Here is a 57,198-nt window from a genome sequence, read left to right on the forward strand (position 1 = left end):
TCTGAGGAAGCTAAAAAGTTTGCTCAAAAGGTTGGAAATAAAGATTTACTCGAAAAAATTAATAATTCTACACCTAATAGTTCTGCTACTTCTGTAGCAACTATAAGTGCAGGTTAGGTAATAGGGAGGAATTGATTGTGCCTTTAGATTATTCGAAAATTTTAAAGAAAGTGTTACTTACGACTACTGTAACTACCTTAAGTGTTGGGGTAGTTACAGGCTGCTCACTGTTTTCTTCTGAAAAGAAGAGCACTAAAACAGCATCAGTATCTAAAAAGAAAAAGGATAATGAAAAAGAAAAGAAAAAAGATGAGAAAAAAGAAGAAAGTAAGAATGAACAGAATGAAAATCTAAATACTAATGATTTTGATGAAATCATTGATAATGCAAAACGAAGCTCTGACCAAAATTTAGCCGGTATCATTGAAAATAACAAAACCAAAAAGAAATTTGATGACTTAACAGATTCAATTGCAACCGCAGCTATAAACTCAGATCGAAACTTAGCGTCAGTTATTGACGGTGATAAATCAAATAATCGTTTTTCAGATTTAAATACTTCAATAGCATCAGCAACAAACAATCCTTCTGTCTCGGATAATAAGGATAGTAAGAACTTTGTATTTGGTGGCGATCTAAATATTAATGATGGTGTAGCTATTGCAGATAACTCAATACCTCCAATTAATAATGATAAAAAGCCACCTACTTCTGGTAACACTAGTGGCGAGGAAGTGAAACCGCCAACAGGTGGTGAAGGTAATAATGGAGGCGGTACAAAACCACCAACAGGCGGAGATGGTAATGATGGTGGAGGCGGTACAAAACCACCAACAGGCGGAGACGGTAATGATGATGGAGGCGGTACAAAACCACCAACAGGCGGAGATGGTAACGATGGTGGAGGCGGTACAAAACCACCAACAGGCGGAGATGGTAACGATGGTGGAGGCGGCACAAAACCGCCAACAGGCGGAGATGGTAATGATGGTGGAGGCGGTACAAAACCACCAACAGGCGGAGATGGCAACGATGGTGGTACAACAAAACCAGAAAAGGATACAGTGGCACCAGTAATTACAGCGAAACAAGGTGTAACTGTTTATGTAGGAGATAGTCTAAATGCGGGAGATTTAGTAGAAGTAAAGGATAATAAAGATCCAAATCCAGTAGTAACAGTGGGAGCGTACGATACAAGTAAAGCAGGGGAAATTCAGGTAACAGTAACGGCAACAGATGCATCAGGAAATAGCTCAAGTACAACAGTAACCGTCAGCGTAGTAGAAAAAGAAGAAGAGAAAGATACAGAAGCACCAGTAATTACAGCGAAACAAGGTGTAACTGTTTATGTAGGAGATAGCTTAAATGCAGGTGATTTGGTAGACGTAAGAGATAATAAAGATCCAAACCCAGTAGTTACAGTAGGAGCGTACGACACAAGTAAGGCAGGAGAAATTCAGGTAACAGTAATAGCAACAGATGCATCAGGAAATACCTCAAGTACAACAGTAACTGTTAACGTAGTAGAAAAAGAAGAAGAAAAGGATACAGAAGCACCAGTAATTACAGCAAAACAAGATGTAACTGTACATGTAGGAGATAGCTTAAATGTAGGAGATTTAGTAGAAGTAAAAGATAATAAAGATCCAAACCCAGTAGTAACAGTGGGAGCGTACGATACAAGTAAGGCAGGAGAAATTCAAGTAACAGTAACGGCAACAGATGCATCAGGAAATAGCTCAAGTACAACGGTAACAGTTAAAGTAGTAGAAAAAGAAGAGGAGAAAGATACAGAAGCACCAGTGATAACAGCGAAACAAGGTGTAACCGTAACTGTGGGAGATAAATTGAGTTCAGGAAGTCTAGTGAGTGTAAAAGATAATAAAGATTCAAATCCAGTAGTAACTGTAGGAACATATGATACAAGTAAGCCAGGTGCTATATCAGTTCAAGTAACGGCGATCGATAAGGCAGGAAACAGCGCAACTGCAACAGTAAATGTGGTAGTTCTTGAGAAAGAAAAGCCAGAACAAAAACCAGAACAGAAACCAGAACAAAAACCAGAACAGAAACCAGAGCAAAAGCCAGAACAAAAGCCAGAACAAAAGCCAGAACAAAAGCCAGAACAAAAGCCAGAGCAGAAACCAGAGCAAAAGCCAGAGCAGAAACCAGAACAGAAAACAGCTGAAACAACATCTAAAGAGCAAGGGAATGGATTGCTTGCATCAAATTCTAATGATGTAGCTAAATAAGACCTTAGTAAAATGTTAATTTAGTAAAAGTAAAGGATCTCAACACTATTAGTTGGGATTCTTTTTTTATCGATGAATATATGGAAAATTCTACCATTTCAACCTGTAATGGATATATACTATTTTCTTTTTTCTTTTTAAATCATAACAACGACTTTTAGCCCTTCGGGTTATGTTGAATTATTAGATTACTCTATGTAGTCCACTAATATGACAAATCCCAAAGGGCTTTTTGTTTTGAAAAAAGAATTTAGTAAATTCAAAAGCAAAGAGGAATGAAAATGAAAGTAGTACAATTACCAAATCGTGTATTTAAAGCAAAAGAGGAAAGGGAAAAAATGAGTATGTAAACTACATTCGAGATGTGGTTTTTGCAAATTGTACTAAGGCTGAAATAAAAAAATTAACGAATTTCCCGAAAGAATTATCCTTCCTCAAGCGTGTGAAGGACGTAGCCCAACGGTAGGTGGGAGATGAATTTCGGTTTGGCGTAGCCAAAAGTTTTTCCTTTTTATTTCGCCTCTGATATAATCAGTCTTATAAATGATAAAGGCTGGTATATAAATGAAATTAGATAGTAATAATCATTCAGTATTCTTGTTGTATTATCACCTTGTGTTGGTCGTGAAATACAGAAGAAATGTGTTTGACGATGATATGTCAGACTATGCAAAAGATATGTTTGTTCGACTATCTGAAAACTATAACATCACATTAGCTGAATGGAATCATGATGTAGACCATGTTCATATTTTGTTCAAGGCACACCCTAATACAGAAATGACAAAATTCATCAATGCTTATAAAAGTGCAAGTTCTCGACTTATTAAAAGAGATTTTCCACAAGTGAAAAAGAAACTTTGGAAAGAGATGTTTTGGTCAAGAAGTTTTTGCTTGCTAACTACTGGTGGTTTGCCAATAGACGTAGTAAAAACATATATTGAAAATCAAAGTAAAAAGTGAGGTGAAATGATATGACAAAGCAGAATAAAGCATATAAATTCCGTTTGTATCCAACAGAAGACCAAGCACATCTTATGCGTAAAACCTTCGGTTGTGTACGTTTCGTGTATAACAGAATGCTAGCTGAACGGAAAGAAGCGTATGAAAAACATAAAGATGATAAGGATCAACTAAGGAAACAAAAGCTTCTCACTCCTGCAAAATACAAAGCAGAATTTGAGTGGTTAAAAGAAGTTGATTCATTAGCTTTGGCAAATGCTCAACTAAACTTGCAAACTGCTTATAAAAATTTCTTTAGTGGTCAAAATGATTTCCCAACATTCAAAAGTAAAAAAGACAGAAAGTCTTATACAACGAATGTAGTGAACGGAAATATTATGTTGCTTAACGGTCATATCAAATTGCCAAAACTGAAAATGGTACGTATCAAACAGCATAGAGAAATACCACAAGACCATATCATCAAGTCATGTACGATTTCTATGACACCTACTGGTAAATACTATGTGTCCATTTTGACTGAATACGAAAAAGAAATCGTACAAAAAGAAGTAGAAACAGTTGTTGGATTAGACTTTGCGATGGATCAATTATACGTCAGTTCTGAGGATGAGAAAGCCAATTATCCTAAGTTCTATCGTGAAATGTTAGGCCGATTAGCAAATGCTCAACGAGTATTATCAAGACGTACAAAAGGTTCAGGGCGTTGGAATAAACAACGTATCCTTGTAGCTAAGCTGCATGAAAAAGTAGCAAACCAACGTAAGAACTTCCTTCATCATAAGTCTAAAGAGTTAGCTACTCATTTTGATGTTGTAGCTATTGAAGATCTAAATATGAAGGGAATATCGCAAGCACTTCATTTTGGAAAAAGCGTCGCTGATAATGCTTGGGGTATGTTCACTTCTTTCTTAGCTTATAAACTAAATGAACAAGGCAAACAGCTTGTGAAAATAGACAAATGGTTTCCTTCCACAAAAACATGTAGCAGTTGTGGAAATGTGAAAAATATGTCATTGTCTGAGCGAGTCTATTCTTGTATATGCGGTGTAAATCTCGATAGAGATTATAACGCAGCTATCAATATCAAAAATGAAGCAATACGCCTATTGGCGTTAGCATAGATAGCAATAAAATAACCCTTGGAACAAGGGAGTTAGCTCGGCTGTCTTAGGAAGAATTCGTTAGCTACCAAAAGTAACGACTAACCGAGAAGCCCCCACTTCAAACAGTCCGTTAGGATGTTAAGTGGCGGGTAGTTCACCTCAATAGTTAGGTCTTCATTAAAGGAAGTATTATATGTTGCTTTAGATGTAGAAGGGGATTTTTCATTAAATCAAAAGCAGGATGAAAATGTAAAGCAATAATAAAGTTATTGAATTTTGTTATGAAATACACATGAGCCTTGCACATTTTATTGTAGCAAGGCTCTTTAAAGTTGTTTAATTTCTTGTACAATCACTGATTAGGAACTCATGGGTGTAACAATATAGTTGTTTAAAAATCCAATCTTTATACCACAATCGCGCCCTTTTATGGAAGAAGGAAATATTTTAATTTATTTACTCGTTATCACCATTATTGTTGACTTGACAAATAGTTAGATGCCACTTTGTTTAGAAAATAAGTGTAACCTACTTGCCATTGTTCAAACATGTTTCTGTGAAAGTCGTCTACAATAAATAGCTCAGTTTGATTTAAGAAATCGTGTGGTGTAGATGGATGACCATCTTTTTCTAAAAAGGATAGATGTTTTTTCACCCGTTCGAAAACCTTTGGGTCGTTTGCGGAAACACCTTCTTGTAAGAATTTAATCATATCTTCATTAAATGATTTTGCTTCAATGGCGGAATCATTCATTGATTCTACATCAATAGTTTGATTCGTCAAATCAAAATCATATTCTTTTTTCAAATGTTCGTTTTGACCCTTTAATGCTTCTTACCATTCTTCTTCAGTTTTAAAACCCCTAAACATTGATGCCATATCTAAATCGACTCCTTCTTTAATATTTTTGATAGAGAAATTGATCGTATCAATTAGTTTTTTAAATTGATTGACCTTTTGCTCTAGTAAATCCCTTTGCTTAATCAACGTATTCTCTCTGTCGATATTACCATCTAATAATTGTTTAATTTCTTTAAGAGGAAAATCCAGCGCTTTGTAAAAAAGAATATGCTGTAGTCGTTCTAAATCCTTTTTTCCGTATAAACGATATCTAGCTTCTGTCGTCTGCTCAGGAATCAAAAGACCTATCTTGTGATAATGGTGTAACGTCTTTACTGTTGTATGGGATAGTTTTGCAACTTCATTAACGGTATACAATTCTATTTCCTCCTTTCCATGCTATTTATACTAAAGTATCCTCTAAGGTAAGAGTCAACACTAAAAAAGGCTATATGTTTTTATTATCATATAGCCTTTTCAATTAAGTTTTCTTGCCTTGATTCTTAAAAAATATGGTCGTTTAATGGAATCAGATGATTTGCGTTTTTAAACATCTTTATTGTAAATGTAACGACTTTATTGTTATTTAACAGCTACAATAATGTTTTCTTAAAATTTATCAAGTCTGTCAAAGGGCTTATAGCGTAGAACCACCTTGCCTTCAATATTATTCGAAGGTACAAAGCCTATTTCTTTAAATCGGCTGTCTAAACTTTCCTCGCGATTATCTCCTAATACAAAAATTGTATCGTTCGGAACCTTATCGAAACCGTAAATGTTTTTTAATGAAAAATCAGCTGTTTTACCTTTTGCGTATAGATCTTTTACCACAAGTCCATTTATATAAAGCTGCTGTGATTTATATTCTATTGTATCTCCAGGTAAACCAATTACTCTTTTTATAATGGTTTTATTATTAGAAGTGTTTTCTAGGGGGGAATTAACAACAACTATATCAAACCTTTGCAGATTTTCTATTGAATGGGTGAAGTGATTAATTAAAACTTTGTCATTATTAAATAAGGAGTTTTCCATAGAAACTCCAGAAACCTTATATGGAAGAAAAACGAACTGTCTTAGTAAAAATAAGGTAACGCCAATTATAAAGATTAATATTGGAAAAACAGAAATTAGACGTTTTTTCAATTTAAAATCAAACTCCATTCTAAAGGTTTATAATATTCATCATATCATAGAATTAATGGATTAAATATTCTGAAGATTGTTGTTTTTGCAGCTGTAATTTGTTAAAATTAAGTATACCTTTTTTTAATTTCAATTTTTTATATCCATAACTACTATAGCCCTTTCGGGGTTTCGATTTTCAAAGATAGTTTAAGTTTTTTACTTTTACTTTCTTTTTAAATATAACTCCGAAAAGGGCTTTTTTGCGTTTTTTGGAGAACATCACATTGTGAAAGGATGAAGATTTTATGAAGATCAAAAGATTATTTTTAGTATTAGGCGTTTTAGCTATGATGTTTGTTTTTTATAACACCTTTATAAAGGATGAACCTCAAACAGATGCTTTAACTCCAATCAAAGTAGAAGATTTGAAACAAAAGATTCAATACGATTATTTGTTTGAAGATGAATTATCACAAAATGTGATTAATGACTTAGGTGGGCAATTCAAATTAATATTTGATGATATTGATAAGAACGGTCACTTAACTATTTATCAGAACAAAAAAGAACTAGAAATGTTTTTAGGAAATCATGTAACAACTGCAGAATTAGCTGATGAATTTACATCAGACTATTTTAGTACAAATAAGAATTACAAAGTTACTTATAAAAGTAAACCAAGTCTATTTAATTATGAAGAACCAAGAACTGTTACAAAAGTAAAAAAAGGATTGTTTTTGGTAAAACAAAACGACTTAATTCTGGAATTTAAATATGTACCAGAAATAGATGGATTTCGAATTTCTGAAATTACATATTTAAAATAAAAAAATATTAGGAGGAATTTATTATGTTATTACAAATTAGAACTGTTATTGCGGATGCATTAAGAATTGATGAAGAAGTGAATAGTTTTTTGAAGTATTGTGCTAATCACGGGAAAATAGTTAAAGAAATAAAACCAGGTGGGATCATTAATCGTGGAAATGATCAAGGCCAACCACTTGTAACCGTTATAGTTGTTTATGAAGAGAAAAATTAACTGCAGTTATGAAAAAGATGAGGATTAATTCCTTGTCTTTTTTATTTTCTAAGAAAGGTGGATATATCGACTATGAAAATAATAAGCAAAGTGGCCGTCTTTAATTACAAAGAATTCGAGAGTTCTTTGTTAGAAATGAATAATCAAGAATCAGATGTGGCTGATTTTATGGTGCCTAATGATTTAGCAAAGGTTTTAAGGTTTGTTCGTAAAGATTCGTTCTCAGTTAAAGAACTTTTAGATCAGAACTTTCAGCTTGATTTAATAGTAGCAGCTGCAGATTATATGAGACCTGAACTATTCGAAAATCATACTATTTTAGATGAAATTTCAGGAAATGTTGAGTTTGCAAATCCAGCAGATGAAGACTTCCTATTTTTTTGATGGTAGAAAAAGGGAGGATTATATGAGAAATGATATTGAGCAGTTTTTTGTTGGTAATGATACGACCAGCATATTTGACATGTACAATTCTTTTTTTCAACTAATCTATTTTATATGTAGTTCTAAAGATTTGCTGACAAGGGTTGATATGAATGATTACGAGATTGCTATCCGAGATCATGATATTGAGTTTAATAGTGAATGTGCTCATATTAATTTTGTTAATGCGTTACTACAGTCGATAAATGATGATTGTAAGTTCCAAGCAGCATTTTTAATGGATGAAGAAGAAATATATTTATTTCAATTAGAAGACTTAGTATTTCGGCAATATAATAAAAGGTTATTTTTAAATGATACGTGTTTATTACAAATTAAAAGTAAAATCGATTTGAATACTGTAAGGGGTATATTTCCGGAGTTAGTTTTAATTAGTGACTATGCTAATGAAGATGTATTTTATGTAATTCATGAAGATATTCATGATGTGTTAGATACAAAGAAATTGAACCAGTATATAGATTTATTGAAATTAATTAAAGAGTAAGGAGTCCTGATCATGATAGATATATGGGAACGTTTAGAAATCGATGAGCATGAAGAAAATTCAAATCTAACCATAATTAATCTTATTTCTTTATTTATCTCAATGAAGAATGAAGGGGTACCATCGAAATTATTTGAGGATGTAGTGATTCAGAAATTAGATTGGAATGCAGATTTCTACTCCTATAATGGTTTCAATCCATATACAGAGCTTGTAGAAGGGATTTTAAACTGTACTGGATATATAGAAGAATTTACTGTTAGAGAGTATCAAGAATGTGAGGCAAATGAATTATTTGAAGGTGATTTTGATGAACCTATTATATTAGTTTTCATTCCTTTACCTTCAGGGTATGAAATGAATGATATTAAGAATGTATTCGCGGATAGAGTAATCCAATTTAAGGATGATGTGGATAACGAATTCAATAATGAATTTGCTTTTGTTATGTGTAGCCAATATGAATATTTTGACGTATTTACTTGGATTGAACTATTTGAAGTGGTGTATTTCATAAAAAAAGTTCAACAAGAAAAAGAAAACTTTAATTTTAGCCTATATAAAGAAGAGATTGTTGGGAGGACTTACTTTGACAATTTATTTAAAAATTGAGGAACATTCTCCAATAGTAGAAGCAAAGATTGTGGATGATTTAGGAGTTATAAAAAAGGATTTTAAATTTCCTGCTGTTGAGCTTGGAAAATCTATTGCTAGGTCTATTTCACTAGCAAAGGAAGAATTAGATTTTGAATTTAATTATGATTCAGGTTTTATTCCTAAGAATTTAAAGCAACATCTTTCTGTTGGTACAAAAGATGGAATTAAGCACTTTTATTTTTTGGAATTGGAGAAAGCAAATAGAAAAGTTGAGTTATGGAGAGGTAATCATAAAGAAAAATTAACTTTTAATACTGTGGGTTTTCCAAAGGTCTTACTAGTACTCGCGGTACTACAAAGTCCAAAAGGCGTTAAATCTTTTCAGAGTGCATTTGCATATGCGATGAAAGATGAACCTATTAAATTAGATTCACCACTATATGTATATCCATTTCCGAATGTCTACTATAGTGGGAATGTGTGCATGGGTGGGAATAAACCTCCGACAATTGAAAATTTAACAGCTTTCGAACGATGGTTTCACCAATTACCATTCGGTGCAGATATGTATAGGCCGGATAGAATTTCAAAGGATCTAGAATTAAAAAATAAATCTGATGTTTTTCAACTTTTTAGTTTTTTAGATGGGAAAGAATTTAATGATAACTGGTTAGTTTCATATAAGAAAACATATAAGCAATTGGTTAATGAATTTAAGAATTCAAAATAATAAGGGGGAAGTTATTATGAGTAAAAAAGAACTTGATATTTTTGATTATTTATTAGAAGAAAATGAACAAAGTCAAAAAAATGGAGCGGAAACAATAAATAGCTTAGATGAAGGAACGATTTTGGCAATACAAAAGATGGAGGAAGAAAAAAGGGCCAGCGAAGAAAATAGGGCATTAAGATTAAAAGAACCTAATAGAAGTAAACAGCAGCAGGCATCTAAGAAAGAGCAAAAAGATAATAAAAAGAAGCCCGAAAACGATGCGATAATCAGGGATTATAAATTGTGGAAGCTTAATAATGAAACTGTAGTGAAGTATTGGGGTAACACACATGCTTTAATAGAGTATTTTAGTGAAGAAGAGATTCTGAATAACGGAAAACCAGACTTCATGGAAATTAGTGGAGAAAAATTGAGAGAAAGAATGGAGAACTCAGGATACGATGAATTGGTAAAAGGTCATGTAATAATGGGTTATATCAAAGATAAAAATATTATCACAGTATTTATTGATATGAAGAAAAAGGGTAATAGTACTAAAATAACACCTTTCTTTCCAATACCGCAGTATATACTTCAAACTTTTATAGAGCATGCAAAATTTTACGCTACTAAAGAGTTAGAGTTACATGCAGAAGTATATCTTGATCAAAATGGGTGTTATGAAATAGTCTTTCCTAAGCAAAAAGTAAATAAATATTGGGTTAAACCTGAGACTGATATTTTAATGCAAATGGAGAAGAGATTAGTGCTTCAAATACATTCACATCATAATATGAGTGAAATACCAAGTGTATTGGATAATCAAAATGAGGTTGTTCCAAATATTATTTATGTAATTGTAGGTAGATTAAATCGATATTTTCCTTCAATACATGCAAGGATTTATAAAGATGGGTTACATCAACAAGTAGACCTTACAAAGGTATTTGCATCACCTTTTAATGCTAATGGACCATTGGAACAAGTGGAGGTTGTAGAGTCTGCAATTCATGAGGTGGACGAAATATGATTCAATTATATCCATTTAATGTAGATATACCTATTCATATTGTTCAAGTTGGTACTGGCGGTACGGGATCATTAGTGGCTCAGTATGTAGCGCAGCAAATGGTTACTTCTAGAACTACGGAAATCAAGGGTATTTTAGCAGATGCAGATAGTATCGAGGAGAAAAACTTAAGAAATCAGTATTTCATTAAAAATGAGATAGGTAAGAAAAAAGCAGACGTATTAGCTAAAAGATATTCTAATCCGTTTGGAATTGATTTGCGGTCATATTCTGAAGAATATATAGAAACTACTGATCTTTTAATGAAATTATTTGATTCATTGAAAGTAAATAATAAAAAGGAATCAATAAAAATTCTTATAAGCTGCGTCGACAATAATTGTGCGATTCGTTCCTAACTGAAAAGGTTAGGTACTAATCCTTAATTGGATTAGGAAAACTAATATTCTGAAAGGTAGAATGAGGAGGTAACGCTCTAAAATGCCTTCCCTGATACTCCGATATGCAATCTTGTTGATAAAGACAAGGTTTGTGTAAAGCTCGGTAAAGTCGGCTGAATGTTACCCTAGTATACTTTAAAAGGTATATGGAAAACTGCTCAGAGGTGAGTGGCGTAGCAGATAGGCCGGGGGTCTATAAAATACCTATGGTTAGAATGTTACTAAATGTGACTGACGAAATTCTGAATGTACGTGTCTAAATGTCGATATGGTAGAAATGCCATACCCACCAAAGTTGTGGGGGTTGTGAGGTGGAGTAAGAATAATTGTTATGAAACACCTTATATTGTTAAAGGCAATATCTAGCAACCAGGCGCAAAGGAATGACCTAAGGGTATATGAAAAGATAAGAATATTGGAACGAAGAAAGCTAGGAACATGGAGGCTTTATCGCCTGTGAAGTGTTGAAATGGAAAGGGTTTAAATAAATCTATAACATTTCTTTATCCTAGTGAGAGTGATGGCATGACCTATGAACTATTTGTAATAAGTAGGGAGGAATAGCCATTAGTCAAAAACAACTATCAAATTATTGAGTGATAAAAGTGGACGTGAAATCGCAAGGTTCGTGTAAGACTAAGAGAGGTGAAAGTAATTTATGAGTAACCGACTTGAGATGGAACGAAAACCAAAGAAACATAGGAAACTTAGATTTAGTGAGTATTATAATACACAGCAAATGTTTGATGAGCTATACAATAGAAGTAGCAAAGGTGAGATATTCAAAAATCTAATCTCTCTTATTATGAGTGAAGAAAATATAAAACTTGCCTATCGGAATATAAAGAGAAACAAAGGAAGTTACACTAAGGGTTCTAATGAAACTACTATTTTAGAAATAGCCGAACAAAATATAACTGCATTTGTAGCAAGAGTAAAAAAATCCCTAGAAAATTATAATCCAAAGCCTATTAGAAGGGTGTACATTCCTAAGAGGAATGGTGACAAAAGACCACTAGGTATTCCAACAATGGAAGATCGGATTATACAACAATGTATTAAACAAATCCTAGAACCTATTTGTGAAGCGAAGTTTTATAACCATAGTTATGGGTTTAGACCAAATAGAAATGCAAAACATGCTATTGTTAGAGCTATGTCACTTATGAATATTTCTAAGTTCCATTATGTAGTTGATATTGATATTAAGGGATTCTTCGATAATGTAAACCATGGAAAGCTACTAAAACAGATTTGGTCGTTGGGAATTAGAGATAAAAGTCTTTTATCTATTATTTCTAAAATTCTCAAGACGGAAATTGAGAACGTAGGGCAAATGGAAAAAGGAACTCCTCAAGGTGGAATCATTTCTCCATTACTTTCTAATATTGTTCTGAATGAGCTTGATTGGTGGATAAGTTCACAGTGGGAAACGATGATTACAAGACATAACTATGAAAGTATTGATAAAAGAAATAATACAATTATTCGCTCCCACAAGTATACTGCATTAAGAAGAACGAGTAACCTTAAAGAAATGTTTTTGGTGAGATATGCAGATGATTTTAAAATCTTTTGTAAAGATTTTAAATCTGCTCAAAAGACTCTAATAGCAGTCAAGAAATGGCTTAAACATAGATTAGGACTTGAAGTGAACAATGAGAAATCTAAAGTCACTAATCTTAGAAGAAATTACACCGAGTTTCTTGGGTTTAAACTTAAGGTTGTTAAAAAGAAAGCTAAGAAAACAGACTATGTTGTAAAATCGCATATTACCGAACAGGCCAAGAAGAATATCACTCAAAAATACAAAAAGGCTATTAAGCGTATCAAAGCAAGACCACATGCTGATGAGGTTCGTTTGCTTAATTCAAAAATTTTAGGGTTTCACAATTACTATAATATCGCTACGATGGTAAACAAAGATTTTGCAGACATATACTATAAAACGAAAAACTTTGTTTACAATCGGTTACATCGTATATCGTCTTTAAAATTTAAAGGTGGAGAGACTCCTCCAACTTTTCTAAAATACTACGGTAAGTATAATTTTAAGACGTACTATATTATGGAAAAGCCAATATACCCTATAGCAGGTATTACACATAAATCTGCTAGAGCGCTAAATAAAGAGATAAATTCATACACCGAACGAGGAAGAAGGCTAATCCATGATAAGTTAAAATCGATTAACATAACAATATTAAGGTATTTGATGGAAAACCCTATTATCGATCAATCAATTGAGCTTAATGATAACCGTATTTCACTCTATGTAGGGCAAAATGGTAAATGTGCCATTACGAAAGAGCCTCTAGAAATAGGGGATATGGAGGTCCATCACATCATTCCAAAGTCAAAAGGTGGAACTGATGAATACGTAAATTTAATTTTTGTTCGTAGTGATATCCATAAACTCTTTCATGCAAAGAAAAAGGAAACAATAAATTATTATTTAGATAAAATTGGAATACTCAGCAGGTCTATGATACGTAAGATAAATAAAATGCGTACTTCTATTGGTTATGAGGAGATTTAATGAATTAACACTCAATATGATAGTTTGGATTTGATGGAACGCCGTATGCGGTGAAAGTCGCACGTGCGGTGTAGAGCGGGGGAAAAGATGGAGATAATTTCAAAGTTTTACCTATCGCTATTTTCAAGACAACAATTTCATAAATTTTTCAATGAACAAGAAAATATTGTATATATAGACACAGGTAATGATGCAGTGGATTTAATAAAAGGAAATCCAAGTGAGGAAATTATTAAACAACAAGAAGAGAGCGGTTATACAGGGCAAACAGTAACAGGGTTAAGAGTGAAGGGTGAAACAATTTTAGCGCCTGTTGCTGAATTGTATCCAGATGTTTTAACAGATGAGGATACAATTGCACCTAGCGATATTTCTTGTGATCGAGTAGTAGAATCACAGCCGCAAAGACGTATTACAAATCAATATTCGGCTTTGGCGGTTAATAATATGTTGAATTTTATTGTTAATCAATATTTGATTGTAAATCATCATATGGTATTTCATGCGAAAAAGGGATATAGCAGGGCATTTCCTGTAACTGAGGAACAAAGACAGCTGTTTAATCTAACAAATAAGGGTATTAAAGAATAATTATTTAAAATATGTAATTTGATTTTGAGTATCAAACGGGATATTGAAAGGAGAATGAATAATGAATAAGTGTACATTTTGTGGAAGAGAATCAGATTTTCATGATACTAAAATTGTAGGTGGTTATCAAATATTAACATGTTGTACAGATTGTGAAGAAGAAATACTTCAAGATCAAGAGGGTTTTTAGTAGAAATTAAATTTAGAGAGAGATAACTCAAATGTAGAAGTGAATGGACCAATTGGTTCATTCACTTCTTTTATTTCTCTACCAATAGTACTACATAGAATTACTATTTCTAATTGAGCTTATAGATGTTGCTAACTGAACATGCTAACTATGTCAATAATATGAAAGGTCTTCTATGATACTAATTTTATCATTTCAATCTTTCCTCAATTTTAAGTACTGGGAAGTAATCACCAATCTCATTTGTTTCCTTTTCGTTACGAGTCATACTAATACTTCCTATGTTAGCATATGTAACAGTTAGTGTTTGCCAACCTTCATGTTTTAGTAATTCATCTGATAATTGACTGTATCTATTAACTGCCATATCCTTAGCTGGAAATAGATTGTTAGATGCTAATACAATATTTGCTTTTATTTCACCATTTTCAACAGTTACGTTATTTAATTTGTCATTTTCTCCAATAGAATAATACTCAATAATTTCTTTTACATTATCAACTGTAAGTTGCTGTGGCGATTGTTCTAATACTGATTCCTTGTCCGCGGCTGGTACCTTCTCTTCTGCATTTTGTTCTATCGGTTGTGTTTGGGTATCTTTAGTCGCTAAGTCTACCTCTTGCTCAGACGGCTGTGTTTGGGCAGTTTCAGTTTCTGCTTCTACTGGGGCATCTTCTTCAGATATTTTCCCAATACTTTTTCCTGTGGTACCTACTTTATTTCCGTCTCTTATATCTACAATGTTTCCAGCAGCCATAACATACATGTCTGTCGCTTTATTGAACTGTTTAATACCATCTTTCCATTCAATACCTTCTGTATCAGACATCCCTGTTAATAATTTTGATGTAGACAATTCATATTCTTCCAGTGCTCTTATTAGGTTCTTATGTTGAGTTTCATATTTGCTTTCAGGAACTAAGTCCTTAAATTCCTTAGTTACCTTTCTAAATTCCATAACTGCTTCTTTATATTCTTCTTGTGACGAAGATAGCGAATGGTCCTCCTCTTGAATTTTAGTCATTTTATGTGATGCCTCTTTCATAGCACTAGACCCTTTTAAAAAGTCCTTTTCATACTTTGTTTCTTCAACAGTGTTTCCGCAACCTCCAACAAATAACATAAGTGGAAGTAAAAAATATACGAGCTTAAGCCTTACCATGTTGTAAACCCCTTACTTTCTAATTTTTTGTTTTATTCGTTATAGATTAAACCACTACACTCTTTTTAGGGCTTCTAAAATTAAAGTGTAGTAAACCCAGATTTTAAAATGTATGTATTTGGTGTTCATCTCAATATCTTAGTTTACGAATAATATGTTTGAATAATATTGTAATTGTAACATTTAAATTGAAAACTGCACTATAAAAGTTAAATAAATTATTTCTTGTTTTGATATACAATAAAATAAAAAACAGACCATAAACCAGCAATATAATTTAAAGTTTTTGTATTATTTTTAGTTTATAAATTGGCTGTTTTTGGTTATTGATATGGTATAATAAGTATATAATTTTTTTCTTTTTTCTTTCTGTAATTAAAGCAACCTATCGGGTTGAAGAGTACGCATTTTTAATGTGTTATGTCTTCTCCTTTTAGGTTGCTTTTTTATTTTGTTTAAAAAAGGAGTGATAATTTGAATCATTTATTGAGACTTTCAGAAACAATACATCCTATTACTTTAAATGCTTATCGATGGAAAATTACTAAAGGGAAACTTATTACCAAACGATTAATTAGAATTGAAAATATCGATTTAAGAATCGATACAGAACTCGAAGGTGTCAGTGTAGGTGATACGATTTATATTCATGTAGGAGATGTTATCTCGTATATCACAGCCGCTGAATGGGATCAGTATCAAAAAGAACAACATGTAATTGAAGATAGTTACAATAAGATGGTAACTAGTAGCATTGGTAATAGAAACTTATTTTAATAAAAACGATAAAAAGAGGAGTGTATATTGATGAATGTGTCTATATATAATCGCGAAAATAAAGAATGGAAAGAGAGAAAAGAAACAAAAAACAACAGTTTTAACGAAGTACTGAAGACATTGCAAATTCTTGAAAAAAATTTAGGAGGGAATACCTGTATTGCACCGTCAGAAATAGATTTGGGAATTTATCCAGAGCTGATAAAGATGGAAAATATAATACGAAATAAGTTAATAGGATATCAAGAAGATTTTTATTTTTTTGATATATATTATTATTTCTTATTTGAGCGAAAGGTATTGTGGTTAGTACGAGAGACAGGAACGAGAATAATAAATTTATGTAATTATGAAAACTTTGAAGAAAAACAGGTAGCATTTGAAATATTGGAATTCTATATTTATCAAAATTGTAGTGTAATCTATAGCATAATTGATGGGAGATTGAAAAAAATAAATCACCATCAGGCATTAGAATTATTAGAAAGTGTAAAGATATCAAAGAATTTGATTTGTTAACTTGAGAAAGTACAATAACAAAATAAATTTTCGGAATTTAAAGACTAAACAAACTTCAATGTGATATAATTTAGTTGCATTTTTTTCTTTTTCTTTTTTATATCACTAATTACTTATAACCTTTCGGGTTAATGAAATTACACAAAAAGGAACTTTATGTTACTTTATTTCATTGTGTAAACAATTCATTTTCCTGGAAGGTTATTTGTTTTTGCCTGAAAGGGGTGATGCTATGTTATAGCAATTAATTATTAAATAGAAACTGCTGCTGCAATGTCAAAAGTTTTTCGAAAAGGGGTGCATATTATGTTGGTTACAGTAATTGTTTCAGTTGTGGCTGGTATGGTCTCAGGATTGGCTAGTCATTACATCACAAACAAAAAGTTTTTGTTGCCTCGTAAGAGCAAGCTTGCATTTCACCCGGGTTTCTTGGGAGAGATGTTTGTAGGAAGTATTGCTTCACTCGTTGGTGTTGCAATGTTTAACCCTGAAACAATGATGGATATTCTTAAGGTGAGTATTCTTGCTGGGATTTCAGGGCAAGCTTTCCTGCTGCACAATCGCTTGGCAACAGAACAAGTAAAAACCGACGAGATTCAGTCGATTTCAAAGAAATTGAACGAACTCGAAAAAAAGAATAAGGAATAATAGAGGAGTAATCTGGTATAAATAGAAATAGAGAGATGAGGAGATTTGGTTATGTAACGGCCAAATAAAGTGAGTTGAGTTGAGGTGAGCCCGATGTCTCGAAAGGAAGTTTTTGATTATCTAGATGATCAAGAAAAAGAAGATTTAGCAGAATGGACAGAAGAGCTTAAGAATGCTCAATCTACGAAAGCAGTCAAACTTTATTCAGATAAGATAAAGGAACTGCTAGGAAAGATTGAACAACGAATGATTAGTTCAGGAGAGGAAGCAGCGACGGTTAGCTTCTAATTGAATAGCAAGAAAAGGAAAGCTGGTGGATTTATCCACCAGCTCTTCTTTATTGTTTAAAAATGCTCTATGTAAACATAGAACCTGGTTGATTAGGGGGTTAAAAAAATTTAAGAGGAGTGTTTATAATGAGTACAGATTTATTACAACAATTATTAGAGGTTGATCAAAAAGCAAGAGAACAAGAAAGAGTTTATTTAATCCAAAACTTTTTCAATTTAGGTGTTTCAATTGAAATCATAGCGGAAGCAACTTCAGTAAGTGTAGAGGATGTAAAAAGAATAATTAAATAATAGATGTATAAGGTTAAAAATGGTTTAATAACCTACTTACAAATATAATAACCATCTATCTGTTATACGATAGATGGTTATTATATTTGTTTTAAAAACTAGCAGATTCTTTCATTTAATAATCTGAAGGTAACATCATTAATCTGGATAGCATCCAGTCTAAGGTTTTGGAGTACCCTCTAAACAAAAAACTTCTAAAAGTAGTTACTTTGAGAAGTTGGTACAAAATTTCGGTATGGAGGGCAGTTGGATTTTCTTAGTTTGATAGGTATTGTTATATTTAATACATTAAGTAAATTTGAACGAGTCTAAAAGTTTTCTTTTCTATTTAAACTAAATATATTAAATAACTTAATTAAATCCTTACTAAAATATATATAGATATATTACAATGCATTAAGTAAATAAAATGGAGGTAAAGTGATCGATACAATTAGAGATGTTGTAGCAATAACCGCTTCAGTGTTCGGAATCATAAACGTTGGTTTAGACATCCACACTAAAGCGACTAAGAAACTACAACAAAGCAAAAAGCGTAAACGTAACAAACGTAAACGCAAATAAGCAAGATGAGGGGAAGGGTTGACAGCCATATTCCCCTCATTACTATTATAACATCGGTCACCAAAAAATTATGAAAAAAATTAAACCAATTGATTTAACTGTATTTGTTATTTTATTTTTGTGGGTAATAGCAAATGATTTTAGTGTAATGAGCACGTTGGATTGGATATGTATAGTTGCGGGGATTGTATATACTATCATGTTTATAATTAAGTTATGTATGAGAGGGGAAGAATAATGAAGTATCATTTAAATTCTAGGGAAGAAGTCGAGAATTTTATCAGAGAAGAAGTTCTTATCACTTCAGAGGCAATGGAGATTTTAGGGGTTAGCCGCTCCCGTATGAGCGTTATGATTAAGTCGGGTAAGTTGACACCAGTTAAAAAGCTAGGGAATGTGAGTTTATTTCTAAAGGCTGATATAGAAGCCAAAAAAGAAGAATTAGAAGGATTGAGAGAAAAGTTCCGTCCATATGATGAGTAAGAAGGGATTCACTCTATTGCAATAACCTAACCAAATAAAATCTCCCTTTAAGGGAAAAATACTATTTCTTCCCGTGATTCTACAGAAAGAATAGTGTTTTTTATTTTATGAGTAGTTCTTGGAAAATTGATTAATACTGTACTATTCGTGTTTTTACTAGTACTTTTATTGTTTTTTGGTAAGGCTAAACAAGGTACAACTGAAGGAAAACAATTTACGAAAGAAGAAATGATGCAATTTGCAGTATATATTTGAGAATTACCATTATATTAATGAAACGGAGTGTACGAAATGGGATATTTCAACCCTGAATTAATGAAAAATAATTTAGATCAGGAAGAAGCAATACAAATTATAAAAAACTATATGAAGAGATTGGCAGAAACATATGAAGATAAAGAGTATGCAGCGGAAGCTATTGAACGTATTTACAATGAGGATACTACTCGTGAGGATATTGACTTTATTTTAGAGTGTAAAAAGCTAATATTGGGGCACCGCCAAAAGAAGCACAATAGTATATATGCTTGATTTCCACGGGGTATCACCAGCATTTTTGAAAGTAACCAGGCTAAGAGTATGCAAGATTTTATACAGTTTTTCGGCTAATCGGATAACAAACGAGAACCCTAAAACCCATGCCAGGATAGGAATGTATAAAAAGATGAATAGCGTTATAGAAAATAAAAAAGGGGATTCCTTCTGAGAGTAAGGATTCCCCTTTTTCTTTGCTACCGATAATGAGACGTTATGTTAACTATTAGTGTATAGGATATACATACGGAAAAATTGAAGTTATAATAAAATTGAATTATTTGGAAATATTTCCGGAGGTGAAAATACCGTATGCAAAAGTTAACTAACAAAGAAATTGATTATATTTTAAAACAATTAATGATAAATGATTTGAAAGAATTGATACATGTTGGAGAAGGTGCATGGCATGAAGTTTATAGAATAAAAACATTTTCAAATCAAGATTTTGTTATAAGAATTAAAAAAAAGAAAGCATATAATCAGCTTCAAACTTACACCAGACAGCATCTTCTTACAGAATATGAATCATCCAAAATATATTATAACCAAGCCAACAAATGCATTTGGAGAATATGCCCGACCGAATTTAAATACTTTATTGATGAAGAAATAATATTTAATATAGAAAGCTTTATGGGAAGTAGTCTACCGTTACATAGCTTAGACTATAACAAATCATTATATTTAGGACAGTTGTTGGGAAAATTTTGTAAAGAGATGCACGATAAGGATCCTATGCTGAAGGGGTATGGAAATTTAATATGGAGCGAAAACAATATAGAAGGTAAGGAAGCATTAGATATTCAAGAGAGATGGGAGCAAGATAATGACTTTTATCTTAAAACATTAAAAAAGCTAAGTAACTCAGAGTTAAAATTCAATCGGAAACGGGTTGAATTAAAAATACAGAGTATCATTTCTATCCGAAGAAAAAGGATACAAAAGATATCTTTAGTTAATCAAGATGTTACCCCTGAGAATATAGTATTCCACCAGGATAATGTTTCCGTTATTGATCCATATCCTAGATTAGATTTTGATGTAAAGTATGCTGGTTACTTTTACTTTTGTTATAAACTTCTTCTTCCTTCTTATTCCAACGCTCCAAGATATATAAATAGGGGTTATGATAGCAATGTAGACGTATTAAACGGCATAGCAGAGGGTTTTGTTAAAGGGTATGCAGGCAATGACCACTCTCTATATAAAAGACTAATTGATGAATATCTTTTGTGGATCTTATTAGAAATTCATGAACATTATATGCTGTTAAAACAAGAGGATTTAAGTTATAAGGTTGAACAGCAAATGGGAAATAAGGATATTCTAGAACAGAGAATGGAAATGTATTTAAAAGAACTGGAGAAACTGATTGGAAATAAGCGCTAGAACTTTATAGATTCTCAGAAACATTGACTTCCAATAACGAAAATTATGTAAATAAGCTGTTCACATGGGCAGCTTACTTTATTTTTCCTCATAGCATAGCTTATTTTGAAAATACTGACGGTATCCCGGGGAGCATAAAAAAACAATAAAATACTAAACTTTAGAAGTTAAATAAAGGATAATCAAAATGTAAAAAGACAATAAAGTTATTAAATTTTAAAATATAGTTGTTTCTGTAGTACTCACATTTCTTTAAACAATACAGAAACAACTACGTTATTTTTTAAACATTTTTATTATTTGTGAACACCAAAGTTTCCAGTAGGAAGTGTCTTAATTTGAAATTGGTGATGTGCTAGCCCTTATGAGGGCATTTCGCAGGACTGTTCCAATATGTGTTACTATTTAGTAGTTACATCAATAATTACTAAAATAAGGTAAAGTGTATAGAGATGAAGAGACTAGCGATAAGTTTAGTATATGAAAAACCTAATTTTACTGGTAAGTGAAGGGGGATCTGTATTTGATATGTTAAAAGGTGATATCATTTTGGATAAGCTGCAGCAATTTGTTTCTGGGGAATCTATTCAACGCCAAAGTACGAAGAGTAGCCTTGCTGATTTTATACTGTCATCTGGTGAAACGTCGAAGGCAGCAATTTGGATAGTTAGCTATATCGAGAGCTTATGCCATGACAAGCATGATAAGGGTGTTTACACTCAAATGAACAACCCTGAATTAATTGCTGATTTGTTAGAAGTGGCTTATGAAAGTCTGAATAGGGACGCTGATCTGCAACCATACGTTACACAAATCGCAAGATTATTGTATATTGACAAGAAGGCACGTGACACGTTAAATTCTGAACGATATGTTCAGTATCGGGCAGCTTTGATGTTGGATGAATTAATTTCCTTAAACGTTTCTCTGCCACCAGAAGTAGTAGAGCTGGTGTTATCGGATTATTATAGATCGGATATACCAACAAAAGAGTTCATTTGCAGTATATGGAGGAGAGTGGCTGAAAGAGGCATTAATATATCCAATCATATAAATTCACTTGTCATTAATGTTAAGAACCATGAATCTTCTACTCTCACTAAAAATAGTATACTAGCTTTATGGGCATGCATTCGCAGGGGATTCTTTGATACACCTACCCCTGATAGTAATCAAACTTATCACGTATGGCTTTGGCACATGACTACAAGCTGTGTAGATAAACTGAAGAAAACATACGAGGAACCTATCCGCTCAGTGGCAGTGGGCTGTCTTCTTGAAACTGCAAGGATATACCCGGAGGTTCAATCCTTGATTCTAGAATGCATGGATAAATGGGGAATTGCAGAACCAAAGCGTCCACGTAGTGATTTTCAACGAGATTTAAAAGAGCTTTTTTCACGTTGCGAAAATCATCCAGGCATAAATTGCTTACCAGAGAATTATGTTATTACTAAAAGAGGAATCATGTCGAGTGCTAAATCTAACTCGTAATTCAAATAACGTAAGTATCGTAAAAATCGCTATTTTTTTATAGTCTATTTACGCAATTTATGTTATCTTTTCATATGTTAATTACTTACAATTTTTTGAGAGGGGTATATGTCAATGAAACGTAAGATTTTATCGTTTTTAGTAGTTCCAATGTTAATGTTAACTGGGGTTGGATGTGAGGCAAAGGTTAAGAAAGATGAAGCAATGGAAGCTTCTGTTAAACAAAATAAAAAAGAAGACTTCAGTAAAAACCTAGAATATTTAATGAAAGATTTCTCCGAACAATCTAAAGAAATAGACGATATTGTAAAAAGTAGCAAGTCAATGAAGAAAAAGTCAGAAAAGTTAAAAGAAGTATCTAAACCTTATTTAGAGCTAGTGGACAAATTAAGTAAGTTAGAGTATGAAGAAAAAGATTTCCCAGTACAACATAATGTAGGTGTAGCGATGATTCATGTAAAAGATGGAGTGGCAATCATACAAGAAGCTTTAGATAAGGGTAAAGAAAATGAAGTTGATGCTGGGGTTGAAAGATTAGAAACTGCTTCTAAGTTAATTGATAAAGTAAACAAAGAATTGAAAAAATCTAAGTAACCTAACTATAGGGGAGTGTATTATATCTATAGGCTATCCTATAATTAATGGATCCTAAAGCTTCATACATAATAAAAATACCGGTTCTAATAAGAACCGGTATTTTAAATGGTATTATTTTGAAGCACTTATTTTACTAAGTAAAATAAGTGTATAGTTTAATTCCTATCAATAATCCGTTGGTAACATCATAATAAAACTTTTACCATTATCAATAATCCATATACGGTGTGCTAATGGAAGTTTATCCACTTTTACATTCGTTTTGGAACGTATTTCAAAACCTGGACTTTCTGGTTGATAATTTAATACTAAATAATTATCCTCCAATTTTAAATCAAAGATGTGTTTATAGCTTAATAAAGAATTGTTTCTTGAAAGTATTTGTGTTTTAAAAAAATCCCAAATGCTTTTAGTTATTATTGAAGGAAGAATTTTATCTATACTTGCCGTTCCATAACTATGACGATAAATATTACGTATTTTCATATTGTATCCTCCTTTTCAAAACCAAAGGAGATTGAAATATTTAAGGATAAATCTAATGATGGTACACGTAAGTTACCCCACGTATCTAATGGATCATGCCCATCGATAACATATTTTTCCTCAATTCTCGCTAAATAATAGTTTTCACTTCCAATGCAATTTAGCCAATAAAATAAAAGTAAAATAGATTCACTATTTTTAGTATCGTTTATGTTTTCTCCTAGTTCCTCTGGCATATCCCACTTAAAATCCGTCCAATGCCATAACAGACCGTGTGGCAGTGTATTTTTTGTTTTTGCCTTATTCAGTAATTCGTGTACTTTTTCTACTGATTCAGAATTAGTTAATATTTCATTCATAGATTTCAATAAATCTGAATGCCTTATAATTAACACAACATTTGCCATGTGTTTAATACCTCCTAAAGTGTTCTTCATAAAATTTCACGTACCATATGTTTAATATATTTTTAAACATATAGTAATCAAGGGAATGCTGTCCTTGAAAGGACGGAAATATCATTTAGAATTTCACACGTAATTACGTAAAACATAATCACAATCGCTACATATATCCTTATATGATTGACCGTGTATGGTTTTCTTTTCAAATAGTTCAATTGTCTCCACATAATAAGAACAATTTGTACATTTTTTAAAGTGTAAATCCAATAGATCGATAGGTAATTTATTTTTATATAGCCAAATATCTACATCAAATTGTATTAGTTTTTTGATTCTTGGAAATTTCATAGTAGGAGTTTGGGATTTATTATTAACTAAATTAAGCATGAAGGACCTCCTTAATATAATTCTGATTCACCCAAATAATCTGGGTGAATCAGAAGCTTTATCCAAGTATTTAATCTTAAAATTTCATCAAAGTTAAATTAAAAAACGATATTTTGACTATTAATAAGTGAAAGTGAATTTTTCTTAAATACGAATAAAGTCATGGGTGCTAATATGGAAATCTTCTTGTTTTTGAAACATAATCACTTCAGAACAACCTTCACTCTTTTTTATTTTCTTTATAAAATTATTTAAATCTTTTTGATCATAATTTTCTAATTTCCAATATACTAACTCACTGTTTATCGACCAGCCTTTTAAATAATTTTCGCGGAGACCAACTACTAATAAGATGAAATCCTTATTCTTTTTATATACCTTTTCCAAATTTACATATCCAAGTAGTAATGCAAATAGCATTTCTATATCACCAGACATACTGGAAATGAAATTTTCATGTTTGGCATATGCAAATAGTCTTTGCTTAATAACGGTTAAATCATAATTACTAAATGACAATACCATTGGTTCGCCCCAATCACCGTCAGATATATAGCCAGCTTTTTTTCCATCTATATATACCACTGCTTGTTGTAGTGGTTCACCCTCATGTCCTCGTTTAATTGTGTAAGTCTTGATTTCAATCCCATTAATACTTGCCATTTTTATTCCCCCTGGTCTGCATGATTTAATTCTTAAATATCCGTCATACAATCTGTGAATAAATAGATTCAAATTTCTTGCGATCATTTATCGTTCCAGATAACTCAAATTTCATTAATACGGGTACGTTGTATTTATCAGAGATAACATCTGCACTCTTTGCAAACATGTCTCCCCAATTGCGATTGCCACTTGCTGCAACGCCTCGTAAGTGCTTAAAATTCTTAGTTAAGAAGTCTTCTACAAGTTGTGGCACTTGACCAAAACCTGTTGTGTAAGTAACGAGTATAAAATCCTCTTCAAGGAGTAAATTGTCAGTAATTTTTACTGACTTTATATTTGGTAATGATTTTATAAACCGTTCAACATTACTTGTCTTAGATGCAAATGCCACTAACATAAAAGTACCCCCTTGACTATTTTTAAAAGCAGAAAAGGGGCATATTCCAATTGAATATAACCCCATTTTGAAACTATAAAATTTGGTTTTTACCCAGATCCTAATTACTGATAGTTAGTTGTTCATTTAAGTCTTCTATTATGGATTCTTTAGTTGATTCCATCCCGACAGGAATAACAACTCCATATATAACACCCTGAATTAACCCATCTGGATAATTCGGAGTATTTTTAACTCGTTCTAATAAAAATTCAGCAAACTCTTCAATTGTTTCATCATCTTGAGCGTAAAATTGAATGTTTCCAAGAAGGACTAGTTCCGGAGTCTCTGGACTTTGTTGCATTGGCACTAGTTCCTGCATTAATGGTTGACGTATTTCGGGTAAGCAATAATCTAAAAATATGCCTATTGTCGAAATAACCATAGTATCCATGAAAGAAGTAATAATCAGATCTCCTTTCATTCCATAAACACGAATTGCTGCAGCTATTTGACGATAATCTTCGCTATTCAAATACCCTTGAAACTCACTATTTAAATATAAACTAAATAACTCATTATTATTTTCAAACATATTATAATTCCTCCTTATTATCTTTAATAGTATTTCTATCATCTTCATAATGACTTGCTGCTGCATCTGAAAATTGGTCCAACAGAAAGTCAATTTGTCTGTCTAGTAGCATAATATCGTCAAACACATGACTTCCAAAGTACATGCTAATCGATGTAATACTTTCAAAGTTAATACTCAATTCATATTGCCCTATCTTACTGTTGAAATAGAAAGTTGACTTTTGCTGCGTATTTTGGAATTTATGACGTACTTCTGTTTTTTCGAGAAGATTTCTTTCTTCAAGTTTCGGAGCGATAAAACGATATATTGCTTTAATGAGACTTGAAGAGAGTATTTCCATCATAAAAGTAAAAACTTCTGGATTCTTCTTGTAGATACGATTATAGGAATCTAAAAAAAGCATCGTTTTTGTAAATTCAATTTTGTTATTAGAGAACTTTTGAATTTCAGCATTTTCGTGAAGTGAACAACTGTCCCAGTAAGTTTCATTTAGCAGCTCAATAAAATTATTCATCTTAACTCCCTCCATAATAAAAACTCCTCAAAATTGAGAAGTCTGTTCATTACGCATACATGCGTTTAATATTTTCTTACTGTGTTTCTAATCGAAATTCTTCGTAGTCATTTCTTAAAAGTAGGTATTGTTTTGAAATGATTTCTTGAATGTCTTCATGTGCTAGATCCTGATTCTCAGTAAGAGCATCATTTTTTAATTCTGGCCATGTTTTACCGCATTGATCTAATACGAATTCATTAAAACTCATTTATTCTCTCCTTTCTAGACAATACAAAAAGCCCTTCAAGGATACTGGATAGTAAGAACCAATGCATTTAGCATTACATTCTTCTTTCAAGTAACCCGAAGGGCTTGTGTGTATTGAAATTGATTTAAAAAATAAAAAAGGTGTATATAACAAATAATATCTCAATTTTCTGAAAATGTAAATTGATTATAAAGAATTCGTTTTAGAGTTTGATAAATATAATTTATAGGAAGTAAATATGAAAAAGTTAGAGAATTATCTTAGTTATCAAATAGATTCTGCCTATACTTTAAGTAGAGCCCAATTTATTAAATTTAAATAGTTTATATGTTCATATATAGAATTTTGAAGGGGGTATATTGTAAATGATTCCAACGTCAACATACGTGGCTAAATGGGTATTAGATGACTTAACACTTGCATCAAGACCAAATCAGGGGATCAAATTAAGTACATTTAAAAAATTAGAGAAACTTTATGTAGAATACAGAGAAATGATTGAGGGGGATACTAGCTTTGAAATTACGCATTATTTGCTAGAGTTTATCAATCCTCATAATCTCTTTGTAGTAAGAGAGGGTTACTATATATTTGATAATAAAACGATGAAATTTATTAAAGTATCGGATGACATCCATTTTTCAAATCAAAGCTTAGCGTACTGTAATAATGGAGTTGCAGTGGATTTAATAAACGGGAAAATGCATTTTTTAGAAGGTCATTATTATAAAGTTAAGACCTCATATGTTGATTTATTAAAAGGAGAAACTATACCTGTAATGGTATTAAGTCATCTAGATAATAATGTTGGAGTATCAGTTCCTTTGACAATGTTTAATGAGGAAAGAACTTTTAAAATTTCAGAGAGTTATATAGTGGATCTCTCCTCGAAAAATTGTAACAATGAGAGTGAATTTAGTGAAAAGGGAAACGTAGTGCGATTTCTAAAACCATCTATTGTGTAGTTAAGTATATATGTTAATTAAATTCATAATGAATTTAAGAAGGTGATAAAATTGTCTTTTGAAATGTATACAGCCTTTCGAGATAAAGTAATTATAAAGGATGAATATAAAGAATTGGTGGAATTAATAAATACAGGAAGCTGGGAAGAAGCAGCATTAAAGTTTCCATTTGTTAAAGAATATATAAAAGTTAATCGTAGTAAAGACATTCCATTTACAAAGGAACAGACAAATGAAGCATTAGCAGAAGATGATTTTCTATATATGAGGTGGCACGTAGGAAACTGGGAAGAAGAGAATGACTATTATACAAATTTAAAAGGTAATGAATGGTCATTTATAGCCAATTTAAAGAATTTCAGAGATACAGAATATAATGTGACACCTATTTCATTATTTATCAATTTAGCCAAGAAGACTCCTTCCTTAAGGAGCGTAAAGGACGTAGCCCAGCGAGTAGGTGGGAGATGAATTGGCTTCGAACAAGAGATGGCAGGAAGTCATCTTAATTGTTCGACATATGTAAAGTGTTACCGGACAATTTGTCATAATCACTTCACTATCAATCGAATATATGTTTGGTGTATAATAGATATATATCGAAATGGAGGTGAAACGAAGGATGATCAATAAAGCGTATAAATTTCGTATCTATCCAAATAAAGCACAAGCGATCCTGATCAATAAAACGATTGGTTGTTCTCGTTTTGTATTCAATCACTTCCTATCTCTATGGGATAATGCATACAAAGAAACAGGAAAAGGTTTGACATATGGTACATGCTCTGCCAAACTTCCTGCCATGAAGAAAGAGTTTGTTTGGCTAAAAGACGTCGATAGTATTGCTGTTCAATCGTCTGTTCGCAACCTTGCGGATGCTTACACACGCTTTTTTAAAAAACAAAACAGTGCCCCGCGTTTCAAATCTAAAAAGAACAACGTACAATCTTATACCACAAAACAAATAAATGAAAACATTGCTGTTGTGGGAAACAAAATGAAATTGCCGAAACTAGGTCTTGTTCGATTTGCCAAAAGTCTTGAAGTAAAGGGACGTATTTTAAATGCTACGGTTAGACGGAACCCTTCTGGCAGATACTTTGTGTCATTGTTAGTTGAAACAGAAGTGCAAGAACTTCCGAAAACACATTCTTATATTGGAATGGATGTAGGATTAAAAGATTTCGCCATTTTGTCAGATGGAACAACCTATAAAAATCCTAAATTTTTCCGCTCATTGGAAGAGAAGTTGGCAAAAGCACAGCGTGTTCTTTCTAGAAGAATGAAAGGATCTTCTCGCTGGAATAAACAACGAGTAAGGGTAGCTAGAATTCATGAATACATAGCTAATGCTAGAAAAGATTACTTGGACAAAATCTCAACTGAAATCATCAAAAACCACGATGTTATCGGTATAGAAGATTTGCAAGTATCGAATATGTTAAAAAATCATAAGTTAGCAAAAGCGATTAGCGAAGTATCTTGGTCACAATTAAGAACGTTGCTAGAATACAAGGCAAAATGGTATGGAAAACAAGTCATTCCGGTATCCAAAACATTTGCTTCAAGCCAATTATGTTCTTGTTGTGGGTATCAAAATAAAGACGTTAAGAATCTAAATCTTCGTGAATGGGATTGTCCTAAGTGCAATAGTCATCACGACAGAGATATTAACGCAAGTATCAATCTTAAAAATGAAGCTTTAAGGCTTCTAACCGTAGGAACTACGGGGATAGCCTAATGAATTAGAAGCCGCTAGGCTTCTGTACTTAGGAATCTTTCACTACAAACAGTCCGTAAGAACGTTAAGTGGTGAGTAGTTCAAGAATTTGATATTAAAAGAAGTAGCAGAACATATTATAAAGCTGAAAGCTTGGTATGGTGAAGCTGATGAACCAGAAGAATATGTTTATATTAATAATGAATTTATAAAGAAGTTGTAGCAGTAATGAATTATTGCTGCTTTATTATTTTTAAATACACTAAAATTATTGTTGTTGGGTTTATGTATATTCATTTATAATAGAATATGGAAAATTTTACACTGCAATAATAAAGATTTTTATTATACAAGAGCTGGGAGCAGCTCTTTTTATTTTGCTCAGGGGGAGTGTGAAAGAAAAAAGTTTATGTTAGTGGCGAAGTTAAATGATCTAATAGAAAATAAAAAGTTACAATTAGTAGAACTGGTAAATAAACATGGTTTTAGTCATACGAAAGTCCTCCATTTAAGTCAGGAAATCGATGAATTAATTAATAAATATATGATCATAAAAAAGGAACCCTATAATAGTAGGGTTCAAAGGGAACAGATACATAAAATAAATAAAGAGAATAATTTAATTATATAAGAAAATTGATACCGTAATATTGAGAAAGTGTAAAACCTTAATTAATTATTTTCGTTTGAAAAGTGATGTGATTACTATTTTAAAATTAAGAACAAATTTAATAGAGAAAGCTGTTTAACGAATTCAATTAACAGAAGATAATATAGTTAGTAAACAAAGAGCGGAACATTTTGTTAATGAATTAATCAAAAAAGATTAAATGCATCTTACTGCTAGATCTTGATTTCGCAAAAAATTCTGCTTCATTTCCTCCATCCACAAAACCACCAATATTTCTGAAAACTCCACATTCACCAGGTCCTAAATATCGTACGCCTACATAATCATTATAGCTATCAGGATCGTACTCCCATAATTCAACTTTTAACTTACTAGTTGAACCTACTTCAGCAGCTCGGCAAATCTTGTAATCTCCACCAGTCGAGGCATATACATAGCTTTCAGCACCATTTGAATATAGCGTTTCTTCTCCTAAGTAATCCCATCCAGAACTAAAAGGCTCTATTGTGTTTGCAAATGTAGAAGAAGGGACCAACAATACTAATAACGTCGTTACGAATGCCATCATACTAATTTTAAATTTTTTCATTCTTTTTCCTCCTTTGTTTTTGATTGAAAATTATTGTTCTTCACATAATACATAAAATATTTTGTTTTGTTGCAAATGAATGCTTTAAAATAATGTTGTTTGAAAACACTTCTATCCAAATGTTAGGGGTAACGCTACATTGCTATCCAGCTAATAGAGCGCGATCAAGCTAAGGTTTTTAATTACCCCCTAAACGAAAAATTTATTTCTTAATAATTGGTGATTTTAGGGAATTAGTTTTTTTGTTTTTGAGGTGTTGACCTTTCTTACGGTGATAGGCATGTGGCAGTACCACTTATAGGCAAAGGTTTTGACCCTTATTTTGATGGTGGGTGTTGTATATTGATAATAAAGTCATTTAAAAACAAAAGTAAATCTCTTATTGTTATTTTGTTAATTTTTACCGTTAGGGAAAATAAAGTTAAAAGTGATGTAAAATTAATTCCTAGATTTGAATAAATAGGAGGAAAGTTCTAATAAACGAAAAAGAAATTGAAGAATTATTTGAAGGCGTAACACCAACATTTCGGAAATTTTGTACGGTAAGCTGTCAAAACTATAAAATTTGATTGTAATATGTTCGCTTAAGCCATTACAAAAAAGAAGTTAACCAATAATCATCGGCACTTTGTTTTTGGTAATGAGTTTTGGTAACAGCGAAAGAAGCCAGTGAGAAATGGGGCATTTCAGATCGTCGGATACAGATTTTATGTAAGCAGGCAGGATTATAGGTGCATATCGCTCGGCTGGACATGGTTTATTCCAGAGGATACCGTAAAACTTGTTGATGGACGAATGAAATCAATCTTAAAACTACAGGGAAAATACAGATTGCTGTGTTATCCTTTTTTCGGAGGTATACATTTATGGATATACGAATACTGCTTGTCGAGGATGATGAGCATATTTGCAATGCAGTAAAAGTCTTTTTATCTGGAGCGGGATATAAGGTGGATGCCTGTTTTAACGGGGATGAAGCGTATACCAAATTTTATGATAACACCTATCAGCTTGTCATTCTTGACATCTTGCTGCCGGGAATGAACGGTCATGAGCTTTTAAGGGAGTTCCGTAAGCTGAATAATACGCCAGTTCTGATGATGACCGCTCTTTCCGATGATGAGAATCAAATCAGAGCGTTTGATGCGGAAGCGGACGATTATGTGACTAAGCCGTTCAAGATTCAGCTATTGCTGAAACGTGTGGAGGCGCTGCTCCGTCGCAGCGGTGCGGTAGCAAAGGAAATTCACTATGGCAAGCTGACTCTGTTGCCGGAAGATTTCAAGGTTTTTTATGACGACGAAGAATTACTTTTGACCCTTAAAGAGTTTGAAATCTTAATGCTACTGGTGCAAAAAAACGGAAAAACACTATCTCATGAAGTTATTTTGTCCCGCGTGTGGGGCTACGATTTTGACGGTGATGGCAGCACCGTGCATACTCACATTAAAAACCTACGGGCGAAGCTACCGGATAATATCATCAAAACAGTACGCGGAGTGGGCTACCGATTGGAGGAAACTTCATGAAAAAGAATGGGATATTTGTTAAGACTTTTGCTTATACGATAGTTGCTATGCTGTTGATTGTTTTCGTAACTGCCGCATTGTTTTCAAGTCAATTTTTAACACTGTACAGAGCAGTTGAAAGGGAACAAATAGTAGTGTCCTATCAGCCTTTGGTCAATAGAGTAAAAAATAGTGATTATAACGATATTCCCGCAGCAGCGCAAAGGTTTCGTGATAACAACCAATCATTTGAGTTTTGCATTATAGATGATAATCGCGGCGTGATTTACGCTACGCCGGGTGCTGATACCACGGATAATTTCAATGGTGACTTTTACTATGTGGTGCATAATGATAAAGCCCTCGGTTATTCTGTCGTCGCCCAGACCAGACCGGGATTAACTGCCTTTTACAATGAAATAATTGTGCAGGCATTGGTCGCGTTTGCCATTATACTCGCCCTCTGCCTTGTGTGCGCGTATGTTTTTGCACGGCAGATAACCAGCCCAATTAAGCGACTGGCGGATGACGCCGGGAAAATGACAAGGCTTGAAGATGTACCGCAAAGCCTGCCTATACGCCGGGATGAAGTAGGCGATTTGTCGCGTGACATTCACTTTATGTACGATAAGTTGAAAGATACCATTTCCCGGTTAGAAAATGAAATCCTGCGGGTAAGGGAAATGGAGGAAGCACAGCGATATTTCTTTTCGGCGGCTTCACATGAGCTAAAAACGCCTATTGCGGCAACAAGTATCTTGCTGGAGGGTATGCTCGAAAATGTAGGTGATTACAAAGATCATCCCAAATACCTGCGCGAATGCGTGAAGATGATGGAGGCGCAGGACGATGTGGTTTCCGAGATACTGGAGATTGTCAACCTGAGCGATGGGAAAATCTCTCAAGATCCTGAAAAACTGAAAGTTAGGCAATTAGTGGCTGACATACTGCCTGACTTTCAGATATTAGCTGAAGCAAACGGTCAGTGCATTGTTATGGACATTCCTGACGGACAAAACTGCCTTGTCGATTCTAAAATGCTTCAAAAGGCACTTTCCAATATCATTTTGAACGCAGTACAGAATACGCCTATAGGCGGTGAAATTAGGATATGGAGCGAGCCTGCGGCTAAACAATATCGCCTTTGTATACTAAACACAGATGCAAGGATAGACGCTACAGTTTTGCCTAAGTTATTTGACCCATTCTACCGTATGGATAAAGTGCGGGGGCGGAAAAATGGGCGCAACGGTTTAGGCTTGACCATCGTGCGGAAAACGTTGGAAGTAATGAACATTGAATATGCTTTGGAAAACGTTCCGGATGGCGTTCTATTTTGGATGGATTTGCCAAAGGCATAAATAACACAAGGAGAAAAATAATGAAATCAGAAAACCGAAATAAACTTACAATTGCATTGTTTGTAATATATATGCTGCTGTTGACAGGCGTCATTCTCTTCAAATTACCGTTTTTTTCTTCTGAAATATCAGACGGGATACGAGTAATCAATCTGATTCCATTTCAGGGGTCTTTAGATGACAGCGGAACTATTGATTTTAGAGAAATAAGAGGTAATATACTTATTTTTATCCCTTTAGGTATATATATTTGTATACTAAAAAGCAAATGGCCTTTTATGAAGAAAGTTCTTCCAATTGTTGCTTTGACATTGGCGTTTGAAGCTATACAATTCATTTTCGCAATAGGAAGAAGCGATATTACTGATGTACTTGACAATACGCTTGGAGGGGTAATCGGCATTGGTATTTATGCTTTATTGTTCAAGATTTTCAAAAATAGGACTGTTAAGGTTGTAAATATACTTGCTTTGGTAGTAACTGTATTCGTAGTATTATATTTCGCCTATCTGTTTTATCTCAGCCATTTTGTTATGAGGCGTCTGCACCCCTGATGTTAGCAACCAAGCTTTATCACTTTGATCGACAGGGTTATTCCTGCCGGTCTTTTTTGATTTTCTCCGCTACAGACAAACTACAGGTTGACTACAGGGAAAATACAAATTGCTTTGCCATAATAGGAGCATGACAAACGTAAATGTCTATTTTACGCTATACATAGAATGACTACCGCAATGAAAATGAAAAAACTAATCGCACTCGCTTTAGCACTTTTTCTCGTACTATTATTTCAACCAACTTGCTGGTTGATTGAAATAGGGATATTTGATTAACTTTATTGTCATTGGATCCTGCCATATTCCAACCACCTATACTCCCAAAAATGAAAATCCGAGCTGTATTCCGCAAATAAGTCTTTAAAATTATCATTTTGGGGTATTTATTTTTCTTAGCTTGATGGGTATATGGTGAGACCCTTGTTAGAGCAAATAAAAATACGTAAATTAAATGGTTTTATTAAAAATCAATTGAATTTCATTAATTAAAAGAGAAGAAAACACTACAATTTTTTAAATACATGTATAAGACATACCCAAGTACTAACCTGTAATTTCCAATGAAATCCATTGCAATGTAGTAAGATAGGATGTAACATTTATCAGTATTTAAAAAGTCTAAAATTGTTTAAATGAATTCAATGAGTAGTTAAGAGGAGAATACAATGAATAAAATAAATAGGCTAATGAAACGTAAAACGACTTGGATAATTCTTTTCCTATTCGCATTTATTTATGTAAATAACAGTTCTTTTTTTGCTAAAAGGGACGAGGGGGCTCCTATACTTCTTGCTCACCGAGGACTTTCCCAAACATTTAGCATGGAAGAGATTGAGAGTGATACATGTACAGCAGAACGTATAAATAAACCTGAACACTCTTATTTAGAAAATACAATTCCATCTATGGAAGCTGCATTTAAAGCTGGAGCTGATCTAGTAGAGTTTGATGTTCAACCAACTAAAGATAATAATTTTGTTATTTTTCATGACTGGACGCTTGATTGCCGTACTAATGGTAAAGGCGTTACAAGAGATTTTACAACAAAAGAATTACAAGCACTTGATATTGGATACGGTTATACAGCTGATGGGGGGAAAACATTCCCGTTCCGTGGTAAAGGGATTAATCTTATGCCAACACTCGATGAAGTACTTAACCATTTTCCAAATCGTTCTTTTCTTATTCATATCAAAAGTGATGATGAAAATGAAGGAATACAATTGGCTGCTTATCTTAAGAAACTACCAGTAAAACGCCTTGAGCAACTAACTGTATATGGTGGTGATAAACCAATTGCTGCGATTGAGGAGCGTATCCCTAGTTTACGAACAATGTCAAAAGCAACTATGAAAAAGGATCTTCTTACTTATATTGCGTTAGGGTGGACTGGTTACATGCCATCAAGTCTGAAGCATGGAGAGTTACATATTCCAGACAAAGTAGCTCCTTGGCTTTGGGGATGGCCAAATCGTTTTCTTAATAGAATGGATAAAGCAGATACTCGCGTTATCATTGTAGGTGGAAATGGATTTGGATTTTCCAGTGGATTTGACTCACCCGAAGATATAAAACGTATTCCTGAAGATTATACAGGTGGAATTTGGACAAATCGGATCGATAAAATGGCACCTTTATTTAAGAATAAGTGATGATATAATACTCGAAGTATTCATATGCTGAAAGAATTAATTTATGCTCCCAGAATTGTTTTGTAGAAATAAGTCTTTAACAAAAAAAGAAGAATTTGTGATATATTTTTAAAGTAGTGCACAAGTGCAAAATCACAAAAAAGATCACCTATGAAATTTTGTAGGTGGTCTTTTCATATTTATTAAATAAACTTTGGATTCAATTAGTACAGTTGATTTTTACGTATCTTTAATAGGTAAAACTACATAAAAAAATAAGTGAAAAAGGGGAGGGTTATTTTTCTAAATATAAAGAATCTTTAGCGAAAATTCATAATTATGTTATATAATGATGTTAACAAACCATATTTTAGGCATTACCCCCGATTGTGTAGAATAAAAAATTTTTCGATGAGCTAAAGTATTTGGCTAAAAGAACTTGTAGCGGGGCCTTGCTACAAGTTCTTTTATTTTTTAAGTAAAGGAAAATAAGAAAAAAGAAGGGGACACAAGTATGATTGGAAATTTAAAGAAAGCAGCATTGAATTCGTTAGATGGGAAATGGGGGGTAGGTATAGGAGTATCAGCTTTATTCTATTTTGTACCAACCTTAAGTGCATCAGCAATCGCCTTTTTTATGTATTTAATATTTGTACTGTTTATCGGGATAATTGGTCCTGATGCATTATTTATTTATTCATTAGGTGGGCAACCACAAGTAGATCCGGTAGCACTTGCTGCACTTATTCTAAGTTATATTGGTTTATGGGGGGGATGTTTCCTAATTTACAGTGTCATTCAAGGTATCTTTAATTATGGATATTCTGTTTTTACTTTACACTTAGGGAAACAAGAAGAAGTTAAGGTAGACGATGTATTTTCAGGATTTAAAAAGAAGAATTTGTTTAAATCAATGAAGCTAGGTTTAATGCAAGCTATTTTTATTTTTTTATGGAGCCTATTATTTATTATTCCAGGTATTATTAAATATTTTTCTTATTCCATGTCGTATTACATATTAGTTGAGAATCCTAATTATACAGCAAGTGAAGCATTTAGAGAAAGTAAAAGAATAATGAAAGGACAAAAGTTAAAATTGTTTGTTCTTTGGCTATCATTTATTGGTTGGTTTTTATTAGCTGCATTTATAGGAATGTTTACGTTTAATCTATCATTTATTTTCATTTCTCCTTATTATAATACAACTGTCTCACATTTTTACTTAAATTTAATTAAAAAACAGGATATTGGAGAAGCGAAGGTAAGTATATAAGTAGGAAGAAAGTATGTACAAGGAAAGTGTATACTATCTTGATAGTGGATATGCAATTAAGCATATCCATTTTTAAATATTATATTTAAGACTTAAGCTGCTGGTTCTATCATATTTATCTTGACTTGGGCAAGGATACCGCAAACATGTTGCAAAATCAGAAATTCCCGATATGGGAAACGAATTGGAGGAATCGTTTAAGAAAACATGTGGTTCTATAGCAGTAAAAAATGAGACTCATTGTGGAACACGTGCCACATACCATGCTAGACGAAAACAAATAGAAAATTATAAAACCTTTCAATATATCAGGGAAATCTTTTTATTTGGATATTGCCTTATAATAAAAAAGCCCTTGGATAGGACTAGATGATTTTCTTCATACCACATTGTCGGCATTCTCTTAAGAAGATGAAATTTTTAACGGAACTTTTAAATGCAGTGTTGCCGCAATTATCACAGCGACCACTGTAAGATTTATCAAGACCTAAATCAAAAAAACACTTAAAATACCAATCTCCTAACATATTATACATGACTAATATGTTAGGAGATTTCATTTTGTATAATAGAGTAACATTTAATTAGTTATGTTAAAAACCAAATAGGATAACTTTTCCTAAAAAACTTATTAAGCGCTAGGCATCGGTGTTAGGGTTGCCTTTATACCTTCTTTCTTATATTGTTTGTCGATGTATTCACGAATTTCTAAAGTAGAGGCTCCATTTTGTTTCATTAAAACGGCTTGGAAAGCGATATCTACACAAGCAGCTTGACTCATCGCATGTGATTCCCATGTAACTTCACCGTTCTCTTTAATTTCACGGATAAAACAATCTTTATTGTTTTTATGATCGGAGTTTTCGTCACACCCACAGTAACAAGGAATCCATTTTAAGAGTTCAGTGTCTTTTCCTACCATTCCATAAATTTGAGAGACTTGTCCATTTGTAGTTGATGATAAAAAAGAAGGGAGAGTTTCTATATTAGCTGTTGTTTCTAGAGTATCGCCTTTAAAATGTTCACCTTTGTTTTTTGTTTCTTGTAACTGATTTTGTGTTTTTTCATTCTTAGTAGGTGATGAATCATTAACGGAACTACAGCCAATTAACAGGCTTACTAATAAAACTACAGGTATGATCTTTGACATCATACTGTCTCCTCTCTGTAGAAATTCCTTTATAGGTAATGCTTCGATTTACATATTTTTTATTAATTCTTTTTTGATCTCGTTAATAACATAAACAAAGTAATCATACAAAAAGCAATTAAAGCTAAAAATGGGATTGTGATAAAACCTAGCCAATTAATATAATCAACATTACAAGGGACACCTTGAACGCATGGATTAATTTCTGAAACACCAGGGGTTTTTTGTATTGCATAATGATAAAGTGAAATGCTTCCACCTATAATAGAAATCGGTAATACATATTTTTTAATGATCTTTTCATCATAGAACGTGGCAATTCCTAAAATAATACAGAGCGGATACATCATAATTCGTTGAAACCAACACAATTCACATGGTATGAATCCAAGAATCTCACTGAAAAATAGACTGCCTAGTGTAGCAATCATTGAAACAATCCATGCCATATATAAGGTGTAATTACGCCATTCAAAATTCTTTTTTGTTGTATTCATTATTTCTTTTCCTTCAATGCTTTTTCAATTAAATTTTTGATTTGTTCATAATCATAAGGATCAGATAACATTATTCCATTTACAACAATGCTCGGTGTTTGTTCTACACCGTAATCTTGTGTGAGTTTCTCATCTCTGTTTACTTCTTCTTGTTCTGCTTGTTTTTTCAAATCTTCTTCGAGTTGAGTAGTATTAATACTTGGTGTATGTGTTTTTGCAATTTCTAATAGTTTTTCGGGAGTAATCCATGGAGCATCATGATTTTCTGGCTGTGCGTTAAATAATTCTTTATGGAAGCTCCAATATGCTTGTGGGTCTTGTTTATAAACAGATTCAGCAGCTAAGGCAGACAATTTAGATTCTGTTCCATGGAATAAAACATTCACATATGAAAATTTAACTTTCCCCGTATCGATATAATCTTTTTGAAGCTGTGGGAAGATACGCTCGCCCCAGGCTTTACAAGCTGGACACTTGAAGTCACCAAACTCAATAACAGAGACTGGTGCATCTTCTTTTCCTAAAGTAGGTTGCTTACCGATAGGAGGTAAATCTTTTATCACTTTATTTGTAGCCACTTTTTCTTCTTTATTTAAAACGACGAAAGCTGTAACTGCAGCGAAAATGATTAATGTGGTAATTAACAATAATTTTATGTGAGAGCCTTGTTTTTTCTTCATGTAAACACCTCAAATTTTTAAAGTTTAATAGGAACCTAATAAGAAGTTTTTTAGTTATCGAATTCGTTTAATATCACGGATGATATCCTCATATGGTGTGTTTTGAAGACCTGAATATTTCTTTACAACTTTTCCATCTTTGTCTACGAGATAGAAGCTCGTACCATGTATAACTTGTGAGTTATTTTCTGGTTTGGTTACAAGGGTTTGGAAGTTCTTTTTTGCAAACTTTTCAATGTCTGGCCTTGTATAGCCTGTTAGGAAATGAGTTCTCTTTGTATCCATTTCATAGACCTTCATAAATTCTGTTATTTTTTCAGGTGTGTCTACTTCAGGATCTACACTGAATGATACAAACTCTACATCTTTAATTCCCTCTGCATTCAACATTTTTTGAAGTTTTGCCATATTGGCTGTCATAGGTGGGCAAACAGTTTGACAACTTGTAAAGATAAAATCAGCTACCCAAACCTTTTCTTTTAACTCAGATGAACCAAACTTTTTACCATGTTGATCTGTAAATGTAAACTTTTCTACATCCCAATCGAGTGAATCTCTTAATTTACTATCACTACATGCTCCTAAAATTGTAATTATGGAAATAAGCATAAGTAATCTAATTACACGCATTTTTTTCATATGTATACCCTTTCAAAATATATTTAAGATATGGAGCTACTAGGTAGCCCCGTATCTTATTATTTGTTTCGTAATAAACGCATACTGTTAAGTATGACAATCAGCGCAGCCCCTGTATCACTTAGTACAGCCATCCAAAGAGTAAGCCAACCTGGGAAGATAAAGGCAAGAGCAATGAATTTAATAATTAATGAGAACCATATATTTTGTTTAATGATGTGCAATGCTTTTCGGCTTAGTTTCATTGTATAAGGAAGTTTTTCAAGATTGTCTGCCATCAATACAATATCTGCCGTTTCCATTGCTGTATCAGTTCCTGCACCACCCATGGCAATACCAAGGTTTGCGGTAGCAAGGGCAGGAGCATCATTAATACCATCCCCAATCATAGCTACTGTTTTCCCTTCAGATTGAAGCTGTTTTACAGAATGAACCTTATCTTCTGGAAGTAAGTTAGCAAAATAGCGATCTACTTTTGCTTTCTGTGCAATGTGTTCAGCTGTTCCTTCATTGTCTCCTGTTAACATAACGGTTTCACGAATACCCGCTTGTTTTAATTCTTGAATTGTTCCATAAGTAGTAGAACGAATGGAATCTGCTACTGAAATCATTCCTAAAATAACTTTGTTTGTTCCAACAAGTATCACGGTTTGACCAATTCTTTGCATTTCCCGAATCGGTTCGTTCCACATTTGAAGCGAAACTCCAAACTCTTCATATAATGCTTTATTTCCAGCGTAGTATGTTTCGTCATTTATCGTTACTTGAGCACCTTTTCCTACAATTGCGCGGAAGTCAGTTCCGCTGTGAATAGAAGTTTGATGTTCTTTCGCATAAGCCGTAATTGCTTTTGCAATTGGATGGTTAGAGTATTCTTCAATCGTTGCTGCGATGGATAATAACTCATCTTCAGTACAATCTAAGCTTCGTACATGTATTACTTTTGGCTTTCCTTCGGTCAATGTACCTGTTTTATCAAATGCAATAGCATTTAATGAACCTGCGATTTCCAGAGCGGTACCACCTTTAATGAGTACACCGTTTCTTGCTGCATTTCCAATTGCAGATACAATAGCAACAGGAGTTGAGATAACTAAAGCACAAGGACACGCAACAACAAGAAGTTCTAATCCTTTATAAATCCATTCCATCCATTCGCCCATACCAAGAAGGGGAGGGATAAGCATGACACCAATTGCTAATACAAAAACAATAGGTGTATAGATTTTTGCGAAGCGATCCACAAATGCCTCTGTAGGTGCTTTCTTTTCTTGTGCTTCTTCTACGAGATGAATAATTCGAGATAACGTAGTGTCTTCAACGAGTTTAGTTACTGTAATCTCAAGCGAACCTTCTTCATTAATTGTTCCTGCATATACAAAATCACCAATTTGTTTATCGATTGGGATAGATTCGCCAGTTATCGGTGCTTGGTTTACAGTAGAAGTTCCTCCTATAACTGTGCCGTCCAGTGGGATTTTTTCACCAGGCTTTACAACAATCGTTGTATTCACTGCAATATCATCTACAGATTTTTTTATAAGTTCAGTTCCAACTTTTACCCAAGCTTCTGATGGCGCTAAATCAATTAATCCACGAATGGACTCTCGTGTACGTTCAATTGATTTGTTTTGTAGCGTTGCGCCTAATGCAAATAACCAAACAACGGTTGCGCCTTCTAGCCATTGACCAATTAATGCAGCACCAATAGCAGCCGATATCATGAGAACATTCATATCAAGTGATTTACTTCTGATTGCATAAAAGGCACTTTTGGCAGGTTTATAACCACCAATACCAATGCTTGCCGCATAAAGAAGTGTAATAAGAAGAGTCGATATGTTTGTAAAACTTCCTCCAAATCCTAAAGCTAAAAATAACCCTGAAAGAATCAAAGTTGTATTTTTTGATTTCGAAACAGGTGCAGATCCTCTACGAGTTCCTGCTAAGGAGGCTTCAAATCCTGCATTAGATACTTCTTTAATAATGTCATCTGCATTTCGATTATGACGAATTTGCATTTTTCCTGTAGCGAAATTCACTCGTACTTCCTCAACACCAGATACATTTTGTAGATGTTTTTCGATTGTTAAGGCACAAGCTCCGCAGTCCATACCATCGACCACATATGTTTGTACACCATCTCCTGTTACTTTCTGATTATCACGGGTTGATGGGGATTCGCATGAGCTATCACTACAACATGAAGTTTCTGATGTTACTTCTTCGATTTGTATGGCGGATGCAGAAGAGCAACATGAGGATACCTTTTCTGGTTTAGGTCCACAACAGGATGCAGAAGAGTTATTCTCTGTTTTCACAGTATCAGTGTTACTACTGCAACAGGCATCTTTCTTAGCAACAGGAACAATTGGGATCTCTTTTTTAGAGGAACAACATGATGTTGTTTCCTTTGTTTTTTCTATATTCACAGTATCTTTTTCACTACTACAACATGAAGCCTCCTTAGAAGCCACGAGAACAATTGGAATTTCTTTTTTTGAAGAGCAACATGATGAATTCCCCTTTTGAGCTCCTTCTTTAGTAGGAGTTGATGAAAATTCACTGTGAGAAGAAGTTTGACAGCAGCTCGTTTGTTTTTCTTTCTTATCTGTCATGACAACTTTCTCCCTTTTGAGATAAACATGCATCGTTTTTATCACATGATGCTACCTCGTTTTGAACTTCATGAAATACAACGTCAAACATTGTAAGTAACTGTTCGATTTGGGCATTTCGTAAAGAATAGTAAACATACTTTCCTTCTTGTCTGCCAAAAATAATGCCACATCCTTTTAAACAATTCAGATGTTGGGATATGTTTGATTGATTTCCGTTAATAATTTCTACAATTTCAGATACCGTTTTTTCCCCATCCATCATGCATTGAAGAATCTGAAGCCTTGTTTTATCAGCAAAACCACGGATAAATTTGGCTTTTATATCTAAATCATTTATATTGCACAATTTTATTCACTCCAATCGTATTAGTAATTACTAATATGTTTATTCTTCATTCATATTAGCATTGACTAATATGTGTGTCAAAATAAATTAAAAAAGTCTGAAAAATATCATTTGCTCAATTTTTATCTATGAAGAGCTAAGGATAAATTGGATGAAAATCCCTTGACGTGGAAAAAGGGAATGCTATAATGAATGAAAATATATGAACATATGAACAATTATTCATATGAAAAAACCCGAAAAGTAAGTAATGGGGGTGGATGTGTGTTAGATGTTATTGTAATTGGTGCTGCGCAAGCTGGGTTAAGCATGGGCTACTACTTGAAAAAAGAAGGCTGCGATTTTTTAATCCTTGAGGGAGAAAAAAGAATTGGGGATTCGTGGAGAAACAGGTATGACTCTTTGGTTCTATTTACACCTAAATCATATAGTTCACTGCCAGGGTTGAAATTAGAAGGAGATAAAAATGCGTTTCCTACAAAAGATGAAATTGCAGATTATCTTGAAACATATATTGTTCATTTTTCGTTACCAGTACAGCTGGAAACGACTGTACATAAAGTAGAAAAAATAGAAAGTACATTTGAAGTATCTACCAATAAAGGAGTGTTTCATTCTAAACATGTCATTATCGCATCTGGTGCTTTTCAGAAACCGTTTATTCCTTCAATTTCTCAATACCTCTCACAAGAGGTATTTCAAATCCATTCTTCTCAATATCAATCACCAAAGAAAATTCCGGATGGTCCTGTCCTTGTAATAGGGGGAGGAAACTCTGGTACGCAAATTGCAACTGAGCTTGCAGAGAGTCGAGATGTAACGATTGCTATTAGTCACCCATTTAAATTTCTACCACTCAAAATCATAGGAAAAAGCATTTTTCATTGGTTAGAAAAGATTGGGCTCTTATATGCAGGAACTGATACAAGACGTGGATTGTGGTTTCGAAAACAAAGTGATCCTATTTTTGGTTTTGAATTTAAAAAATTAATTCGTGATGAAAGTGTTGGAGTCAAGCCAAGAGCGATACAAGTACATGAAAGAGAAGTCACCTTCGACGATAACAGTAAGATAAGTGTACAAAATATTATTTGGTCAACAGGTTTTACGCCTGATTACAAATGGATAGATATAAATGGGGTTTTAGATGGAAAAGGTCTTCCTATTCATAACAGAGGTGTTAGTCCAATCCAAGGATTATATTATATTGGATTGCCGTGGCAACATCAAAGGGGATCAGCACTTATTTGTGGAGTGGGGAGGGATGCCGAATTTTTACATTCGGTTATAAAAAAGGGCTTTATAAAAAATAATACAAATAAAATTATTGAATTTAAAAATTAATTTATATCGAGAAAATTTATATTTATAAAATCGAATAAAAAAATTGGTTATTTACTTTATAGCATTGAATTTAGTAGCAACATATACTGGCTATTAAGTTATATGTAAAGGGGGACTGAGAATGAATCAAGAAAATAGATATCCTTACTATAACCACTATGATCATCATCATCACGACCACCACCATCATGATCACCATCATCACCCGTATTATTATGATCAACATTATTATCCGCATTATCAATCATATCATCATAATGGGCATGGACATTATGACCACCATCACCATCATCATAATGGGCATGGTCATTATAATGGTCACGGTCACAGATAAAAAAACAAAGAAAAAGAAAAAGAAAAGACATTTTTCTTTTTCTTTTTCTTTGTTTTATCTAATTACCCAAACATATTGTCCGGGACGCCAATCCCAATGATTTCCATGTTCAAAGTAATGTGCTGGAGCCCAAAACCAAACACCACCAGGAACAGGGCCTGATCCCGTTGGTGGTGGACCTTGATGACCATTTGTTGTAGATAAATCTATCCACACGTTCTGGCCAGGTCGCATATCCCAATGATCGCCATGTTTAAAGTAGTGTTGTGGTAGATAGAACCATTGTCCATTCTGTGTTGGAGGTGGTATTGGTCTCTCATTTTCTGTTAATGGATAATAGTAATTATTATAAGGATAGTTAATTGACATGATATTTTGTACCTTCTTTCCTAAAAAATAAATATTATTTTGAAATACAAACCTTTTTAAAAAACAAGCATAGTATAAATTAGTAAATTAGATTATTGATGATTTCCCCAGTAACCTGGGTGCCAATCCCAGTATGCTTTGTGCCAATCCAAATGTGGTGGATGCCATTTCCATTGACCTGGATGGCATCCCCATGGGTGACAATGACTTGGATACCAATCCCAATGGCCAGAATGATAATCAAGGTGACCTGTGTGATAATCCCAATGGCCAGAATGCCAAGGTGTTGGCGTTTGAGAGTAAATAGGTGCTCTCATACTAATACCTCCTTCATAAGTAATGATTCTTCAGTCAACACATCTTATTTGGTTGTTAATTAATTGGTAATTTGTCTAAATAAAAACGGGCAGTTTATTTAAATATTAAAACACTTAAATGAACTGCCCGTTTTTATAATTTAGCGGATATGAGGAAAGTATGACAGTTATATGGCATGCTTTTTTGAGATTGCAAAAAGGAATTTTAGAGGGTTTTTAATGAATAAATTATTTCCTTCCTAATCTATTTATTTGGTTTAACCTTAGATTAAATGAATATTATATAAATCTAGAAAATTTTAGTTTAGACTTTCTTGTCCCAAACAAGTTCCCAAAATGAAAGTTTAGACTTTCTTGTCTAAACTAAAATCGCATTAACAAACAGGGTGAAGTAGCTACTTTTATGAATTTTGTAGGTACTTTCATGTCCCAGAAAAGAGACATGAAAGTCTAACCTTTTTGAACTAGGGACAAGAAACCTTAAACTACTTAGCTTATAATATAATATCCATATTACATGTATGAAGATGGGACAACAGCAAATGTTGTATCAACAGCTGCTTATTACTAAGTGCCGTATCCATTTAACTTAATAATTAAAAGTAAATCAGATATAGCAGTCGAGGAGAATAAAGTTGGTACAGTAACTCGTGGAACAAACATCTTTATTTATCGTGAAAATCCAAATGGATGGGTGGAATTCTCTTTTGACACTACTGGAGAAAAATACTGGACATTAAAAAGTAAATTAAGTATGTAATTAGAAAGGTCTCTTTCACTAATCATAATCGTTTAGATTGAAATGACATATAATTATGAGACAAGTTTTTTACTTTTTTTAATATAGCTATGTATACCAAAAAAGTTAGAGAATTATTTTCTCTAACTTTTTTGCGCTAGTACTTGAAATTAAAAAGATGGTGGGGTTACTCCAAATATAACAGTGACTTTGTGTAAAGAAATATTTTCCCATTTATGTTTTGCGTATGGTGGGATTTTAACACTATCACCTGGATTAAGAAGTAAAACCTCATCATTTAGATATAGTTTTACTTGTCCTTCCATAACAAATGCTATTTCTTCACCTTTATGTGCCATAGGCTCCATAGAAGAAGCGGTTTGAGGTAACAGATTCATTAAAGCTAATTCCAGTGATCCATCTAAATTAGGTGATAATAACTCATACGAAACATTGCCGCTTTCAGGGAAAGTTATTTTTTTTCTTTGATTAGCTCTTACAACTAATTCTTCTGTATTGGTATCTTCTAAGAAAAAATTAAATAAAGCAATATTTAATGCTGCAGAAATTAGTTTTAGTGTTTGTAAGGATGGATTCGTGATTCCTTTCTCAATCTGACTTAACATGGAAGGTGTTATATCAGCTAATTCAGCTAACCGTTTACTAGTTAATCCAGCACCTTTTCTAAATGCCATAATTTTTTGACCAACATTAATATTGTTCATATACACAATCCCCTTTAAATTAGTGAAATTTATTAAATTAAAATTTATTTTATTTACTTATACTTAACAAATTGTTAATATATACTTAATTATAATAAATTATGATTAATTTTCAAACGTTTATGTCGTTGTAAGAATATTAAATAAGACGAAAACAATTGAAATAGGTTAATTATATTTTGAAGGGGGGTTATAAATAAGTGAAAGTTCAATAGAAACAAAAGAGAAGTTGAAAAAGAGGTTTCCATTGATTCAAAAATTAATTGAAACCGAGGAAGTTATTTTGCTTAATTTAAATAAAAAGAATTTTGAATATTTTATTCAAAATAGCACTTTAACTAAAGTTGATGTTATAGATGCAGAAGATAGATTAAAACGATTTGTTCCATAATAATGCAAAAGTTTTTCTTAAAACACAAGAGGCCAGTGGCATTATTAAATCGTCACTAGTAAATATTAATTCCATGAAACAATATTTGCAAAGAGAATATAAAGAAGCAATACCAGGGAAATTATTATTAAAATGTGATAGTCATCTTCCAATTTCATAATCTATTAAAGCAAGAGGCGGAGTATATGAGGTATTAAAACAAGCCAAAGATTTAGCTTTGAAACATCATTTATTAACTAAACAAAATGATTATTCCGTATTAGATAGTGACAGGTTTAGAGCATTCTTCTCAAATTATTCAATTGCAGTAGGTTTGACTAGAAATTTGGGGTTAAGTATTGGAATTATGAGTATAAAGTTAGGATTCAATATAACTGCCCATATGTCAACTGATGCGAAAACGTGGAAAAAGAATCTACTTAGAAGTAAAGAGATTACTGTTATTGAATATAAAACAGACTATAGTAAAGCGGTAGAAAAAGAAGAATACAAGCTAATAATGTATTCTTAGGTTTTTAAAGGACGTGAAATGAGTATGAAACCAGTTTTAAAATATATAATTATTTCCCTTGTTTTTTCAATAGTAGGGATGTGTTGGGCGCTGTTTGACATCTTTATGTTAGATGCAGACTGGCTATTGATTTGGATAGGTGTATTAATGGTATATCTATCGTTGTATATCGTGATAGGTCTATATAGTAGAAAATCGTACGACTCAAAATTGGCTAAAGTCCTTCTAAAAACAATAATTACAACCTTTAGTTTTGGAGCATTAGGAATATCATTCGGAGTTGTACACATGATATTAGGACCATTGAGCCTTACTTTAATGACATGGTATTGGTTTATAATGCTATTTTTATATTTAATACCCATAATATTATTAGTGATTTTAGTATTGGTAAACTGTAAAAATCATAATTTCCCTGGGGTATATAGTATACTTATACTTGTAAATATACTTCTTACGTTATGGCCGTTATTATGGCCGTTATTTATTACTTTTATGGGATCTGGTATGAATGCAAGTGCAGGATGGTAGCAGCTCCACAGATTATAAAAGGGTTAAAAGAAAAAGGTTATGAACTTGAAGTTTATAACCAGAATAATCATTTTCCAATAAACTTCTGGCATGATAACTGAATATAAAAAATATGTATTAGTTCAAAGAAACTCAGAATGGAATTGGCAATTTATATATGGTTTATATATTCGTAAGAACGTGTTTAGATAAATAGATGAAAACACGCTCTTTTTACTGTGTTTTTTTTTCGTTAGAAATTGAAGTTCCTACTTTCAGGTTTTTGTACAACAATTGTAGAAAGACCTGAAAGTAGGAACTAATTTTTTAGCGTACTATGTTTAATTACCAATAAATCTAGTTCATTTAGTCCCCACTTTCTTTTCCGTATATTGTGACATGAAAGTGGGGACTTCTTAATATGAAGACACCAAAGTGGTTACTTTGTAAAAATAGCAAATACTAAATAAATGTGAAGTGTAAATTCAAATCTATATTAGTAACAAAAAACATTTATGAAGCATCTACTTTCTTGTCTCATTAGGAGGACCTGAAAGTTTATACTTATCTTAATTTTTTGTTCTTATGTTGCTGGGAATAGGAAAGGAATTCCTAAATATAAAATAAGATTGACAACGTAAGATTACAAGTGTAATATTCAGTTGCGGATTACAAGTGTAATCCAAGGGAGGTGTAATTTAAAACAATGAAAGAATTACTTAAAATTTCAGAAGCGGAGTTAGAAGTAATGAAAGTACTGTGGTCAAAATCTCCACAAACAGCAAATGAAGTGATTGAAGAGTTGGAGAAGAATATGGATTGGAAACCCAAAACGATTCGAACACTAATTAATCGATTAGTTCACAAGGAAGCAGTTGCTTACCATCAAGATAAAGGGCGAATGTACGCTTATTATCCTTTGGTTTCGCAAGATAGTTATTTACAAGTAGAAACAAAATCTTTGCTTAAACGTTTCTATGGTGCAGCATTTAAACCATTACTGGTAAATTTCTTGAAAGAAGAAAATTTGTCTTCAGAAGACATTAACGAGCTTAAACGTATCCTGGATGAAAAAACTGAGGAAAATCAGAGGAAGGATAGATCATAATGATAGAAATGTTTATAAATGTCTATCTGCCTCATTTTTTTGATTGGTTGATAGAGACCTCTATTATGGCCAGTATATTAGTGGTCCTAATCTTATGTATCAAGGTTTTATTTAGAAATAAATTAACTCCACGTTGGCAATACATGCTATGGATTATATTAATAATAAGACTTGTATTACCTTGGTCGCCAGATAGTTCCTATAGTATCTATTCTGTTCTTACTTACAAGAATAATGATGCATTCATTTCTAGCCGAACCCCTGTAGCTATTTTTCCTTCAAAAGAACGTATGCAAGAATTGAAAGGTATAGACGATACAAAGGTTCTTACAAAAGAAGATACTTATACCTCAAGTTCAACACAAACTAATCAGGCAAATAAGACACAAACACACAATAATGAAAAGCAGGATGATGGGACGGTTTCATTCTATACAATTTGTATATACATCTGGCTTACTGGCGTTATTTTTCTAAGCTTTGCTACATTTATTATGAACAGGCGTTTATTACTTTACATAAAAAAACAACCTGTTATTACAGATGAAAAGATTGTCCAGATTTTTGAAGAGTGTAAGCAATCTATGTCTGTTCGACAAGAAATCGCTCTACTTGTATCTGGAAAGGTTTCTAGTCCAACAGTGTTCGGATTTATTCGGCCTAAGTTGCTGTTGTCAACAGTACATATGGGAATATTAGAGGAACAACAATTACGGTATATTTTTCATCATGAATTAGCTCACATCAAGCGAAGAGATGTTGGTGTGAACTGGATAATGCATGGCTTACTCATTTTAAATTGGTTTAATCCTATTCTTTGGTATGCCTACTCATGTATGCGGGAAGATCAAGAACTAGCATGCGATGCATTAGCCCTTACATATATAGATTCAGAGGAACAACTTGCGTATGGACATACTATTATTAGTCTTTTGGAACATTACTCAAGTTATTATCAAGTACCGAGTGTGGCAAATTTCAGTAAAAACAAAAAGATGTTAAAAAGGAGAATTTTAATGATTAAAAAATTCCAAAAAAAATCGTATCGTTGGTCTGCACTAGGAGTTATAGCAGTTATTGTTGTATCATCTGTTTCCTTATTAAATGCCCGTGCTGAGATGCCAACTAATCCTGAGAAACAACAAATAGAAGTAAAAGATAATATGAAAGAATTAAAAACACAACCTGATATTTCTATACAACAAATTGTAGAAAAAATGATTGGTACAAAAGAACAGGCAGAGGCAGAATTTTTTGTTTCAGAAGGAGAATATAATACTTTACTTACAGAAGTTGGAGTGGCGCAAAATCTGTTTACGAAAGAAGAATTTAAGCGATTTATTGATTTAGAAACAGAGGCATATACTTTGGGTAAAAAAGTAAAATTAGTAGGAAGTCCTGACAAGTTAGACCCAGAAGAGCAAAAGAAATATGAGAAAAATGATGAAGAAATAGGACCATTTAGACAGAAAATTTATTCACACTTTAATTTGACTCAAAAAGAAGCACAGGAATATCTTGATTTTCAAATTAAGACACCAACGTATGTAGTAAAAGGGTATAAACTAAGTGGAGAAGATGTCCAAACACCGTTGGCTATTAAAAAAATGGATCCCACTATTGTTTATGAATATCGAAATGAAGATTCCGTATATATGGTGTATCAATCTGCAGTTAGAGATCAAGGAGAAGATTCGCTGAAGGGGATAGTAGGGACTAGTGAAAAGATAACTAATTATGAATTAGTCGGGACAAAAATAAGTTTATCTGAAAATACAAAGGATAAATTTAAAGTAATGAAGATGATTGTTCCTGCAAAAGGAAAGAATAATACTTATCAAGTCACAATTCTTGCAGATAATTTAAGTAAAGAAGAATTAGAGAAAATTATGCTTTCCTGTTTAAAATAAAAAATAGAGTCTCAGGATCCCGTTCCTGAGACTCTATTTTTTATTTTAGTTTGGGGTAGCACCACATCGCTATCAAGCTAAGCTTATGCAAAATCAATTTTAGACGAGATTGTTTCTTTTTTCTAAAGGGCAAGTGTAGGTGATTGAAAGATTTGCATACGAAATAAACCCTAACGGGTTTCACTTTTTTGAATTAAGCGGCTTGATTATCGGACAGGGTACAATTGTAAACGACACCTAATATATCAAAGACCGTTTTTTTCTCATATCGATGAGATTTCCGCCCGTTTTGCTGTAGGAGGTTGAACAGGCGAAGTAACACCCTTGATAGCTCTTGGGTGTTTTTTTGTATAGTTTGGAATAGAAGAAGAAAATAGTCTTTAATCATATATATGGCTTTATACTCACTAAGCTCTCGTTTTTTCTTCATGAGGAGCAATTGGCGCATTTGAAACATGATAGAAGAACAGAGTAGAATGGCAATCAATTGACCATACAAATGGCACTCCAATCGTTCTGATTTTATCTTTTTACAATGATGAATTTGAAAGAATGACTTCCACGTTTTAAATAAAATTTCGATTTGCCAACGCAAAGAATACCAGTCATGTACCTGTCCCATCGGGACAATATCTGTAGGGGTGTTTGTCATATATACATTGATACCACTGAGTCGTTTACTACGAGGAGAATACTTCATTCCTTTCTTTTTTTCTCTTACAGCTTGATCTTGTAATCGTTTTTGTTGTTGTTCTTTTGTTAGTCGATGAACAATCACACGAGTTGGGACTTTATCAGTCATTCCTACATAAGCGTTGGATATTTCACATGTTTGTCCTGGTTGAAGAGAGTTCATTAAAACCTCCATATCTATCTGGATATACTCTGTACTTTTCTTGATTCTGCCATCTTGAAAATAATCAGGGTTAGGGTTCTTTTGATAAATATGTGTATTCGATTTGATACGTGAGATATAATAAGCCTTTTTATCTTGTATATGTTGAAGATCTTTCAAATGAAAATAACCTAAATTTCGGATACATAAATCATTCGCTGACACATTTGGGACACACAGAGAACCGTAGGTTCGATCATGTTGTTTACCTGGACCAGTATGAATATGTAGAAACTGTCCACTTAACAAATCATACTCAAGTTGAATTTTTATCCCAGCTGTATGGCTGCATCCTCCTGCACCTGGATAAACGAATGTAAAGGGATCTGGGAGTTGAAATGCGGTTGAATCTAAAATACGAATACGCTTGAAAACAGAATTGTATGGAGAAGAAATCGGAATAGATGAGGCCAGTTTTTGGGTTAGTAGTTCAGCTAATAGGTGTTGTAAAAATTGGACAGCCGCTTGATTAAATCGTTGATTCAGCCCCTCAGGACTGATGAGCACTTCTGTTGATGCTTCCAAGCAGCTAGATAACTGAGTTAAAGAAGTCGTAGCGACATTTTGGCTCATCCATACACATAAAGCGACTAAATCTTTTTCTTGGTATTTACTGGTTCGTTGTACAAAACCAACATCTCTAGCAAGATCTCGCAAGATATTTGGAGATAAAAAGCTTTGAATCTCTTGAGCAAATAGTTGTAATTCGTTAGACACAGAAACAGACATAAAAAACGCCATCCTTTCCTATGATTCTACAGAAAGAATAGCGTATTTTTTCGTTATTTTATAGTAAAATAGGTCTCATGGTATGAATGTACAATTTAGATATTTGCCCAATGAACCATATGCTTTTAGAACTGAGAAAGACCTTGAAATAAATAAGTTATATATTTTAAGACAGTAATGTTCCAAGCAGTATAGATGGGAACGTCAAGAACTTAAATGATTTAAGATTCACACTATATAAAAGTTGAAGTATACGACTAAGGAAAGAGTGCTTTGCAGTGTGCTGCATATTCAAGAATTAATCTTACGTAGGGAGTGCTTATATGAAAAGCATGAAAAATGTAATATTGCTAGTAGTATGTTTCATATTTTTAAGTGGTTGTAATCAAGTTAATGAAGATGAGGTACAAAAATATATAAAAGAAAAACACGGAATCGATGTTGTTGTAACACATATGAGCCCTTTAAATGAAAATAATATGGGACATGCATACCATACTGTGCAAGTAAAGAATAATAAAAATATTCAATTTCGAGTAGAGGTAGATGGTCTCTTCTATTCATCCATAAAAAGTGATGAATACAAATATGGAAAAAAAACATATGAGGCATATCAGAAATTCCAACCAACTCTAGAAGAAATAAAAAAGTTAGGGTACGTGGAAACTAAAACTGATAACACTCTTCAATATTTGTCAGAGGATAGAAGATCAGATGAAGGAAAACCAACTAATGAATTATTATTAACTTTGCAGATGAGTAACGAGATTGATTTTAGCCAATTTGAATCAGTAGAATTAGATCGTTTATATACTCTATTTCAACTCATCCAGAAAAATAATAAAAAGATAACAGAACTTGAAATTAAGGATTATAATGGAAAATCTTTAGGTGGACCTTTTAAAAATGTGCAAAAAATAATAACAAAAGAAGAGCTGTTATTAACAATGAAAAAAACGATGAACAATACCATAGACATTTATTTGGAAAATTGGATTAAAAATCATACAAAAATAGAAGAGAGATTAATTGCAATTCAAAACAATCGTTTTGAATTACAAGGTATTACTTATGCGAATTTGGAATATATGGATATCCGAGGATATAAGGTGAATTTAATTATTAATACCGGTAGTAATGAATTTGAAAATAATCCCCTTGTAATTAAAGATTTAATCAAGGTAACCACAATCCTTAAAGAAGAACTATATAATAAAAGATTTCAGATATATTTACAAACTAAGAATGGAACAAGATATACACCTTGGTTATCATCAGAAGAAATTAAAAAAGCTATTAACATCGAAGAACTTGTAAAAGAGCGATATCCTAAGAATTAAATTTAAAGTACTGTTGCTGTTTGTTATTTGATGGGAAAGCATGATATTTCGATTTGTTCCGCCAGCTTGCAAATTAGGGTTCAGTTGTAAAGTTTATTAACAGGTAGAAAGTTAGAATAAGTATAGTCGAATCTGATTGAAGAGGAAGTACGACATCATCTTAAATTAGGGGTACAGACACATCGCCATCAAGTTAAAAAACTAATTATCCCCCAAAACGCAAAACACGAGCTTAATTCACATAAACAACTGTAGAGAGATAAAAATTTCGTTATGGGGGTACTTTAAAATCTTAACTTGATGGGCATGTGGCGGCACCCCTATCTCGGCTGAATCCCAATCTATTCAGTATCTAATTAGTATATTTAGTCTTATCCCATGGGCAAAAACACCCTTGATAGCGATGTGGCAGGACCCCTATATTGTGTTGTATTAGGTATCACAATATCAATTTTATACGTATAGGCCCATTTTATCCATTTCCTTGTACGCTAAGGGTCTATGTATATTAAAAAATTTCAACTTAAGCTACAGTATCTGTTGTAGCACTTGCAACTCCTGTCGTTACTTTTAGTGAAATACGATCACCTGCTAGAAATGTCACCAAAATATCATTATTTACATTGGAAGTTTGAGTACCAGTTAGCGAAACAGTAAGAGGTGTATCTACACCATTTTTTCGAATTGTCAAAGTGACCGTGTTTGTACCTCTAGGTCCAGTTAAGGCCTGAATTGCTAAAGGTTTTATAACTGCTTTTTGGCCTAAACGTAGAAAAACTTCTGTAGTTGAAACGGCAGCCGTCCCAGGTCGATAAAAACGAGTTGCACTATTTGGTAAACTACCGGGATCTGCCCAAACAAGGAATGTAGGTTGTGAAATTGTAGAGAAACCAAAATTGTTAGCATTTGAGTTTTGAAGATTTGTTGAACTTAAAACTATAGTTCCAGCGGTTTGAAATATATCCGCAGTAGGACCTTGAAAAGATGCTAAACGTAAACTTAATTGTGCTCCAGCCCGATTAACTTCTACACCAATATATGATCCAGATCCACCTGAACTAGTAGTAATTAAATTAATATCACGAAAATGAAAGTTATGTGGATGCGTGTTAACTAATAATGTTCTTTTATTTCCAAGACCAATTGATCTGGTCGTTATTGTGGAAGCCCTTACTGTACTTATACTTTCATCAGGAGTTCTTGTTCCAAAAGAATGAATACCATAAACATTAGAAGTTTCGCTTGTTGATGCAGTTGAATTATCTACTGTTACAACTGCGTTTCGTAATCTAGCTGTTAATGATGTGGTACCCTGAAAAGCAACCCCTGTTAAATTGACATGATTAACCGAAGTTAATAGTATAGTAATATCTTCAACCCATGTATTTTCACCCATTGTTAACACAGTTGTATTCGAGGTTACATTCTGTTGACGAATCGTTACAGTTAATAAGCTAATCCCTCTTAATGAATTTCCATTTGGAATGACTACTGTCTCATCATAAATTCCAGGAAACACAAAAATCGTTATTCCAGTGGCACCTATTGCATTAATTGCTGTTATGGCGCCATTAATTGTTTTAAATGGATTCCCTCCAATGAAAGCCGTTGAATCATTCCCTGATTTCATTACTGCAGCTGTATTACCTCTAGATATCAAAACTTCATGTATACTCATTTAATCTCAACCCTTTACATTACTAAATAATTTTTAGACCAAATGATATATACTTCATTTTAAGTTCAACTATGTCATTTTCTTTTTGCAATAGTGACCAATTAGTTGTGCAAAAAAAAGAGACACATTTTGTGTCTCTTAGGATTCTTGAATAGTATGAATGAAATTGTAGAGTTTTTACAAAAACATTGCATACCAAATCATTAATAAAAAAACCACCCAATTGTAAGTACTAAGTATCTTAAAAATCCTACAAAAAAATGCATACATACTCCTTTTAGGTATATTGTATGTTATTTAAAGAAAATTTATTATGTCATATTGGTTTACATACGTATGGGTAAATTCACTTTCTAATTTATTCCTCTATCTATCATAATTTCCATGAAATTCTTAATAAACTGTTTTTGATTTAATTTCAATCCAATTCTAGCTCCTTCAGCTTTTGCACCTGGTCGAAAATCTGCGACAGTCTGTCCCCTTAAAGATTCTAAATCAATTTCTACTTTTCGATACATGTATTGAAGAAAATCTGGATTGACAATTGCACTCATCGCAACAACATCATGTAAAGGAGCACCTTTAATATTGGGGTTTAATTAAAGATTTAAATGGGGTAGTAGTGTGTTCTGCAATATATTCTGCTTCATTTGGAAGTAAAATAGCTGAATTTGTTACGTTTAAAGGAATTATTGTTATATTTTTAGATTGATTAATTACAAACCGGGTTGAAACTGGATCACCATATGCATTTGCTTCAGCTACAGGTGAGACATTTCCTGGTTGAAGAAATACTCCGGACATTATATATATTTCTTTTATACTTTGCATTGTTTCTTTCCAAAGGTTTAAAGCGATTGAAAGAGAAGTGGATCTACCTACATCAACAATTGTTAATTCTTCCTTATATTTTTCAACAATTGACAGAATTAGACTAAAATTATGAATAGGAATTGATGCGACACTTTCTGGTGGTTGGATAGGCCCAAGTCCTTCTGCACCATGTATTTCTGGATAATATGCAGTGAAACCATTGAGAAATGGTAAAGAGGCACCACTTATAACAGGGATATCTGTTCTTCCAGCTAATTGTAATAAGTAAACAGCATTTCGAGTCGTTTGTTCTTTTGTAACATTTCCATAACTTGTAACAATTCCAACAATCTCAATTTCAGGATGCAATAAACCGTATATAATTGCTAAAGAATCATCTATACCTGGGTCTCCAAATAATAGTACTTTTTTCAAGGGGGATTCTCCCTTCTTACATAACTTAATATTTAATAAGACAAGCTCTGTATTATATATGTAAGAAGAGCATATATTTATGATTTAT

Annotated in this window: 66 protein-coding genes and 4 pseudogenes (1 of these 70 cut by a window edge); 44 read left to right on the forward strand and 26 right to left on the reverse strand. The window is 32.9% G+C overall.

The genetic code is table 11. From position 1 onward, the window contains the following. From MKY38_RS27065 to MKY38_RS27080, 4 genes are all read left to right on the forward strand, one after another. Positions 1-117, forward strand: partial view of a hypothetical protein gene (locus tag MKY38_RS27065; RefSeq protein ID WP_341050579.1) — the 3' portion only. It extends 1,485 nt beyond the left edge of the window; 117 of the gene's 1,602 nt are visible here — the last part of the coding sequence; its start codon lies off the left edge, out of view; it ends in the stop codon at positions 115-117. Positions 118-137: 20 nt separating this feature from the next. Continuing rightward, positions 138-2,252: an adhesin gene (locus MKY38_RS27070; protein WP_341050582.1), complete on the forward strand. Its 2,115-nt coding sequence runs from the start codon at positions 138-140 to the stop codon at positions 2,250-2,252. Positions 2,253-2,816: 564 nt separating this feature from the next. Further along, the gene (tnpA, locus tag MKY38_RS27075; RefSeq protein WP_098272358.1) at positions 2,817-3,215 is read left to right on the forward strand and encodes an IS200/IS605 family transposase; all 399 of its coding nucleotides are present in this window, start codon (positions 2,817-2,819) and stop codon (positions 3,213-3,215) included. Between the two features lie 11 nt (positions 3,216-3,226). Beyond that, positions 3,227-4,339 (forward strand): RNA-guided endonuclease TnpB family protein, encoded by a 1,113-nt coding sequence (locus MKY38_RS27080; RefSeq protein WP_200462097.1) that lies wholly within the window; start codon positions 3,227-3,229, stop codon positions 4,337-4,339. 454 nt (positions 4,340-4,793) lie between these two features. Here MKY38_RS27080 and MKY38_RS27085 read toward each other — a convergent pair whose 3' ends face one another. From MKY38_RS27085 to lepB, 3 genes are all read right to left on the reverse strand, one after another. Then, positions 4,794-5,105: a TipAS antibiotic-recognition domain-containing protein gene (locus MKY38_RS27085; RefSeq protein WP_341050589.1), complete on the reverse strand. Its 312-nt coding sequence runs from the start codon at positions 5,103-5,105 to the stop codon at positions 4,794-4,796. A 51-nt stretch (positions 5,106-5,156) separates the two neighbouring features. Continuing rightward, the gene (locus MKY38_RS27090) at positions 5,157-5,540 is read right to left on the reverse strand and encodes a MerR family transcriptional regulator (RefSeq protein WP_341050593.1); all 384 of its coding nucleotides are present in this window, start codon (positions 5,538-5,540) and stop codon (positions 5,157-5,159) included. A gap of 231 nt (positions 5,541-5,771) precedes the next feature. After that, the gene (gene lepB, locus MKY38_RS27095; protein WP_098273029.1) at positions 5,772-6,326 is read right to left on the reverse strand and encodes a signal peptidase I; all 555 of its coding nucleotides are present in this window, start codon (positions 6,324-6,326) and stop codon (positions 5,772-5,774) included. Between the two features lie 269 nt (positions 6,327-6,595). On the opposite strand from lepB, the gene MKY38_RS27100 reads away from it, so the two are divergent. From MKY38_RS27100 to MKY38_RS27150, 11 genes are all read left to right on the forward strand, one after another. Next, positions 6,596-7,117, forward strand: a complete 522-nt coding sequence (locus MKY38_RS27100) for a hypothetical protein (RefSeq protein ID WP_000695112.1) — start codon at positions 6,596-6,598, stop codon at positions 7,115-7,117. Positions 7,118-7,140: 23 nt separating this feature from the next. Next, complete coding sequence (locus MKY38_RS27105; protein WP_200462096.1) at positions 7,141-7,332, forward strand: hypothetical protein; 192 nt, start codon at positions 7,141-7,143, stop codon at positions 7,330-7,332. Between the two features lie 72 nt (positions 7,333-7,404). Continuing rightward, positions 7,405-7,716, forward strand: coding sequence for a hypothetical protein (locus tag MKY38_RS27110; RefSeq protein ID WP_200462095.1), 312 nt, complete (start codon positions 7,405-7,407; stop codon positions 7,714-7,716). A 148-nt stretch (positions 7,717-7,864) separates the two neighbouring features. Next, positions 7,865-8,263, forward strand: coding sequence for a hypothetical protein (locus tag MKY38_RS27115; protein ID WP_234485085.1), 399 nt, complete (start codon positions 7,865-7,867; stop codon positions 8,261-8,263). Between the two features lie 12 nt (positions 8,264-8,275). Beyond that, entirely contained in the window at positions 8,276-8,875 is a 600-nt protein-coding gene (locus MKY38_RS27120) for a hypothetical protein (RefSeq protein WP_200462093.1), read from the forward strand. Beyond that, positions 8,853-9,590 (forward strand): hypothetical protein, encoded by a 738-nt coding sequence (locus MKY38_RS27125; RefSeq protein WP_200462092.1) that lies wholly within the window; start codon positions 8,853-8,855, stop codon positions 9,588-9,590. The genes MKY38_RS27120 and MKY38_RS27125 overlap by 23 nt, the downstream gene beginning before the upstream one ends. 16 nt (positions 9,591-9,606) lie before the next feature. Further along, a complete protein-coding gene (locus MKY38_RS27130) occupies positions 9,607-10,602 on the forward strand; it encodes a hypothetical protein (protein ID WP_341050605.1) in 996 nt (331 codons plus the stop codon). Further along, positions 10,599-11,000, forward strand: coding sequence for a ThiF family adenylyltransferase (locus MKY38_RS27135; RefSeq protein WP_000615510.1), 402 nt, complete (start codon positions 10,599-10,601; stop codon positions 10,998-11,000). Before MKY38_RS27130 ends, MKY38_RS27135 begins: the two co-directional genes overlap by 4 nt. 700 nt (positions 11,001-11,700) lie before the next feature. Then, the gene (gene ltrA / locus MKY38_RS27140) at positions 11,701-13,581 is read left to right on the forward strand and encodes a group II intron reverse transcriptase/maturase (protein ID WP_341050608.1); all 1,881 of its coding nucleotides are present in this window, start codon (positions 11,701-11,703) and stop codon (positions 13,579-13,581) included. An 87-nt stretch (positions 13,582-13,668) separates the two neighbouring features. Beyond that, entirely contained in the window at positions 13,669-14,172 is a 504-nt protein-coding gene (locus tag MKY38_RS27145) for a thiamine biosynthesis protein ThiF (RefSeq protein WP_098273026.1), read from the forward strand. Positions 14,173-14,233: 61 nt separating this feature from the next. Then, positions 14,234-14,362: a hypothetical protein gene (locus MKY38_RS27150; protein WP_256941576.1), complete on the forward strand. Its 129-nt coding sequence runs from the start codon at positions 14,234-14,236 to the stop codon at positions 14,360-14,362. 190 nt (positions 14,363-14,552) lie between these two features. Here MKY38_RS27150 and MKY38_RS27155 read toward each other — a convergent pair whose 3' ends face one another. Next, the gene (locus MKY38_RS27155; RefSeq protein WP_061682339.1) at positions 14,553-15,524 is read right to left on the reverse strand and encodes a hypothetical protein; all 972 of its coding nucleotides are present in this window, start codon (positions 15,522-15,524) and stop codon (positions 14,553-14,555) included. Between the two features lie 474 nt (positions 15,525-15,998). On the opposite strand from MKY38_RS27155, the gene MKY38_RS27160 reads away from it, so the two are divergent. The 11 genes from MKY38_RS27160 (at position 15,999) to MKY38_RS27210 (ending at position 23,110) form a co-directional block, all read left to right on the forward strand. Then, complete coding sequence (locus tag MKY38_RS27160) at positions 15,999-16,301, forward strand: hypothetical protein (RefSeq protein ID WP_170965413.1); 303 nt, start codon at positions 15,999-16,001, stop codon at positions 16,299-16,301. Positions 16,302-16,331: 30 nt separating this feature from the next. Continuing rightward, positions 16,332-16,820 (forward strand): hypothetical protein, encoded by a 489-nt coding sequence (locus tag MKY38_RS27165; protein ID WP_001103070.1) that lies wholly within the window; start codon positions 16,332-16,334, stop codon positions 16,818-16,820. A 306-nt stretch (positions 16,821-17,126) separates the two neighbouring features. Continuing rightward, positions 17,127-17,468, forward strand: coding sequence for a DUF4257 domain-containing protein (locus MKY38_RS27170; protein WP_000961794.1), 342 nt, complete (start codon positions 17,127-17,129; stop codon positions 17,466-17,468). A 93-nt stretch (positions 17,469-17,561) separates the two neighbouring features. Beyond that, on the forward strand, positions 17,562-17,756 hold the full coding sequence (locus MKY38_RS27175) for a hypothetical protein (RefSeq protein WP_000087398.1): 195 nt from the start codon (positions 17,562-17,564) through the stop codon (positions 17,754-17,756). A gap of 128 nt (positions 17,757-17,884) precedes the next feature. Further along, positions 17,885-18,049 carry a hypothetical protein gene (locus tag MKY38_RS27180; protein WP_000102285.1) on the forward strand — a complete coding sequence of 55 codons (165 nt, stop codon included), beginning with the start codon at positions 17,885-17,887 and terminating at the stop codon, positions 18,047-18,049. Between the two features lie 801 nt (positions 18,050-18,850). Continuing rightward, positions 18,851-19,096, forward strand: coding sequence for a helix-turn-helix domain-containing protein (locus MKY38_RS27185; RefSeq protein WP_086385201.1), 246 nt, complete (start codon positions 18,851-18,853; stop codon positions 19,094-19,096). Positions 19,097-19,222: 126 nt separating this feature from the next. Further along, positions 19,223-19,351: a hypothetical protein gene (locus MKY38_RS27190; RefSeq protein ID WP_257144230.1), complete on the forward strand. Its 129-nt coding sequence runs from the start codon at positions 19,223-19,225 to the stop codon at positions 19,349-19,351. A 36-nt stretch (positions 19,352-19,387) separates the two neighbouring features. Then, the gene (locus tag MKY38_RS27195) at positions 19,388-19,627 is read left to right on the forward strand and encodes a hypothetical protein (RefSeq protein WP_000540344.1); all 240 of its coding nucleotides are present in this window, start codon (positions 19,388-19,390) and stop codon (positions 19,625-19,627) included. A gap of 315 nt (positions 19,628-19,942) precedes the next feature. After that, positions 19,943-21,022: a hypothetical protein gene (locus tag MKY38_RS27200; RefSeq protein ID WP_341050622.1), complete on the forward strand. Its 1,080-nt coding sequence runs from the start codon at positions 19,943-19,945 to the stop codon at positions 21,020-21,022. Positions 21,023-21,550: 528 nt separating this feature from the next. Continuing rightward, the gene (locus tag MKY38_RS27205) at positions 21,551-22,516 is read left to right on the forward strand and encodes a hypothetical protein (protein ID WP_200462476.1); all 966 of its coding nucleotides are present in this window, start codon (positions 21,551-21,553) and stop codon (positions 22,514-22,516) included. 108 nt (positions 22,517-22,624) lie between these two features. Next, on the forward strand, positions 22,625-23,110 hold the full coding sequence (locus MKY38_RS27210) for a hypothetical protein (RefSeq protein ID WP_341050625.1): 486 nt from the start codon (positions 22,625-22,627) through the stop codon (positions 23,108-23,110). A 168-nt stretch (positions 23,111-23,278) separates the two neighbouring features. Here MKY38_RS27210 and MKY38_RS27215 read toward each other — a convergent pair whose 3' ends face one another. The 8 genes from MKY38_RS27215 to MKY38_RS27250 form a co-directional block, all read right to left on the reverse strand. After that, positions 23,279-23,599 carry a DUF960 family protein gene (locus MKY38_RS27215; RefSeq protein ID WP_000702366.1) on the reverse strand — a complete coding sequence of 107 codons (321 nt, stop codon included), beginning with the start codon at positions 23,597-23,599 and terminating at the stop codon, positions 23,279-23,281. After that, positions 23,596-24,006: a hypothetical protein gene (locus MKY38_RS27220; RefSeq protein WP_098272989.1), complete on the reverse strand. Its 411-nt coding sequence runs from the start codon at positions 24,004-24,006 to the stop codon at positions 23,596-23,598. Before MKY38_RS27220 ends, MKY38_RS27215 begins: the two co-directional genes overlap by 4 nt. A 123-nt stretch (positions 24,007-24,129) precedes the next feature. Next, on the reverse strand, positions 24,130-24,390 hold the full coding sequence (locus tag MKY38_RS27225; RefSeq protein ID WP_000933614.1) for a hypothetical protein: 261 nt from the start codon (positions 24,388-24,390) through the stop codon (positions 24,130-24,132). Positions 24,391-24,534: 144 nt separating this feature from the next. Next, complete coding sequence (locus MKY38_RS27230; RefSeq protein WP_200462474.1) at positions 24,535-25,053, reverse strand: hypothetical protein; 519 nt, start codon at positions 25,051-25,053, stop codon at positions 24,535-24,537. Positions 25,054-25,096: 43 nt separating this feature from the next. Further along, positions 25,097-25,453, reverse strand: coding sequence for a class Ib ribonucleoside-diphosphate reductase assembly flavoprotein NrdI (gene nrdI, locus MKY38_RS27235; RefSeq protein WP_000959161.1), 357 nt, complete (start codon positions 25,451-25,453; stop codon positions 25,097-25,099). Between the two features lie 100 nt (positions 25,454-25,553). Continuing rightward, a complete protein-coding gene (locus tag MKY38_RS27240) occupies positions 25,554-26,027 on the reverse strand; it encodes a hypothetical protein (protein WP_341050631.1) in 474 nt (157 codons plus the stop codon). 1 nt (position 26,028) lies between these two features. Continuing rightward, the gene (locus tag MKY38_RS27245) at positions 26,029-26,544 is read right to left on the reverse strand and encodes a hypothetical protein (RefSeq protein WP_137072218.1); all 516 of its coding nucleotides are present in this window, start codon (positions 26,542-26,544) and stop codon (positions 26,029-26,031) included. A gap of 76 nt (positions 26,545-26,620) precedes the next feature. Continuing rightward, a complete protein-coding gene (locus tag MKY38_RS27250) occupies positions 26,621-26,794 on the reverse strand; it encodes a hypothetical protein (RefSeq protein ID WP_000009392.1) in 174 nt (57 codons plus the stop codon). Between the two features lie 365 nt (positions 26,795-27,159). Here MKY38_RS27250 and MKY38_RS27255 point away from each other — a divergent pair, with 365 nt between their 5' ends. The 4 genes from MKY38_RS27255 to MKY38_RS27270 all read left to right on the forward strand — a co-directional run bounded on the left by MKY38_RS27255 (position 27,160) and on the right by MKY38_RS27270 (position 30,110). Continuing rightward, positions 27,160-27,759 carry a hypothetical protein gene (locus tag MKY38_RS27255; protein WP_062821186.1) on the forward strand — a complete coding sequence of 200 codons (600 nt, stop codon included), beginning with the start codon at positions 27,160-27,162 and terminating at the stop codon, positions 27,757-27,759. Positions 27,760-27,822: 63 nt separating this feature from the next. Beyond that, positions 27,823-28,230: a hypothetical protein gene (locus MKY38_RS27260; protein ID WP_137072216.1), complete on the forward strand. Its 408-nt coding sequence runs from the start codon at positions 27,823-27,825 to the stop codon at positions 28,228-28,230. A gap of 151 nt (positions 28,231-28,381) precedes the next feature. After that, positions 28,382-29,500 carry an IS200/IS605 family element RNA-guided endonuclease TnpB gene (gene tnpB / locus MKY38_RS27265; protein ID WP_200462473.1) on the forward strand — a complete coding sequence of 373 codons (1,119 nt, stop codon included), beginning with the start codon at positions 28,382-28,384 and terminating at the stop codon, positions 29,498-29,500. A gap of 388 nt (positions 29,501-29,888) precedes the next feature. After that, positions 29,889-30,110, forward strand: a complete 222-nt coding sequence (locus MKY38_RS27270) for an aspartyl-phosphate phosphatase Spo0E family protein (protein ID WP_137072195.1) — start codon at positions 29,889-29,891, stop codon at positions 30,108-30,110. A 181-nt stretch (positions 30,111-30,291) separates the two neighbouring features. On the opposite strand, the gene MKY38_RS27275 is transcribed toward MKY38_RS27270, so the two are convergent. Next, entirely contained in the window at positions 30,292-30,699 is a 408-nt protein-coding gene (locus MKY38_RS27275) for a hypothetical protein (RefSeq protein WP_088092077.1), read from the reverse strand. A 282-nt stretch (positions 30,700-30,981) separates the two neighbouring features. Here MKY38_RS27275 and MKY38_RS27280 point away from each other — a divergent pair, with 282 nt between their 5' ends. From MKY38_RS27280 to MKY38_RS27305, 6 genes are all read left to right on the forward strand, one after another. Next, positions 30,982-31,158 carry a hypothetical protein gene (locus tag MKY38_RS27280; protein WP_170965417.1) on the forward strand — a complete coding sequence of 59 codons (177 nt, stop codon included), beginning with the start codon at positions 30,982-30,984 and terminating at the stop codon, positions 31,156-31,158. Positions 31,159-31,565: 407 nt separating this feature from the next. Next, the gene (locus MKY38_RS27285; RefSeq protein ID WP_341050639.1) at positions 31,566-32,228 is read left to right on the forward strand and encodes a response regulator transcription factor; all 663 of its coding nucleotides are present in this window, start codon (positions 31,566-31,568) and stop codon (positions 32,226-32,228) included. Further along, positions 32,225-33,568 carry a sensor histidine kinase gene (locus MKY38_RS27290; protein WP_341050643.1) on the forward strand — a complete coding sequence of 448 codons (1,344 nt, stop codon included), beginning with the start codon at positions 32,225-32,227 and terminating at the stop codon, positions 33,566-33,568. The genes MKY38_RS27285 and MKY38_RS27290 overlap by 4 nt, the downstream gene beginning before the upstream one ends. Positions 33,569-33,588: 20 nt before the next feature. Next, the gene (locus MKY38_RS27295) at positions 33,589-34,122 is read left to right on the forward strand and encodes a VanZ family protein (RefSeq protein WP_341050646.1); all 534 of its coding nucleotides are present in this window, start codon (positions 33,589-33,591) and stop codon (positions 34,120-34,122) included. 668 nt (positions 34,123-34,790) lie between these two features. After that, the gene (locus tag MKY38_RS27300) at positions 34,791-35,777 is read left to right on the forward strand and encodes a glycerophosphodiester phosphodiesterase family protein (RefSeq protein WP_137072187.1); all 987 of its coding nucleotides are present in this window, start codon (positions 34,791-34,793) and stop codon (positions 35,775-35,777) included. A gap of 493 nt (positions 35,778-36,270) precedes the next feature. Continuing rightward, a complete protein-coding gene (locus MKY38_RS27305; RefSeq protein ID WP_137072185.1) occupies positions 36,271-37,029 on the forward strand; it encodes a DUF975 family protein in 759 nt (252 codons plus the stop codon). A gap of 365 nt (positions 37,030-37,394) precedes the next feature. Here MKY38_RS27305 and MKY38_RS27310 read toward each other — a convergent pair. The 7 genes and pseudogenes from MKY38_RS27310 to MKY38_RS27340 form a co-directional block, all read right to left on the reverse strand. Then, a pseudogene (locus tag MKY38_RS27310) lies at positions 37,395-37,496 on the reverse strand (hypothetical protein); the annotation flags it as partial. Between the two features lie 164 nt (positions 37,497-37,660). Then, positions 37,661-38,179: a PCYCGC motif-containing (lipo)protein gene (locus MKY38_RS27315; RefSeq protein ID WP_098149774.1), complete on the reverse strand. Its 519-nt coding sequence runs from the start codon at positions 38,177-38,179 to the stop codon at positions 37,661-37,663. 62 nt (positions 38,180-38,241) lie between these two features. Continuing rightward, a complete protein-coding gene (locus MKY38_RS27320) occupies positions 38,242-38,679 on the reverse strand; it encodes a disulfide oxidoreductase (protein ID WP_137072183.1) in 438 nt (145 codons plus the stop codon). Continuing rightward, a complete protein-coding gene (locus tag MKY38_RS27325) occupies positions 38,676-39,356 on the reverse strand; it encodes a DsbA family protein (protein ID WP_137072181.1) in 681 nt (226 codons plus the stop codon). The genes MKY38_RS27320 and MKY38_RS27325 overlap by 4 nt, the downstream gene beginning before the upstream one ends. Positions 39,357-39,410: 54 nt before the next feature. Beyond that, positions 39,411-39,995 carry an SCO family protein gene (locus tag MKY38_RS27330; RefSeq protein ID WP_137072179.1) on the reverse strand — a complete coding sequence of 195 codons (585 nt, stop codon included), beginning with the start codon at positions 39,993-39,995 and terminating at the stop codon, positions 39,411-39,413. A gap of 59 nt (positions 39,996-40,054) precedes the next feature. Continuing rightward, the gene (locus MKY38_RS27335) at positions 40,055-42,613 is read right to left on the reverse strand and encodes a heavy metal translocating P-type ATPase (RefSeq protein WP_341050659.1); all 2,559 of its coding nucleotides are present in this window, start codon (positions 42,611-42,613) and stop codon (positions 40,055-40,057) included. After that, the gene (locus MKY38_RS27340; protein ID WP_137072175.1) at positions 42,603-42,962 is read right to left on the reverse strand and encodes an ArsR/SmtB family transcription factor; all 360 of its coding nucleotides are present in this window, start codon (positions 42,960-42,962) and stop codon (positions 42,603-42,605) included. The genes MKY38_RS27335 and MKY38_RS27340 overlap by 11 nt, the downstream gene beginning before the upstream one ends. A 264-nt stretch (positions 42,963-43,226) precedes the next feature. Between MKY38_RS27340 and MKY38_RS27345 the strand changes: the two genes are divergently transcribed. Beyond that, a complete protein-coding gene (locus tag MKY38_RS27345) occupies positions 43,227-44,306 on the forward strand; it encodes a flavin-containing monooxygenase (protein WP_137072173.1) in 1,080 nt (359 codons plus the stop codon). 121 nt (positions 44,307-44,427) lie between these two features. Continuing rightward, a complete protein-coding gene (locus tag MKY38_RS27350) occupies positions 44,428-44,640 on the forward strand; it encodes a hypothetical protein (RefSeq protein ID WP_137072172.1) in 213 nt (70 codons plus the stop codon). Positions 44,641-44,694: 54 nt separating this feature from the next. On the opposite strand, the gene MKY38_RS27355 is transcribed toward MKY38_RS27350, so the two are convergent. Together MKY38_RS27355 and MKY38_RS27360 are read right to left on the reverse strand one after the other, a co-directional pair. Next, a complete protein-coding gene (locus tag MKY38_RS27355; RefSeq protein WP_240515228.1) occupies positions 44,695-44,874 on the reverse strand; it encodes a hypothetical protein in 180 nt (59 codons plus the stop codon). 227 nt (positions 44,875-45,101) lie between these two features. Further along, positions 45,102-45,326: a hypothetical protein gene (locus MKY38_RS27360; protein ID WP_200462643.1), complete on the reverse strand. Its 225-nt coding sequence runs from the start codon at positions 45,324-45,326 to the stop codon at positions 45,102-45,104. 508 nt (positions 45,327-45,834) lie between these two features. Here MKY38_RS27360 and MKY38_RS27365 point away from each other — a divergent pair. Then, positions 45,835-46,086: pseudogene (locus MKY38_RS27365) on the forward strand (S-layer homology domain-containing protein); the annotation flags it as partial. A 149-nt stretch (positions 46,087-46,235) separates the two neighbouring features. Here the strand turns inward: MKY38_RS27365 and MKY38_RS27370 are convergent. Further along, positions 46,236-46,790: a helix-turn-helix domain-containing protein gene (locus tag MKY38_RS27370; RefSeq protein WP_137072166.1), complete on the reverse strand. Its 555-nt coding sequence runs from the start codon at positions 46,788-46,790 to the stop codon at positions 46,236-46,238. Between the two features lie 211 nt (positions 46,791-47,001). Here MKY38_RS27370 and MKY38_RS27375 point away from each other — a divergent pair. The 4 genes and pseudogenes from MKY38_RS27375 to MKY38_RS27395 all read left to right on the forward strand — a co-directional run. Continuing rightward, positions 47,002-47,662 (forward strand): annotated as a pseudogene (locus MKY38_RS27375) (D-serine ammonia-lyase); the annotation flags it as partial. Between the two features lie 54 nt (positions 47,663-47,716). Continuing rightward, complete coding sequence (locus MKY38_RS27380; protein WP_137072162.1) at positions 47,717-48,223, forward strand: DUF3902 family protein; 507 nt, start codon at positions 47,717-47,719, stop codon at positions 48,221-48,223. A 685-nt stretch (positions 48,224-48,908) separates the two neighbouring features. Then, positions 48,909-49,310: a BlaI/MecI/CopY family transcriptional regulator gene (locus MKY38_RS27390; RefSeq protein WP_137072160.1), complete on the forward strand. Its 402-nt coding sequence runs from the start codon at positions 48,909-48,911 to the stop codon at positions 49,308-49,310. Further along, a complete protein-coding gene (locus MKY38_RS27395; protein ID WP_200462738.1) occupies positions 49,310-51,220 on the forward strand; it encodes a M56 family metallopeptidase in 1,911 nt (636 codons plus the stop codon). The genes MKY38_RS27390 and MKY38_RS27395 overlap by 1 nt, the downstream gene beginning before the upstream one ends. A 193-nt stretch (positions 51,221-51,413) precedes the next feature. On the opposite strand, the gene MKY38_RS27400 is transcribed toward MKY38_RS27395, so the two are convergent. Next, positions 51,414-52,844, reverse strand: coding sequence for an IS4 family transposase (locus MKY38_RS27400; protein ID WP_137072157.1), 1,431 nt, complete (start codon positions 52,842-52,844; stop codon positions 51,414-51,416). A gap of 323 nt (positions 52,845-53,167) precedes the next feature. On the opposite strand from MKY38_RS27400, the gene MKY38_RS27405 reads away from it, so the two are divergent. Beyond that, positions 53,168-54,184 (forward strand): hypothetical protein, encoded by a 1,017-nt coding sequence (locus tag MKY38_RS27405; RefSeq protein ID WP_137072780.1) that lies wholly within the window; start codon positions 53,168-53,170, stop codon positions 54,182-54,184. Positions 54,185-54,707: 523 nt separating this feature from the next. Here MKY38_RS27405 and MKY38_RS27410 read toward each other — a convergent pair. Continuing rightward, positions 54,708-55,862, reverse strand: coding sequence for a hypothetical protein (locus MKY38_RS27410; RefSeq protein WP_137072779.1), 1,155 nt, complete (start codon positions 55,860-55,862; stop codon positions 54,708-54,710). A gap of 353 nt (positions 55,863-56,215) precedes the next feature. Then, a pseudogene (locus MKY38_RS27415) lies at positions 56,216-57,110 on the reverse strand (nucleoside hydrolase). Positions 57,111-57,198: the final 88 nt, after the last annotated feature.

Source organism: Bacillus sp. FSL R5-0585, from assembly GCF_038004545.1.
Taxonomy (GTDB): domain Bacteria; phylum Bacillota; class Bacilli; order Bacillales; family Bacillaceae_G; genus Bacillus_A; species Bacillus_A cereus.

Bases quoted from the DNA above. Each gene is read 5' to 3' on its own strand.
- MKY38_RS27205 (WP_200462476.1), top strand. From the start codon at position 21,551: ATGTTAAAAGGTGATATCATTTTGGATAAGCTGCAGCAATTTGTTTCT.
- MKY38_RS27240 (WP_341050631.1), bottom strand. From the start codon at position 26,027: ATGTTTGAAAATAATAATGAGTTATTTAGTTTATATTTAAATAGTGAG.
- MKY38_RS27370 (WP_137072166.1), bottom strand. From the start codon at position 46,790: ATGAACAATATTAATGTTGGTCAAAAAATTATGGCATTTAGAAAAGGT.
- MKY38_RS27360 (WP_200462643.1), bottom strand. From the start codon at position 45,326: ATGAGAGCACCTATTTACTCTCAAACGCCAACACCTTGGCATTCTGGC.
- lepB (WP_098273029.1), bottom strand. From the start codon at position 6,326: ATGGAGTTTGATTTTAAATTGAAAAAACGTCTAATTTCTGTTTTTCCA.
- MKY38_RS27380 (WP_137072162.1), top strand. From the start codon at position 47,717: ATGAAACCAGTTTTAAAATATATAATTATTTCCCTTGTTTTTTCAATA.
- MKY38_RS27315 (WP_098149774.1), bottom strand. From the start codon at position 38,179: ATGTCAAAGATCATACCTGTAGTTTTATTAGTAAGCCTGTTAATTGGC.
- MKY38_RS27285 (WP_341050639.1), top strand. From the start codon at position 31,566: ATGGATATACGAATACTGCTTGTCGAGGATGATGAGCATATTTGCAAT.
- nrdI (WP_000959161.1), bottom strand. From the start codon at position 25,453: ATGTTAGTGGCATTTGCATCTAAGACAAGTAATGTTGAACGGTTTATA.
- MKY38_RS27170 (WP_000961794.1), top strand. From the start codon at position 17,127: ATGTTGGTTACAGTAATTGTTTCAGTTGTGGCTGGTATGGTCTCAGGA.
- MKY38_RS27145 (WP_098273026.1), top strand. From the start codon at position 13,669: ATGGAGATAATTTCAAAGTTTTACCTATCGCTATTTTCAAGACAACAA.
- MKY38_RS27110 (WP_200462095.1), top strand. From the start codon at position 7,405: ATGAAAATAATAAGCAAAGTGGCCGTCTTTAATTACAAAGAATTCGAG.
- MKY38_RS27395 (WP_200462738.1), top strand. From the start codon at position 49,310: ATGATAGAAATGTTTATAAATGTCTATCTGCCTCATTTTTTTGATTGG.
- MKY38_RS27325 (WP_137072181.1), bottom strand. From the start codon at position 39,356: ATGAAGAAAAAACAAGGCTCTCACATAAAATTATTGTTAATTACCACA.
- MKY38_RS27290 (WP_341050643.1), top strand. From the start codon at position 32,225: ATGAAAAAGAATGGGATATTTGTTAAGACTTTTGCTTATACGATAGTT.
- MKY38_RS27390 (WP_137072160.1), top strand. From the start codon at position 48,909: ATGAAAGAATTACTTAAAATTTCAGAAGCGGAGTTAGAAGTAATGAAA.
- MKY38_RS27270 (WP_137072195.1), top strand. From the start codon at position 29,889: ATGTTAGTGGCGAAGTTAAATGATCTAATAGAAAATAAAAAGTTACAA.
- MKY38_RS27220 (WP_098272989.1), bottom strand. From the start codon at position 24,006: ATGGCAAATGTTGTGTTAATTATAAGGCATTCAGATTTATTGAAATCT.
- MKY38_RS27150 (WP_256941576.1), top strand. From the start codon at position 14,234: ATGAATAAGTGTACATTTTGTGGAAGAGAATCAGATTTTCATGATACT.
- MKY38_RS27330 (WP_137072179.1), bottom strand. From the start codon at position 39,995: ATGAAAAAAATGCGTGTAATTAGATTACTTATGCTTATTTCCATAATT.
- MKY38_RS27255 (WP_062821186.1), top strand. From the start codon at position 27,160: ATGATTCCAACGTCAACATACGTGGCTAAATGGGTATTAGATGACTTA.
- MKY38_RS27215 (WP_000702366.1), bottom strand. From the start codon at position 23,599: ATGAAAATACGTAATATTTATCGTCATAGTTATGGAACGGCAAGTATA.
- MKY38_RS27135 (WP_000615510.1), top strand. From the start codon at position 10,599: ATGATTCAATTATATCCATTTAATGTAGATATACCTATTCATATTGTT.
- MKY38_RS27105 (WP_200462096.1), top strand. From the start codon at position 7,141: ATGTTATTACAAATTAGAACTGTTATTGCGGATGCATTAAGAATTGAT.
- MKY38_RS27115 (WP_234485085.1), top strand. From the start codon at position 7,865: ATGAATGATTACGAGATTGCTATCCGAGATCATGATATTGAGTTTAAT.
- MKY38_RS27100 (WP_000695112.1), top strand. From the start codon at position 6,596: ATGAAGATCAAAAGATTATTTTTAGTATTAGGCGTTTTAGCTATGATG.
- MKY38_RS27260 (WP_137072216.1), top strand. From the start codon at position 27,823: ATGTATACAGCCTTTCGAGATAAAGTAATTATAAAGGATGAATATAAA.
- MKY38_RS27165 (WP_001103070.1), top strand. From the start codon at position 16,332: ATGAATGTGTCTATATATAATCGCGAAAATAAAGAATGGAAAGAGAGA.
- MKY38_RS27120 (WP_200462093.1), top strand. From the start codon at position 8,276: ATGATAGATATATGGGAACGTTTAGAAATCGATGAGCATGAAGAAAAT.
- MKY38_RS27225 (WP_000933614.1), bottom strand. From the start codon at position 24,390: ATGCTTAATTTAGTTAATAATAAATCCCAAACTCCTACTATGAAATTT.
- MKY38_RS27155 (WP_061682339.1), bottom strand. From the start codon at position 15,524: ATGGTAAGGCTTAAGCTCGTATATTTTTTACTTCCACTTATGTTATTT.
- MKY38_RS27245 (WP_137072218.1), bottom strand. From the start codon at position 26,544: ATGAATAATTTTATTGAGCTGCTAAATGAAACTTACTGGGACAGTTGT.
- MKY38_RS27080 (WP_200462097.1), top strand. From the start codon at position 3,227: ATGACAAAGCAGAATAAAGCATATAAATTCCGTTTGTATCCAACAGAA.
- MKY38_RS27350 (WP_137072172.1), top strand. From the start codon at position 44,428: ATGAATCAAGAAAATAGATATCCTTACTATAACCACTATGATCATCAT.
- MKY38_RS27305 (WP_137072185.1), top strand. From the start codon at position 36,271: ATGATTGGAAATTTAAAGAAAGCAGCATTGAATTCGTTAGATGGGAAA.
- MKY38_RS27200 (WP_341050622.1), top strand. From the start codon at position 19,943: ATGCAAAAGTTAACTAACAAAGAAATTGATTATATTTTAAAACAATTA.
- MKY38_RS27295 (WP_341050646.1), top strand. From the start codon at position 33,589: ATGAAATCAGAAAACCGAAATAAACTTACAATTGCATTGTTTGTAATA.
- MKY38_RS27410 (WP_137072779.1), bottom strand. From the start codon at position 55,862: ATGAGTATACATGAAGTTTTGATATCTAGAGGTAATACAGCTGCAGTA.
- MKY38_RS27210 (WP_341050625.1), top strand. From the start codon at position 22,625: ATGTCAATGAAACGTAAGATTTTATCGTTTTTAGTAGTTCCAATGTTA.
- MKY38_RS27250 (WP_000009392.1), bottom strand. From the start codon at position 26,794: ATGAGTTTTAATGAATTCGTATTAGATCAATGCGGTAAAACATGGCCA.
- MKY38_RS27195 (WP_000540344.1), top strand. From the start codon at position 19,388: ATGGGATATTTCAACCCTGAATTAATGAAAAATAATTTAGATCAGGAA.
- MKY38_RS27335 (WP_341050659.1), bottom strand. From the start codon at position 42,613: ATGACAGATAAGAAAGAAAAACAAACGAGCTGCTGTCAAACTTCTTCT.
- tnpB (WP_200462473.1), top strand. From the start codon at position 28,382: ATGATCAATAAAGCGTATAAATTTCGTATCTATCCAAATAAAGCACAA.
- MKY38_RS27180 (WP_000102285.1), top strand. From the start codon at position 17,885: ATGAGTACAGATTTATTACAACAATTATTAGAGGTTGATCAAAAAGCA.
- MKY38_RS27130 (WP_341050605.1), top strand. From the start codon at position 9,607: ATGAGTAAAAAAGAACTTGATATTTTTGATTATTTATTAGAAGAAAAT.
- MKY38_RS27175 (WP_000087398.1), top strand. From the start codon at position 17,562: ATGTCTCGAAAGGAAGTTTTTGATTATCTAGATGATCAAGAAAAAGAA.
- MKY38_RS27230 (WP_200462474.1), bottom strand. From the start codon at position 25,053: ATGGCAAGTATTAATGGGATTGAAATCAAGACTTACACAATTAAACGA.
- MKY38_RS27355 (WP_240515228.1), bottom strand. From the start codon at position 44,874: ATGCGACCTGGCCAGAACGTGTGGATAGATTTATCTACAACAAATGGT.
- MKY38_RS27300 (WP_137072187.1), top strand. From the start codon at position 34,791: ATGAATAAAATAAATAGGCTAATGAAACGTAAAACGACTTGGATAATT.
- ltrA (WP_341050608.1), top strand. From the start codon at position 11,701: ATGAGTAACCGACTTGAGATGGAACGAAAACCAAAGAAACATAGGAAA.
- MKY38_RS27405 (WP_137072780.1), top strand. From the start codon at position 53,168: ATGAAAAGCATGAAAAATGTAATATTGCTAGTAGTATGTTTCATATTT.
- MKY38_RS27400 (WP_137072157.1), bottom strand. From the start codon at position 52,844: ATGTCTGTTTCTGTGTCTAACGAATTACAACTATTTGCTCAAGAGATT.
- tnpA (WP_098272358.1), top strand. From the start codon at position 2,817: ATGAAATTAGATAGTAATAATCATTCAGTATTCTTGTTGTATTATCAC.
- MKY38_RS27185 (WP_086385201.1), top strand. From the start codon at position 18,851: ATGAAGTATCATTTAAATTCTAGGGAAGAAGTCGAGAATTTTATCAGA.
- MKY38_RS27275 (WP_088092077.1), bottom strand. From the start codon at position 30,699: ATGAAAAAATTTAAAATTAGTATGATGGCATTCGTAACGACGTTATTA.